At 73.7% G+C, this 57,671-nt stretch carries 51 protein-coding genes (2 of these 51 cut by a window edge); 32 read left to right on the top strand and 19 right to left on the bottom strand.

The features are described from left to right. Positions 1-2,145: the 3' portion of an ABC transporter permease gene (locus tag RM555_RS08290; RefSeq protein ID WP_311411171.1), read on the top strand. It extends 339 nt beyond the left edge of the window; 2,145 of the gene's 2,484 nt are visible here — the last part of the coding sequence; its start codon lies off the left edge, out of view; it ends in the stop codon at positions 2,143-2,145. A 59-nt stretch (positions 2,146-2,204) separates the two neighbouring features. On the opposite strand, the gene RM555_RS08285 is transcribed toward RM555_RS08290, so the two are convergent. Beyond that, the gene (locus tag RM555_RS08285; protein ID WP_311411170.1) at positions 2,205-3,467 is read right to left on the bottom strand and encodes a nucleotide sugar dehydrogenase; all 1,263 of its coding nucleotides are present in this window, start codon (positions 3,465-3,467) and stop codon (positions 2,205-2,207) included. 120 nt (positions 3,468-3,587) lie between these two features. Beyond that, positions 3,588-4,949 (bottom strand): serine/threonine-protein kinase, encoded by a 1,362-nt coding sequence (locus tag RM555_RS08280; protein ID WP_311411169.1) that lies wholly within the window; start codon positions 4,947-4,949, stop codon positions 3,588-3,590. A gap of 548 nt (positions 4,950-5,497) precedes the next feature. Between RM555_RS08280 and RM555_RS08275 the strand changes: the two genes are divergently transcribed. The 9 genes from RM555_RS08275 (at position 5,498) to RM555_RS08235 (ending at position 13,094) form a co-directional block, all read left to right on the top strand. After that, a complete protein-coding gene (locus tag RM555_RS08275; protein WP_132234556.1) occupies positions 5,498-6,127 on the top strand; it encodes an RNA polymerase sigma factor in 630 nt (209 codons plus the stop codon). 16 nt (positions 6,128-6,143) lie between these two features. Then, positions 6,144-6,917, top strand: a complete 774-nt coding sequence (locus tag RM555_RS08270) for a hypothetical protein (protein WP_311411168.1) — start codon at positions 6,144-6,146, stop codon at positions 6,915-6,917. A 206-nt stretch (positions 6,918-7,123) separates the two neighbouring features. Then, a complete protein-coding gene (egtA, locus tag RM555_RS08265) occupies positions 7,124-8,356 on the top strand; it encodes an ergothioneine biosynthesis glutamate--cysteine ligase EgtA (protein ID WP_311411167.1) in 1,233 nt (410 codons plus the stop codon). Further along, entirely contained in the window at positions 8,353-9,690 is a 1,338-nt protein-coding gene (gene egtB, locus RM555_RS08260; RefSeq protein ID WP_311411166.1) for an ergothioneine biosynthesis protein EgtB, read from the top strand. The genes egtA and egtB overlap by 4 nt, the downstream gene beginning before the upstream one ends. Before the next feature lie 121 nt (positions 9,691-9,811). Then, positions 9,812-10,558 (top strand): ergothioneine biosynthesis protein EgtC, encoded by a 747-nt coding sequence (egtC, locus tag RM555_RS08255; RefSeq protein WP_311411165.1) that lies wholly within the window; start codon positions 9,812-9,814, stop codon positions 10,556-10,558. Between the two features lie 45 nt (positions 10,559-10,603). Next, positions 10,604-11,569, top strand: coding sequence for an L-histidine N(alpha)-methyltransferase (gene egtD / locus RM555_RS08250; RefSeq protein WP_311411164.1), 966 nt, complete (start codon positions 10,604-10,606; stop codon positions 11,567-11,569). A 249-nt stretch (positions 11,570-11,818) separates the two neighbouring features. Further along, complete coding sequence (locus RM555_RS08245) at positions 11,819-12,406, top strand: TMEM165/GDT1 family protein (RefSeq protein ID WP_101410337.1); 588 nt, start codon at positions 11,819-11,821, stop codon at positions 12,404-12,406. A gap of 38 nt (positions 12,407-12,444) precedes the next feature. Beyond that, entirely contained in the window at positions 12,445-12,807 is a 363-nt protein-coding gene (locus RM555_RS08240) for a DUF1622 domain-containing protein (RefSeq protein WP_311411163.1), read from the top strand. Then, entirely contained in the window at positions 12,804-13,094 is a 291-nt protein-coding gene (locus RM555_RS08235; RefSeq protein ID WP_311411162.1) for a hypothetical protein, read from the top strand. Before RM555_RS08240 ends, RM555_RS08235 begins: the two co-directional genes overlap by 4 nt. A 16-nt stretch (positions 13,095-13,110) precedes the next feature. Here RM555_RS08235 and nhaA read toward each other — a convergent pair whose 3' ends face one another. Then, positions 13,111-14,433 (bottom strand): Na+/H+ antiporter NhaA, encoded by a 1,323-nt coding sequence (nhaA, locus tag RM555_RS08230; RefSeq protein ID WP_311411161.1) that lies wholly within the window; start codon positions 14,431-14,433, stop codon positions 13,111-13,113. Between the two features lie 332 nt (positions 14,434-14,765). On the opposite strand from nhaA, the gene RM555_RS08225 reads away from it, so the two are divergent. Further along, positions 14,766-16,223 (top strand): polysaccharide biosynthesis tyrosine autokinase, encoded by a 1,458-nt coding sequence (locus tag RM555_RS08225; RefSeq protein ID WP_311411160.1) that lies wholly within the window; start codon positions 14,766-14,768, stop codon positions 16,221-16,223. Here the strand turns inward: RM555_RS08225 and RM555_RS08220 are convergent. Next, positions 16,204-16,758, bottom strand: a complete 555-nt coding sequence (locus tag RM555_RS08220; protein ID WP_311411159.1) for an arsenate reductase/protein-tyrosine-phosphatase family protein — start codon at positions 16,756-16,758, stop codon at positions 16,204-16,206. The two genes, RM555_RS08225 and RM555_RS08220, sit on opposite strands and share 20 nt — an antisense overlap. Before the next feature lie 162 nt (positions 16,759-16,920). On the opposite strand from RM555_RS08220, the gene RM555_RS08215 reads away from it, so the two are divergent. From RM555_RS08215 to RM555_RS08195, 5 genes are all read left to right on the top strand, one after another. Further along, positions 16,921-18,144, top strand: a complete 1,224-nt coding sequence (locus tag RM555_RS08215; protein ID WP_311411158.1) for a glycosyltransferase family 4 protein — start codon at positions 16,921-16,923, stop codon at positions 18,142-18,144. Positions 18,145-18,264: 120 nt separating this feature from the next. After that, on the top strand, positions 18,265-20,043 hold the full coding sequence (locus tag RM555_RS08210; RefSeq protein WP_311411157.1) for a DUF4012 domain-containing protein: 1,779 nt from the start codon (positions 18,265-18,267) through the stop codon (positions 20,041-20,043). A gap of 13 nt (positions 20,044-20,056) precedes the next feature. Continuing rightward, on the top strand, positions 20,057-20,704 hold the full coding sequence (locus tag RM555_RS08205) for a hypothetical protein (protein ID WP_311411156.1): 648 nt from the start codon (positions 20,057-20,059) through the stop codon (positions 20,702-20,704). Positions 20,705-20,957: 253 nt separating this feature from the next. Then, positions 20,958-22,196 carry a serine/threonine-protein kinase gene (locus RM555_RS08200; protein ID WP_311411155.1) on the top strand — a complete coding sequence of 413 codons (1,239 nt, stop codon included), beginning with the start codon at positions 20,958-20,960 and terminating at the stop codon, positions 22,194-22,196. 80 nt (positions 22,197-22,276) lie between these two features. Further along, a complete protein-coding gene (locus tag RM555_RS08195) occupies positions 22,277-24,085 on the top strand; it encodes a vWA domain-containing protein (protein WP_311411154.1) in 1,809 nt (602 codons plus the stop codon). A gap of 97 nt (positions 24,086-24,182) precedes the next feature. On the opposite strand, the gene gdhA is transcribed toward RM555_RS08195, so the two are convergent. Further along, complete coding sequence (gene gdhA / locus RM555_RS08190) at positions 24,183-25,520, bottom strand: NADP-specific glutamate dehydrogenase (protein ID WP_311411153.1); 1,338 nt, start codon at positions 25,518-25,520, stop codon at positions 24,183-24,185. A 174-nt stretch (positions 25,521-25,694) separates the two neighbouring features. Next, positions 25,695-26,714 carry an NAD(P)/FAD-dependent oxidoreductase gene (locus tag RM555_RS08185; protein ID WP_311411152.1) on the bottom strand — a complete coding sequence of 340 codons (1,020 nt, stop codon included), beginning with the start codon at positions 26,712-26,714 and terminating at the stop codon, positions 25,695-25,697. Positions 26,715-26,794: 80 nt separating this feature from the next. Here RM555_RS08185 and RM555_RS08180 point away from each other — a divergent pair, with 80 nt between their 5' ends. From RM555_RS08180 to RM555_RS08170, 3 genes are all read left to right on the top strand, one after another. Continuing rightward, on the top strand, positions 26,795-27,400 hold the full coding sequence (locus RM555_RS08180; RefSeq protein ID WP_311411151.1) for a helix-turn-helix domain-containing protein: 606 nt from the start codon (positions 26,795-26,797) through the stop codon (positions 27,398-27,400). Between the two features lie 115 nt (positions 27,401-27,515). Beyond that, positions 27,516-27,935 (top strand): protein-tyrosine phosphatase family protein, encoded by a 420-nt coding sequence (locus RM555_RS08175; RefSeq protein WP_311411150.1) that lies wholly within the window; start codon positions 27,516-27,518, stop codon positions 27,933-27,935. Between the two features lie 221 nt (positions 27,936-28,156). Then, a complete protein-coding gene (locus RM555_RS08170; protein ID WP_311411149.1) occupies positions 28,157-28,405 on the top strand; it encodes a hypothetical protein in 249 nt (82 codons plus the stop codon). A gap of 171 nt (positions 28,406-28,576) precedes the next feature. On the opposite strand, the gene RM555_RS08165 is transcribed toward RM555_RS08170, so the two are convergent. Then, the gene (locus RM555_RS08165; protein ID WP_311411148.1) at positions 28,577-30,850 is read right to left on the bottom strand and encodes an excinuclease ABC subunit UvrA; all 2,274 of its coding nucleotides are present in this window, start codon (positions 30,848-30,850) and stop codon (positions 28,577-28,579) included. Positions 30,851-31,026: 176 nt separating this feature from the next. On the opposite strand from RM555_RS08165, the gene RM555_RS08160 reads away from it, so the two are divergent. Beyond that, a complete protein-coding gene (locus RM555_RS08160) occupies positions 31,027-31,767 on the top strand; it encodes a MerR family transcriptional regulator (protein ID WP_311411147.1) in 741 nt (246 codons plus the stop codon). A gap of 1 nt (position 31,768) precedes the next feature. Here RM555_RS08160 and RM555_RS08155 read toward each other — a convergent pair whose 3' ends face one another. The 3 genes from RM555_RS08155 to RM555_RS08145 form a co-directional block, all read right to left on the bottom strand. Further along, positions 31,769-32,497: a class I SAM-dependent methyltransferase gene (locus RM555_RS08155; protein WP_311411146.1), complete on the bottom strand. Its 729-nt coding sequence runs from the start codon at positions 32,495-32,497 to the stop codon at positions 31,769-31,771. A gap of 177 nt (positions 32,498-32,674) precedes the next feature. Then, the gene (locus tag RM555_RS08150; RefSeq protein WP_311411145.1) at positions 32,675-33,463 is read right to left on the bottom strand and encodes a YwiC-like family protein; all 789 of its coding nucleotides are present in this window, start codon (positions 33,461-33,463) and stop codon (positions 32,675-32,677) included. Next, positions 33,460-33,792 (bottom strand): cupin domain-containing protein, encoded by a 333-nt coding sequence (locus tag RM555_RS08145; RefSeq protein ID WP_311411144.1) that lies wholly within the window; start codon positions 33,790-33,792, stop codon positions 33,460-33,462. The genes RM555_RS08150 and RM555_RS08145 overlap by 4 nt, the downstream gene beginning before the upstream one ends. 275 nt (positions 33,793-34,067) lie before the next feature. On the opposite strand from RM555_RS08145, the gene RM555_RS08140 reads away from it, so the two are divergent. Together RM555_RS08140 and RM555_RS08135 are read left to right on the top strand one after the other, a co-directional pair. Further along, positions 34,068-35,432 carry a D-alanyl-D-alanine carboxypeptidase family protein gene (locus RM555_RS08140; RefSeq protein WP_311411143.1) on the top strand — a complete coding sequence of 455 codons (1,365 nt, stop codon included), beginning with the start codon at positions 34,068-34,070 and terminating at the stop codon, positions 35,430-35,432. An 86-nt stretch (positions 35,433-35,518) separates the two neighbouring features. Next, positions 35,519-36,337 carry a peptidylprolyl isomerase gene (locus RM555_RS08135; protein ID WP_311411142.1) on the top strand — a complete coding sequence of 273 codons (819 nt, stop codon included), beginning with the start codon at positions 35,519-35,521 and terminating at the stop codon, positions 36,335-36,337. Positions 36,338-36,463: 126 nt separating this feature from the next. Here the strand turns inward: RM555_RS08135 and RM555_RS08130 are convergent, their stop codons facing one another. Continuing rightward, on the bottom strand, positions 36,464-37,486 hold the full coding sequence (locus RM555_RS08130) for a LacI family DNA-binding transcriptional regulator (RefSeq protein ID WP_311411141.1): 1,023 nt from the start codon (positions 37,484-37,486) through the stop codon (positions 36,464-36,466). Positions 37,487-37,723: 237 nt separating this feature from the next. On the opposite strand from RM555_RS08130, the gene RM555_RS08125 reads away from it, so the two are divergent. The 6 genes from RM555_RS08125 to RM555_RS08100 all read left to right on the top strand — a co-directional run bounded on the left by RM555_RS08125 (position 37,724) and on the right by RM555_RS08100 (position 45,127). Further along, complete coding sequence (locus tag RM555_RS08125; protein ID WP_311411140.1) at positions 37,724-39,022, top strand: ABC transporter substrate-binding protein; 1,299 nt, start codon at positions 37,724-37,726, stop codon at positions 39,020-39,022. Between the two features lie 8 nt (positions 39,023-39,030). Continuing rightward, a complete protein-coding gene (locus RM555_RS08120; RefSeq protein WP_311411139.1) occupies positions 39,031-39,972 on the top strand; it encodes a carbohydrate ABC transporter permease in 942 nt (313 codons plus the stop codon). Continuing rightward, entirely contained in the window at positions 39,969-40,790 is an 822-nt protein-coding gene (locus RM555_RS08115) for a carbohydrate ABC transporter permease (protein WP_311411138.1), read from the top strand. Before RM555_RS08120 ends, RM555_RS08115 begins: the two co-directional genes overlap by 4 nt. Further along, positions 40,787-43,165, top strand: a complete 2,379-nt coding sequence (locus RM555_RS08110; protein ID WP_311411137.1) for a beta-xylosidase/alpha-l-arabinosidase — start codon at positions 40,787-40,789, stop codon at positions 43,163-43,165. Before RM555_RS08115 ends, RM555_RS08110 begins: the two co-directional genes overlap by 4 nt. Positions 43,166-43,168: 3 nt before the next feature. Continuing rightward, the gene (locus tag RM555_RS08105) at positions 43,169-44,158 is read left to right on the top strand and encodes an acetylxylan esterase (protein ID WP_311411136.1); all 990 of its coding nucleotides are present in this window, start codon (positions 43,169-43,171) and stop codon (positions 44,156-44,158) included. Positions 44,159-44,413: 255 nt separating this feature from the next. Next, entirely contained in the window at positions 44,414-45,127 is a 714-nt protein-coding gene (locus RM555_RS08100; protein ID WP_311411135.1) for a M15 family metallopeptidase, read from the top strand. A gap of 58 nt (positions 45,128-45,185) precedes the next feature. Here the strand turns inward: RM555_RS08100 and RM555_RS08095 are convergent, their stop codons facing one another. Genes RM555_RS08095 through RM555_RS08075 form a run of 5 tightly spaced genes read right to left on the bottom strand, consistent with a single transcriptional unit; the run spans position 45,186 to position 50,847 of the window. Next, positions 45,186-46,313 (bottom strand): acyl-CoA dehydrogenase family protein, encoded by a 1,128-nt coding sequence (locus RM555_RS08095; protein WP_396888717.1) that lies wholly within the window; start codon positions 46,311-46,313, stop codon positions 45,186-45,188. A gap of 47 nt (positions 46,314-46,360) precedes the next feature. Further along, on the bottom strand, positions 46,361-47,317 hold the full coding sequence (locus RM555_RS08090) for a hydroxyacid dehydrogenase (RefSeq protein ID WP_311411133.1): 957 nt from the start codon (positions 47,315-47,317) through the stop codon (positions 46,361-46,363). 7 nt (positions 47,318-47,324) lie between these two features. After that, on the bottom strand, positions 47,325-48,761 hold the full coding sequence (locus tag RM555_RS08085) for an aldehyde dehydrogenase family protein (protein WP_311411132.1): 1,437 nt from the start codon (positions 48,759-48,761) through the stop codon (positions 47,325-47,327). Further along, a complete protein-coding gene (locus RM555_RS08080; RefSeq protein ID WP_311411131.1) occupies positions 48,758-49,804 on the bottom strand; it encodes an ABC transporter ATP-binding protein in 1,047 nt (348 codons plus the stop codon). The genes RM555_RS08085 and RM555_RS08080 overlap by 4 nt, the downstream gene beginning before the upstream one ends. Beyond that, on the bottom strand, positions 49,801-50,847 hold the full coding sequence (locus tag RM555_RS08075) for an ABC transporter ATP-binding protein (RefSeq protein ID WP_311411130.1): 1,047 nt from the start codon (positions 50,845-50,847) through the stop codon (positions 49,801-49,803). The genes RM555_RS08080 and RM555_RS08075 overlap by 4 nt, the downstream gene beginning before the upstream one ends. Before the next feature lie 128 nt (positions 50,848-50,975). Between RM555_RS08075 and RM555_RS08070 the strand changes: the two genes are divergently transcribed. From RM555_RS08070 to RM555_RS08055, 4 genes are all read left to right on the top strand, one after another. Next, on the top strand, positions 50,976-51,506 hold the full coding sequence (locus RM555_RS08070; protein ID WP_148710089.1) for an Lrp/AsnC family transcriptional regulator: 531 nt from the start codon (positions 50,976-50,978) through the stop codon (positions 51,504-51,506). A gap of 21 nt (positions 51,507-51,527) precedes the next feature. Then, positions 51,528-52,475 (top strand): nickel ABC transporter permease, encoded by a 948-nt coding sequence (gene nikB, locus RM555_RS08065; RefSeq protein ID WP_233599939.1) that lies wholly within the window; start codon positions 51,528-51,530, stop codon positions 52,473-52,475. Next, complete coding sequence (locus RM555_RS08060; RefSeq protein ID WP_311411129.1) at positions 52,465-53,385, top strand: ABC transporter permease; 921 nt, start codon at positions 52,465-52,467, stop codon at positions 53,383-53,385. Before nikB ends, RM555_RS08060 begins: the two co-directional genes overlap by 11 nt. Positions 53,386-53,465: 80 nt before the next feature. Next, entirely contained in the window at positions 53,466-55,601 is a 2,136-nt protein-coding gene (locus RM555_RS08055) for a thiamine pyrophosphate-dependent enzyme (protein WP_311411221.1), read from the top strand. Positions 55,602-55,828: 227 nt separating this feature from the next. Here the strand turns inward: RM555_RS08055 and RM555_RS08050 are convergent, their stop codons facing one another. The 3 genes in view from RM555_RS08050 to RM555_RS08040 are tightly spaced (at most 2 nt apart) and all read right to left on the bottom strand, a layout consistent with a single transcriptional unit that may run on beyond the window. Beyond that, positions 55,829-56,809 (bottom strand): D-2-hydroxyacid dehydrogenase, encoded by a 981-nt coding sequence (locus RM555_RS08050; RefSeq protein ID WP_311411128.1) that lies wholly within the window; start codon positions 56,807-56,809, stop codon positions 55,829-55,831. Next, positions 56,806-57,009: a tautomerase family protein gene (locus tag RM555_RS08045; RefSeq protein WP_089000078.1), complete on the bottom strand. Its 204-nt coding sequence runs from the start codon at positions 57,007-57,009 to the stop codon at positions 56,806-56,808. Before RM555_RS08045 ends, RM555_RS08050 begins: the two co-directional genes overlap by 4 nt. 2 nt (positions 57,010-57,011) lie before the next feature. Continuing rightward, positions 57,012-57,671: the 3' portion of a tetratricopeptide repeat protein gene (locus tag RM555_RS08040; protein WP_311411127.1), read on the bottom strand. 213 nt of this gene lie beyond the right edge of the window; only the last 660 of its 873 coding nucleotides appear in the window; its start codon lies off the right edge, out of view — the gene reads right to left on this strand; it ends in the stop codon at positions 57,012-57,014.

The raw sequence follows: 57,671 nt of genomic DNA, 5'->3' as shown, positions 1-57,671 counted from the left end.
GACGAGGCGCTGCGCTCGTACGACGTGGTGGCCGGCCGGCTGCCCGACCGCCCCGGCGAGGTGGTGCTGGACGCCGCGACCGCCGACGAGGAGGGCTTCGCCCTCGGCGCGCCCGTACGCGTCGGCGGTGGCGGGGGAGCGGCCCGCCCGTACACGCTGGTCGGGACGGTCGACGTGGCGGGCACCGCCCGCGACGTCGGCGGTCCGTTCATCGGCCTGGTCGGCGCGGACGCCCTCGCGGTGACCGGCCAACGCGGCTACGACCGGATCATGGTGGCTGCCCGGCCGGGCACGACCGACGGGGCGCTGGCCGGACGGGCCGCCGAGGCCGTCGGCGCCGGCGCGACCGTCAAGACCCGGCAGCGGATCCTCGACGACGCCGTGACCGACGCGGTCCGCGACCTCCAGCAGTTCAACATGGCGCTGCTGACCTTCGCCGGGGTCGCGGTCGTGGTCGCCGGGTTCGTCATCGCCAACACCTTCGCGATCGTGCTGGCCCAGCGGACCCGGCGGACCGCGCTGCTGCGGCTGGTCGGCGCGACCCGGGGCCAGCTGTTCCGCGCCGCGCTGCTCGAGGCCGCGCTGGTCGGGCTGGTCGCCTCCGCGGCCGGCGTGCTGATCGGCGTGGCCCTGGCCGGCGGCATGAACCAGGTGATGGCGCGGCTCGACGCGCCAGCGCCCGGCGGGCTCACCGTCACCGGATCGACCGTGCTGGTCAGCCTGCTCCTCGGCACGGCGATCACGATGGGCGCCGCCCTGCTGCCCGCGTGGCGGGGCACCCGGATCGCCCCGGTCGCCGCGCTCACCGACGCGGCGGTCCAGCCCGCCCGGGGTGCCGGCCGGCTAAGGCTGACCGTCGGGGCGCTGGTCTTCGCCGCCGGGATCGCCGCGCTGGTCGGCGCCGCGTACGCCGTCCAGGTGGTGCTCGTGGCCGCCGGTGGCGTGCTCGCCTTCTTCGGCATCGTGCTCTTCGGCCCGGTGCTCGTGCCGGCGCTGGTCCGGGTGCTGGGGTGGCCGGCTCGCCGGCTGTTCGGCGCCACCGCCGGCCTGGCCGTGGCGAACGCCGTACGCAATCCGCGCCGGATCGCCGCGACCGCCACGGCCCTGGTGATCGGGATCGGTCTGGTGTCGGCCTTCGTGGTCGGCGCCCGCAGCACCAAGGACGGCATCGAGCGCAGCGTGGACGCCGAGATCGGGGTCGACTGGCTGGTCACCGGGATCGGCGGGAACCTGCCGGCGCCGCTCGTCGCCGAGTTGCGCGCCCGGCCCGAACTGGCGGTGGTGCACGAGCGGCGTGGCGCCGTCGCCGCCGGCGTGCAGATCCAGGCCGCGCACCCCGCCCTGGTGGCCCGGACGCTGACGGGCGTCGTGGCGGGGGACGTCGACCGGCTGGGACCCGGGTGGGTGCTGGTGCACCGGGAGTTGGCCGAGGCCCGGGGCTGGACGACCGGCTCCACCGTCACCGTGCGCGGCCGGTCGTTGCGGGTGGCCGCGGTCGTCACCGCCGACGGACCCGCACTCGCCGGCAGCCCTGTCCCCGACGGTCACGTGATCGACGTGGTGGACGCCGACTTCGCCGCGCTCTTCCCCGACGAGCGGGGCTTCCTGGCCGAGATCGACCCCGCCGACGGGGTCTCCGCCGATCGGGCCCGGGCCGCCGTCGAGTCGGTGGTCGCCCGGTATCCGACGGCCAACCTGATGGACCAGGGCGCGTACAAGAAGATGCTCACCGCCACGGTCGACATGCTGCTCGCCCTCGTCACCGCGCTGCTGGGCCTGGCCGTGGTGATCGCGCTGGTCGGGGTCGCCAACACGCTGAGCCTGTCGGTGGTGGAGCGGACCCGGGAGAACGCCGTGCTGCGGGCGGTCGGCCTGACCCGGGGGCGGATGCGCGCCATGCTGGCCGTCGAGGCGGTGCTGATGGCGCTGGTCGGCGCGCTGCTCGGGGTCGGCCTCGGCACCGGCGTCAGCGCCGCCGCGATGGCCCTGCTGGCCCGGATCAGCGGCGACTTCGCGGTGGTGCTGCCGGTGGGGCAGCTGGGTCTGATCCTCGGGGTCGCGGTGGTGGCCGCCCTGGTCGCCTCGGTGCTGCCGGCGCGCCGGGCGCTGTCCCGGCCGGTGGTCGAGGCGCTCGGCGACCAGTGACAGCCGCCGGCCGGTCCCGTCGCCCGTCCGGGTGCCGGGACCGGCCAGCGGTGCCGGGTCTACAGGCGTTCCACCACCGGGCCGGCACACCGGTTGCGGGTGTCGAAGACGTACCGGGCGTGCCGGGCAACCAGGTCGTAGTCGAAGTCGTCGTGGTCGGTGACCACCACCACCGCGTCCGCCGCCCGGACCTCCCGCTCCGTCAGCTCCACCACGAGCACGCCGCCCGGGATCTGGTGCGGCTCCGCGTACGGCTCCACCGCCCGGACGTCCGCGCCGAGAGCCTGCAGGCGCCGGGCCACGTCGACGGCGGGGGAGTCCCGCATGTCGCCGGTGTTCTTCTTGTACGCCAGCCCGAGCAGCAGCAGCCGGGCCCCGCTGACGGCGCGACCGGCCCGGTTCAGCCCGTTCATGACCCGTCGGGCCACGTGCTCGGGCATCTCGTGGTTGACGTCGTTGGCCAGCTCGATGAACCGGAACTGCCGCCCGAGACGCCGCTTGACCTGCCAGGACAGGTAGCACGGGTCGATCGGCAGGCAGTGCCCGCCGACCCCCGGGCCGGGCCGGAACGGCATGAAGCCGAACGGCTTGCTCTCCGCCGCCTCGATCGCCTGCCAGACGTCGATGTCGAGGTGGTGGGAGAGCATCGTCAGCTCGTTGATCAGGGCGATGTTCACCTGGCGGAACGTGTTCTCGATCAGCTTGGTCAGCTCCGCCACCCGGGTGGAGTCCACCGGCACGGTCCGTTCCACGAGCCGGCGGTAGAACCCGTCCACCCGGGCGAGCGCGACCGCGTCCATCCCGGAGACCACCTTCGGGGTGTTCTCCAGGCGCCAGGTCGGGTTGCCCGGGTCGATCCGCTCCGGGCTGTAACCCAGGTGGAAGTCGCCCGGGCTGCGCAGCCCGCTGGCCGACTCCAGCAGCGGGCGCAGCAGCTCCTCCGTGGTGCCGGGATAGGTGGTGGACTCCAGGATCACCGTGCAGCCCGGCCGCACGTACGGGCCGATGCCGACGCCGGCCTGCTCCACGAAGCTGAGGTCGGGCGTGCCGTCGCGCAGCGGCGTGGGCACCGTGATCACGCAGATGTCGAAGCCTTCGGCGTCGGTGTACGCCGTGCTCGGCCGGTACCGGCCGCTGCCCAGCGCGCGGCCCAGCCGGTCGGCGGGGATGTCCTCGACGAACGACTCGCCCGACGCGAGCCGCTTGACCCGGTCGGAGTCGACGTCGAGGCCGACCACGTCCAGGCCGGCCTCGACGGCTCGCATGGCCAGCGGCAGGCCGACGTACCCCTGGCCGATGACAACCAACTTCTCAACGCTCACCCGGGCTCCTGAGGCAGAGGGCGGAAAGTGCCTGCTGGGGAGCCTAGATGGATTTCTGTGCCCGTAAGTCCGGTTTGAGGTTATCGGTGCCAGTGGGGTTGCCGCAGCGTCGGCCGGCGCTCAGACCGCCGGCGGATTGGCCGGCTCGACCGGGGTGGTCTGGGTCGGGGTCGGCTCCGTCGGCGGCGTGGTCTGCGTCGGGGCGGTGCTGGTGGTGGGCGTCGCCGCCGGCGGATCGTCGGTCTTGGTGGGATCCGGCGATTCCGGAGCCGCCGACCCGCTCGGCTGGGGCGAGACGGGTGGCGCGGTGGCCGACGGCGAAGGGCTGGCGGTGGAGCCGGTGGGCCGGAACGGCCGACCGGGGTCCACGGGGGCGTCCTCCTGCTTCACGGGCGCCTCGGCGCCGCCGCTCGGCTCCGCGGCCGGGGTGGTCGCCTGTGGAACCTTGACCGCCGGCGCGTCGGCCTCGCGCGACGCGCCGAGCGCCGCGCCGAGGCCGGCCAGCGCCACCAGCACCGCCGTGGCCGCGCCGACCAGGGTGCCCCGTCGCCTCCGGCGGGCGGCGGTCGCGGCGACCGGCACGTCGGTGCGGGTGCCCGGGTCGACGCCGCCCGCCGCCGCGGCGGCGGGCACCATGGCGGTCGGCGCGGAGGGGTCGGACACGGCGGCGCGGGCGGCCTCCGCCATCGCCGCCGCGCTGCTGAACCGGTCGGCCGGATCCTTGGCCAGGGCGCGGGAGACCAGCGCGCGGACCGCCTCCGGAATGTCGTGCGGCAACTCCGGCGGCTCGTCGTCGAGGTGGCGCACGGCGACCTGCAGCGGGTTGTCGCCGGTGAACGGCGGGCTGCCGCTCAGGCAGCAGTACGTCACCGCACCGAGGGCGTAGATGTCGGTCGCGCCGGAGACCGGCCGCCCGGCGGCCTGCTCCGGCGCCATGTAGAGCGCGGTGCCCGGCACGGCGTTCGTGCTGGTGATGCTGGTGATGTTGGTCGACCGGGCGACGCCGAAGTCGACCAGCACGACACTGCCGTCCTCCTGCACCAGCAGGTTGCTCGGCTTGACGTCGCGGTGCACGATCCCGCCGAGGTGCGCGGCATGCAGCGCCTGCGCGACCTGCGCCACGATCGCCATCGTCTCGGCCACGTCGAGACGCCCGACGGCCTCGATCCGCTTGGACAGCGGCTGGCCGGTCACGAACTCCATGACCAGGTAGTCGGCCCGCCCGCCGTCGGGCAGGTCGTCCTCGCCGCTGTCGAAGACCTGGACGATGCCCGGGTGGCGCAGGGCGGCCATGATCCGGGCCTCGGCACGGAAGCGGGCGATGAAGTCGGGGTCGGAGACCAGCGCCGGCAGCAGGACCTTGACCGCGACCTGTCGGCCGAGGACGAGGTCCTTGCCCCGCCAGACGTCGCCCATGCCGCCCGTGGCGACACGCTCGTCCAGGCGGTAGCGACCGCTGAGTACGACCTCCGATGACAACACAGCATTACCGTACCCAGGCCGGCGGGGATCGGCGCGCCGCGTGCCGTCGGGCCGACCCGCGCCACCCGCGCGGCGGGGGCGGCGGGACCGGACCCGCCTCGGATACGCTGTGAGCGTCCGTGGACCGTGTGTGACGACATTCCCCCCATGTCCGCCGTGGGCTGGTCGAATGCGCCGCCGTCCGCGCCCGCCGGCGGCCCGCAGCGTCCCGGGCCGCCGCGCCGTTACGGCGACGGGCCGGCCGAACGGCTAGATAATTCTCACTCTTCTGCCCACCGGGGCGGGCTTGCCTGATCGACTCGGCGCTCCTAGCGTTAGCCCGACTCGGGCCCGCCCCACGGCGTCGCCGCGGCACCTGCGCCACCGGCCGTGCCGCCACGGCAGGAGTCCAGACGTACCGTCCGGGCGACGCGGTCCCGGGCGTGATCAGGTCAGCGGGGGGCTGAGGGTGCGGGATCAGGTCCGTTTGCCGGACCGTGCTTGCCTCGCGCACGCCCACGTGGGCGTGCGCCGCCTGCGCGTGTCCACGGGACGTGAGCGGCGACCACATGGCCGGTGAGCTGAACGAGGCCGTCGTGGCGGCGCAGGCCGGCGACGAGGACGCCTTCCGCTTCCTCTACCGCAGCCTCCAGCCCGGCCTGCTCCGATACCTGACCGCCCTGGTCGGCGCGGACGCCGAGGACGTCGCCTCGGAGACCTGGTTGCAGGTCTCCCGCGACCTGCCCAGCTTCACCGGTGGCGAGTTCCGGGCCTGGACCGTCACCATCGCCCGCAACCGGGCCATGGACCACCTGCGCCGGCAGCGCCGTCGTCCCTCGCTGCCCGTGCCCGTGCAGGCGCTCGCCGAACTGGCCGGCGACGCCGACACGGCCGAACGGGCCGGCGAGACGATCGGCACCGAGGCGGCGCTCGCGCTGATCGCCACCCTGCCGCCCCGCGAGGCCGAGGCCGTCCTGCTGCGCGCCGTCGTCGGACTGGACGCCGAGACCGCCGGGCGGGTACTCGGCCGTCGGGCCGGTGCCGTACGCACCGCCGCCCACCGGGGACTGCGCCGGCTCGCCGTCCTGATGGAACGCTACGACCCGAGCCGGTCGCCGGCCGCCCCCGAGGCCGCCGCGGCGCCCCGACCGCGCACCGGCCGGCGGCAGGCGTCGCACGCCGAACCGGCGGACGGTTGACGTGAGGGGATCCAGGATGTTCTTTCGCCGGACCGAGCGGCCCGCCGACCGCGGCGCGTCCGACCGGCTCCTCGACGCCGCCCGCGCGGATGCCTCCCGTACGCCGGACGCCGAGCCGCTCGCCCGGCTGCTCTCCGCCGCCGCCGCTCCCGCCCGCCCCGGCGAACTGGCCGGGGAGGAGGACGCCCTGGCGGCCTTCCGGGCGGCGCGTGCGGCCGGCCCCGCCGCCGGAGCCGTCCCGTCGCCACGCCGACGCCGGTTCACCGCCGGCGCCATGGCCTGGGGCGCGGGGATCGCGGTCACCGCGACCGCGGGCGCCGCCTTCGCCGCCGTCACGCTGGACCGGGCCGACGAGCCGGCCCCGCCACCCCGCCCCGCCACCCCGACCCCGGCGCCGGCCACCACGGGCCCGCACCGGGACGGATCGACCGGCGACACCGGTGGCCGCCCCACCGGCACCCCACCCCGCCCCTCCGCCGCCCCGACCTCGGGCGCACCCGCCCCCGGCAGCACCGCCGGCGACGCGCCGGGGTCGCCCCGGCCGCACGCCGAACAACTGCGCGGACTCTGCCGGGCGTACCTGGCCAAGAAGCCGGCGCAGCGGGAGAAGGCCCTGGACACCCCCTCGTTCGCGCGCCTGGTGACCGCGGCGGGCGGGCGGGAGCAGGTCGACGGCTTCTGCGGGGAACTGCTGCCCGACGTGGCGGCGACGGAGTCGCCCGACAGGCCCCCGAAGAAGGGGTCGAGCCCGACCCCGACTCCAACCCCGGCCCCGGCCCCGACCGACTGACGCCCCTCGCGGTCGGTCCCGCCCGCTGATTCTCCCGGCCCGTCGTGACGGGCCGGGAGAGCCCGTTTGCGCTGCACGTTCCGGCCGGCCGGGCGGAATTCGTCTGCTAGACAGGAGTGCGTGGGGCCACCGACGCCCGCGCCGATGACGGTGGGTGGCGTTACGGTGACACCGAACGGAAGTCGGCCGGGAAGGGGGCCCATGCCGTGGTGACGTCGCCGGAGCTCGACCGGACCACCGTCCTGCGGGAGTCCGCCGCCGCCGAGGGCCACCTCGCGCGCATCTGCTTCAAGACCGGCCCACCGACCCACACCGGCGTCGAACTCGAATGGACCGTGCACGACGCCGCCGACCCCGCCCGCCCGGTCGACGGCGAGCGGCTCCGGGCGGCCCTGGGGCGACACAGCCCCCGCACCCTCGACCGCGCGAGCCCCGCCGCACCGCTCCCGCACGGTGGCACCGTGACCGTGGAGCCCGGCGGGCAGTTGGAGATCTCCACCGCGCCACGTTCCTCGCTCGCCACCCTGATCCACGCCACCGACGGCGACATCGCCGTGCTGAACGGCCTGCTCGACGCCGCCGGGCTGGTCCTCGGGCGCAGCGGCATAGACCCGCACCGCCCGCCCCGCCCGGTGGTCGAGGGCCCCCGCTACCGCGCCATGCGCCACGTCTTCGACCGGCGCGGCCCGGCCGGTCGGACGATGATGTACAGCACCGCCGGTCTCCAGGTCTGCCTGGACGCCGGGGAGCCGGAACACCTGCCGGAGCGCTGGGCGGCGGTGCACGCGCTCGGGCCGCCCCTGCTGGCCGCGTTCGCCACGGCCGACCGGCACGCCGGGCGCAGCACCGGCTGGGCGTCCGCCCGGATGGCCGCCTGGTACGGCATCGACCCGGCCCGCACCCGTCCGGTGTGGACGCCGGGGACCGACACCGACCCGGTCACGGCCTGGACCAGTTACGTCCTCGCCGCGCCACTGCTCTGCGTGCGCGGCGACGGCCCGGACTGGACGCCGCCGCCGGGCATCACGTTCGCCGACTGGGTCGACGGGGCGCTGCCCCGGCCGCCCACCACCGACGACCTCGACTACCACGTGAGCACCCTCTTCCCGCCGGTGCGGCCCCGGGGCTACCTGGAGCTGCGCTACCTCGACACGCAGCCCGGCCGGGGCTGGGTGCTCCCGCTCGCGGTGCTGGCCGTCCTGCTCGCCGACCCGGGCACGGTCCACGCGGCCCGGGCCGTCGCCGAGCCGGTGGCGCACCGCTGGCACGCCGCCGCCCGCCACGGCCTGCGCGATCCGGCGCTGGCCGCCGCGGCGGCGGATCTGTTCGACCTGGCCCGCGCGGCCCTGCCCCGGCTCGAATTGCCGGCGGCCCTGCACGACGACATCGACCGAGGCGTACGGCGGCGACGCGACGCCGCGGGGAGGAGTCACCGGTGACCGGAACGACCACGCGCCCGGCGGGCCCGGAGCAGTTGCGCAGCCGGATCGCGGCGGAACTCGAACGCACCCGCGCCCGCACCGCACTGCTGACCGAGGCGGTCGACGAGGACGACCTGACGCGGCAGCACTCGCCGCTGATGTCCCCGCTGGTCTGGGACCTCGCCCACGTGGGCAACCAGGAGGAACTCTGGCTGGTCCGGGACGTGGGCGGGCGCGAGCCCGTCCGGCGGGACATCGACGACCTTTACGACGCGTTCAAGCAGCCCCGCCGGGACCGGCCGGCGCTGCCGCTGCTGCCCCCGCAGGAGGCCCGCGCCTACCTGCTCACCGTCCGGGACAAGGTGCTCGACCTGCTGGACCGGGTCGCGTTCACCGAGCGCCCGCTGGTCGCCGACGGGTTCGCCTTCGGCATGATCGTGCAGCACGAGCAGCAGCACGACGAGACGATGCTCGCCACCCACCAGCTGCGCGCCGGCCCGGCGGTGCTGCACGCCCCGCCGCCGCCGGAACCGACGGTCCGGGTCGACGCCGAGGTGCTGGTGCCGGCAGGCGAGTTCACCATGGGCACCGACACCGACCCGTGGGCGCTGGACAACGAGCGACCCGCCCACCGGGTCCACCTGCCGGCGTACGCCATCGACGCCGCGCCGGTGACCAACGGGCGCTACCGCGAGTTCATCGCCGACGGCGGCTACGACGACCCGCGCTGGTGGAGCCCGGCCGGCTGGCGGCACCGCCGGGAGGCGGAGCTGGTCGCGCCGATGCACTGGCGCCGCGACGGCGACGGCTGGGCCTACCGGCGGTTCGGGCGGTGGGCGCCGGTCCGCGACGACGAGCCGGTGGTGCACGTCTGCCACCACGAGGCGCGGGCCTACGCGGCCTGGGCCGGCAAGCGGCTGCCGACCGAGGCGGAGTGGGAGAAGGCGGCCCGCTGGGACCCCGCCACCGGCCGCTCCCGCCGCTACCCCTGGGGTGACGACGACCCCACCGCCGAGCACGCCAACCTGGGCCAGCGGCACCTGTGGCCCGCCCCGGTGGGCGCCTACCCGGCCGGCGCCTCGCCGTTGGGCGTGCACCAGCTCATCGGCGACGTGTGGGAGTGGACCTCCACGCCGTTCCGGGGGCATCCCGGCTTCACCGCGTTCCCCTACCGCGAATACTCGGAGGTCTTCTTCGGCGACGACCACCGGGTGCTGCGCGGCGGGTCGTTCGGCACCGACCGGGCCGCCTGCCGGGGCACCTTCCGCAACTGGGACTTCCCGATCCGGCGGCAGATCTTCAGCGGGTTCCGCTGCGCCCGGGACGCCCGGCCGGAGGAGTCGCAGCCGTGAGAACGGGGCCATCGGACGGCCGGGCCGGACCGGGGACCCTGCCCGGGGGGCGGCCCCCGGGGGCAGACGACACCGGCGGCCGGCGCCCGGGCCGCCCCTCCGGGCCGGGCGGTGCCGCCTGATGTGCCGTCACCTGGCCTACCTGGGGCCGCCGGTCACCCTGCGGGAACTGCTGTTCGACCCGCCGTACTCGCTCGTGCGGCAGTCCTGGGCGCCGCGCGACATGCGCGGCGGCGGGACGATCAACGCCGACGGCTTCGGCGTCGGCTGGTACCCGGGCGACGGTGAGCCGGTGCGCTACCGGCGGTCGCAGCCCATCTGGAGCGACCCGACCATCGCCCAGCTCGCGCAGGTCACCTCGGCCGGCGCGGTGCTGGCCGCCGTCCGCTCCGCCACGGTGGGCATGGCGGTCCTCGACGGGGCCGCCGCCCCGTTCGCCGAGGGGCGGTGGCTGTTCAGCCACAACGGGGTGGTGCGGGGCTGGCCCGACTCGATGGTCCCGCTCGCCGCCACCCTGCCCGTACGCGACCTGCTCACCCTCGACGCGGCTACCGACTCGGCGCTGGTGTGGGCGCTGGTGCGGCACCGGCTGCGGGCCGGGGTGAAGCCGGCGCGCGCGGTCGCCGAGACCGTGACGGCGGTGTCCGGGGCCGCGCCCGGGTCCCGGCTGAACCTGCTGCTCACCGACGGGCGCACCGTGGTGGCCAGCGTGGCCGGGCACGCGCTGTCGATCCGCGCGACGCCGGCCTCGGTGCTGCTGGCGTCCGAGCCGCACGACGACGACCCCGGCTGGCAGGCGGTGCCGGAGGGGCAACTGGTGGAGGCCACCGCGACGCAGGTACGCGTCCGCGCCCTCGCCGAGGTCTGACCGCCGGCCGACAGGGACGTTCCACCCGACGACGAAGGGGATGACATGAGCGCGGAGCCGCTGGAGATCCACCTGGAGGAGCAGGACCTGGGCCGCAGCCTGCGGGAGGACGTCCGCACCGGCCTGACGGCCGAGGAGAAGTGGCTGCCCCCCAAGTGGTTCTACGACGCCCGCGGCAGCGAGCTGTTCGAGGAGATCACCCGCCTGCCGGAGTACTACCCGACCCGGGCCGAGCGCGCGGTGCTGGCCGAACGGGCGGCCACGATCGCCGAGCTGACCGGGGCGAAGACGCTGATCGAGCTCGGTTCGGGCTCGTCGGAGAAGACCCGGCTGCTGCTGGACGCGTTCACCCGCCGGGGCGGGCTCGGCACGTTCGTGCCGCTGGACGTGTCGGTCAGCGCGCTGCGGCAGTCCACCGCCGAGATCGCCGCCGACTACCCCGGGCTGCGGGTGCGCGGCATCGTGGGGGACTTCACCCGCCACCTGGACCGCCTGCCGACCGGTGGGCGCCGACTGGTGCTCTTCCTGGGCGGCACGATCGGCAACCTCCTGCCGGTCGAGCGGGCGCGGTTCCTCGCCGCGATGCGGGCCGCGCTGGAGCCGGGGGACTGGCTGCTGATCGGCACCGACCTGGTCAAGGACCCGGCGGTGGTCGTGCCGGCGTACGACGACGCGGCCGGGGTCACCGCCGAGTTCAACCGCAACGTGCTGCGGGTGGTCAACCGGGAGCTGGGCGCCGACTTCGATCCGGCGGGGTTCGCCCACGTCGCGCTCTGGGACGCCGAGCGGGAGTGGATCGAGATGCGGCTGCGGGCGCGGCGGCCGATGCGCGTACGGGTGCTGGACCTGACGGTCACCTTCGCCGAGGGCGAGGAGCTGCGCACGGAGGTGTCGGCGAAGTTCCGGCCCGAGGGGATCGCCGCCGAGCTGGGCGCGGCCCGCTTCGCCGCCCACGACTTCTGGACCGATCCGGCCGGCCTCTTCGGCGTCACCCTGGCCCGCGCCGAGTGACCGGTGGGGCCGCGCGAGGTGACCGGCGGGTGAGCATCTTCACCCGCCGGAGCCGGCCCGATCGGTGATCGGCTAGGCTGGGCGACGCGAAGGGGAGTAGCCCCCAATGTCGTGGTCGACACACTGGTGCGTTCCGCATCCGGCCACGCGGCCTCGTCATCCGAGGCGGGCGAGACCTTCGACCCAGGCTGTTGCAGCCGGGTCGAGGGCGCCCCCGTACCTCCTCCCGGCATGATCCGGAAGGATGTCATGGAAGGTTTCCTCGTCGCGCTGGTCGTCAGCTTCGGCGTCATCTTCGTCGCCGAGCTGGGGGACAAGTCCCAGCTGATGGCCCTGACCTTCGCCACCCGCTTCAAGACCGTGCCGGTCCTGATCGGGATCACCGTCGCCACCGCCGTGGTGCACCTGGCCTCGGTGGCGATCGGCTACGGGCTCGGCGCCGCGCTGCCGACGGAGTGGATCTCGCTCGTCGCGGGCCTGGCGTTCCTCGGGTTCGGCGCGTGGACCCTGCGCGGTGACTCGCTCACCGAGGAGGAGAAGCGCAAGGCCGAGAAGAGCAGCAAGTCCGCCATCGTCGCGGTGTCGGTCGCGTTCTTCCTGGCTGAGCTGGGCGACAAGACCATGCTCGCCACCATCACCCTCGCCACCCAGTACGGCTGGTTCGGCACCTGGCTCGGCTCGACGATCGGCATGGTGGCGGCGGACGCGCTCGCCATCCTCGTCGGGCGGATGCTCGGCCGGCGGCTGCCCGAGAAGACCATCAAGTACGGCGCCGCGGTGCTCTTCGCGATCTGCGGGCTCTGGCTGATCCTGGAGGCCGTCACGCAGCTCACCTGACGCCGACTACCGCCGTGCTGGCCGGGTAACGGCAGCGGATGGGCGTCGAGGAGATCCTGCGCCACGGCTACCAGGGCCTGGTCACGGCGGTGGAGGTCGCCGGGGCGGTGGTCATCTTCGTCGGGGCGGCGTGGGCGGCGCTGCGGTTCGTGGTCGAGGGACTGCGGCACCGCAGCGCTGCCGTGTTCACCCCGATCCGGCTCTCCCTGGGGCGGTTCCTCACCCTCGGGCTGGAGTTCCAGCTCGCGGCGGACATCCTGCGTACGGCGGTCTCGCCGACCTTCGCCCAGATCGGCCAGCTGGCGGCCATCGCCGCGATCCGGACCGCGCTGAACTACTTCCTGGGCCGGGAGATCCGCCAGGAGCAGCGGCAGGTCCGGGAGCCGGAGCGCGTCCGGTGACCCGTGCCCTGGTCACCGCCACCACCGCCCTCGCCGCCCTGGCCGGGCTGGCGGTGCTGCTCGGCACGGGCTCCTGGCGGTGCGCGATGCGGGTGCTGCTGGACCTGCTGACCGCCGCCGGGCTGCTGCGGCTGGCCGGCGGCCAGGGCTGGACGGCCCTGGCCGCGGCGGCGGCGATCGTCCTGCTGCGCCGGCTGCTCTGGGCCGCGCTCACCGCCAACGGTCCGGCCGGACCGCCGGGGCGGGTCCGACATCCGCCCGCGCCGGCGCCGGACGGGGCCGGATGAACGACGCCGGGCCGGCTCAGCCCTGTCCGCGCTGGTAGACGTCCGGCACGCCGTCGCGGTCGGCGTCCACCCGCTCCGCCGCCGCGATCCGCCGGTAGGCGGCGTTGCGCCGCACCAGCACGGCCGTGGCGAGCAACGCGGAGATCACCGAGCCGGTCAGCACGGCCGCCTTGACGTTGCCGGCGGCGGCGCTGTCGGGGCCGAACGCGAGTTCGCCGATCAGCAGGGAGACGGTGAACCCGATCCCGGCGAGCAGCGCCACGCCGAGCAGGTCCGTCCAGGTGATGTCCTCGTCGAGCTGGGCGCGGGTGAACCGGGCGAGCAGGAACGTCGAGCCGAAGATCCCGACGACCTTGCCGAGCACCAGACCGGCGACGACGCCGATCACGATCGGGTCGGTGACGATGGCCCCCAGGTCGGCGCCCCGCAGCGACACCCCGGCCGCGAAGAACGCGAAGATCGGCACGGCGAAACCGGCCGAGATGGGGCGCCAGCGGTGCTCCAGGTGCTCGGCGAGCCCGTGCGCGTCGCCGGCCTTCCCCCGCAGGACGGGCACGGTGAAACCCAGCAGGACGCCCGCCACGGTGGCGTGCACCCCGGAGGCGTGCATGAGGACCCACGCGGTGGCCGCCAACGGGATCAGCGCCCACCACCACGTCTTGCGCCGCTGCACGAGCAGGCCGAAGAGGGCGATGGGGACCAGGGACGCGAGCAGCGGCAGCGGGCTGAAGTCGGCGGTGTAGAAGATCGCGATGATGGTGATGGCGAGCAGGTCGTCGACCACCGCCAGGGTCAACAGGAAGGCGCGCAGGCCCTGCGGCAGGTGCGAGCCGATGACCGCGAGGACGGCGAGGGCGAAGGCGATGTCCGTCGCGGTGGGGATGGCCCACCCCCGCAGCCCGTCCCCGCCGGCGGCGAGGTTGACCGCGAGGTAGATCAGGGCGGGCGCCGCCATGCCGCCGACCGCCGCGATCACGGGCAGCGCCGCCCGGCGAGGGTCGCGCAGGTCGCCCGCGACGAACTCGCGCTTGAGTTCCAGCCCGACGACGAAGAAGAAGATCGCCAGGAGGCCGTCGGCGGCCCAGGCGGCGAGGTTCAGGTCCAGGTGCAGGGCCGCCCCGTCCGACCAGGGCACCCACGCGCCGAGGGCGGCGTAGGAGGACCCCCAGGGCGAGTTGGCCCAGACCAGCGCGACCACCGCGCCGAGTAGCAGGAGGCCGCCGCCGACGGTCTCGGTCCGCAGCACGTCGGCCAGGAACCGGGCCTCCGGCCAGGACGTACGCGAGAAGAACCGGCGGGGCGGGCGGGGGCGCTCGGCGTGCGGGGCGCGGTCGGTCATGCGCGGGATCCACCTTGTCTCGGGCAGCAGGGGTCGACGCCGACCAGGCTTCCCGGCACACCGATGTCGACCCTACCCAGCGCTGCGGCGACCGGCGAGCCGGGAGGGGCGGTTGCCGGCGCCGTCACGTCCGGTCGCCTTCTCCCCGCCACCCGGGACGCCGTCCGCCCGTTTGTCCGGTGGTGGGTCGGGCGCCGATGTCAAGGGGTGAAAATACGTAACTCGGGACATAAGGCGTATGAGTCGCTTTAATGGTTTCACGAGATTAAGTCGACCTTGGGGGTTTTCGTGAAGTTCTTTGGCGTTACCGGCCTGGTACGGAGGCGCGCCTGATGGACCTGTACCGCCAACTCCGCCTCGTGCGCCGGCACTGGTGGATCGTGCTCCTCACCGTCATGGTCGCGCTCGGCGTCACCGCCCTCGTCACCGTCCGGGCGCAGCCCCGCTACGTCGCGTCGGTGACCTTCTTCGTCACCACGCCCAGCCAGGGCGTCACCGACGCCTACCAGGGCGGCCTCTTCCTCCAGCAGCGGGTCAAGTCCTACGCGGAACTGCTGACCAGCGACCGCCTCGCGCAGAGCGTCGTCGCCGAGGCTCCGGTCGGGCTCACCGCCGAGGAGGTCCAGCGCCGGGTCAGCACCTCCACCGAGACCGGCACCGTGCTGCTGCGCGCGTCGGTGACCGACACGGACCAGAACCGGGCCCTGAAGGTCACCGAGGTGCTCTCCGCGCAGTTCGTCCAGCTGGTGCAGAAGGTGGAGACGACCCAGGACGGCAAGGCCGGCCCGATCAGGATCGAGGTCGTCAGCGGGCCCCGGGTCACCCCGACGCCCGTCTCGCCGCAGCCGGTCCGCAACTTCGCCGTCGGTACGCTGCTCGGCCTGCTCGCCGGCGTGGGCCTGGCGATCCTGCGCGGGGTCGCCGACGTCCGCCTGCGCGACGCCGCCGGCCTCCGGCGCACCACCGGCAGCCCACTGCTCGGCGAGATCCCCTTCGAGAGCACCGCGAAGTCGGAGCCGTTGATCGTCGGCGCGGCGGCCAACTCCGCCCGGGCCGAGGCGGTGCGCAAGCTGCGCACCAACCTGCGCTTCGTCGACGTGCACGAGCCCGCCCGCGTCATCGCGGTCACCAGCGCCCTGCAGGGCGAGGGCAAGACCACGCTCTCCTGCAACCTGGCGATCGCCCTGGCCGAGGCCGGCTGGCGGGTGCTGCTGGTCGACGCCGACCTGCGCCGCCCGAAGGTCGCCGACTACCTGGGGCTCGACGCGGGCATCGGGCTGACCGACGTGCTGGTCGGCGACGTCCAGGTCGGCGACGTGGTGCAGCGCTGGGGCGACAAGTCCCTGCTGGTGCTCCCGAGCGGCTCGGCGCCGCCCAACCCCAGCGAGCTGCTCGGCTCCAAGGCGATGGCGGACCTGCTGCTCGCCCTGCGGGAGTCCGCCGACATCGTCATCATCGACACGGCCCCGCTGCTGGCCGTGACGGACGGCGTGGTGGTGGCCGTGCAGGCCGACGGCGCGCTCCTGGTCTCCCAGCAGGGCCGCACCTCCCGTAGCCAGGTGGCGCAGGCCGCCCGTGCCCTGAACTCGGTCTCCGTCCGGCTGCTCGGCTGCGTGCTGAACATGGCGAAGGTGGCAAAGGCGGAGGCGTACCAGTACGAGGCCTACCGGGTGGTCGCCGCCGCGACTCCGGAGGTGCCGGCCGACGCGGCTCCGTCCGCCCGGCACGCGGAGCGGGTCGACGGCGTCGTCAGCGACCGTACGCAGGAACTCACCCGGCTGTCGCGATGAGCGCCGCGAGGGGTCGCATCGACCGTTCGATCTCCTCCGCGCAGCGTCGGAAGTCGGCGGCGGTGCCGCCGATCGGGTCCCGCAGGTCGTCCGCGTCCCCGGTGGCGGGTTGCAGCCGCCCCCGGGCGCGGGCGGCCGCCTCGACCGCCGCCCGCAGGGGACCGTCGGCCGGATCCGTCGTCGGGTCGGCGGCCGAGGCCAGCCGGCCGAACTGGCGGAGGGTGAACGTCCGGTGCAGCGCGGCCGGCGCGAGGGCGGTGCACACCGAGCGCTGGCGGCGCGTGGCCGTGAGCACCAGCGTCGCCCCGGCCAGGTGCTCCGGGCGCAGCCGCCGGCTGCGGAAGTCGGTGGGATCCCCGCCGGTCTCGGCCGCCAGGTCCGCCGCGTGCGGGTGCATCGGCAGGTCGTCGACGGCGTCCGTGCCGGCGCTGGCGACCGTCACCGCGCGCCCGGCCAGCAGGCGACGGGCGATGTACTCGGCCATCGGTGACCGGCACAGGTTGGCGTGGCAGACGAACAACACCCGGTCGACCATGCGGACCCCTCTCGTCGGTGCCGTCGCGGGCGGTGGCGCCGCGCCGGCCGCCGGCCGTCGGAGCCGGCCGGACGTGGAGGGGATGTCCGCATCGTACGCGGGCCGGACGACTCCACGGCACGGTGCCGCGCCGAGGAGTCCCGGCCGGACGGAGGTGGGTCGGTGAGAATCGGGATCCTGTCCTACCACTTCCCGCCCGAGCCGGCGTTCATCCCGGGCAGTCTCGCCGAGGAACTCGCCGTCCGGGGGCACGAGGTGAAGGTGCTGACCGGCTTCCCGGACTATCCCGGCGGCCACGTCTACCCGGGCTGGCGGCAGCGCTGGCGGTACGAGACCCACAGCGAGCGGCTGACGGTACGGCGGGTCCCGCGCTACTCCGCCGGGGACGGGTCCCTTCGCGGCCGGATGGCCGGCCACCTGTCGTTCGCCGGCAGCGCGACGGTGACCGGGCGGTGGTTCCTGGCCGACGTCGACGCCCTCTACGTCCACCTGCCGCCGGCGAACGCCTTCGCCGCGGCGGGCCTGCTCCGCCTGCTGGGCCGGGTGCCGACCGTCGTGCACGTGCAGGACGTGTGGGCGGAGGACGAGCCGGTCGGGGCCGAGAACGGGCGGTGGGCCGGGCGGATCGCCGCCGCGATGGCGCGGGTCTACCGGGCCGCGGACGGGATCGCGGTCGCCGCGCCGTCGCTGCGCGACCGGGTCGTCGCGGCGGGCGTGGACCCGGCCCGGGTGCGGGTGGTGCTCAACTGGACCGACGAGCGGATCTTCCACCCCGCCCGGCCCAGCCGCGCGGCTCACCGGCTGGTCCGGCGCGACGAGCGGTGCGTGGTGATGCACGCCGGCACCATCGGCGCCCGGCAGGGCCTGGAGACCGCGGTACGGGCGGCGGCTGCCCTGGAACACACCGTGGACCTCGTCCTGGTGGGCTCGGGCGCGGACGAGCGGCGGGTGCGGGGGCTCGCCGCCGATCTGCGGGCCGAGAACGTGCGCTTCGTCGAGCGGCGGTCTCCGCCGGACATGCCGGACCTGTACGCCGCCGCCGACTACCAGCTCGTCATGCTGCGGGACCTGCCCGAGCTGCGCAGCACCCTGCCGGCGAAGCTCCAGGCGGCGTTCTCCTGCGCCGTGCCCGTGGTGGCCTCCGCCGGCGGCGACACCGCAGACCTGGTGGAACGGGCGCGGGCGGGGCTCTCCTGCCCGCCGGGGGACTGGGCGAGCCTCGCCGACCGGTTCTGGCTGGCCGCCACCATCCCGCCGCCCGCCCGGGCGGACATGGGCCGGCGCGGCCGGGAGGCGTACCTGCGGGAGATGTCGATGTCGGCGGGTGTGGACCGGATCGAACGGCTGCTGTACGAGGCGGCCGCCGGGCGCCCCGGCGCCCGGTGAACGGCGAGCGGGGCTCGCATACCGGTCAACCGCGTCATCTTCGGGCGAAAACGATCGTTAGCAGTGTGGAGCGGCAGCGGAACGGGGTCCGCCCGCCGTTCCCCAGGAAGGACGTGTGGTGTGACGGAGAGCGCGAGACCGCGTCGACGGCGTGGTCGTTCCCGCCGGCGGCGGCAGCTGCGCCGGGCCCTGCTCGCCGCCCTCGTGGTGGGTTCGCTGCTGCTGTTGACCGGTGGCTGGGTGGGCTTCCGGGGCTGGCAGGCGCGTGCCCACCTGCTCAACGCCGCCGGTCTGGCCCGGGAGCTCAGCGCCCAGGTGGTCGGCGGTGACACCGCCCGGGCGCAGCGCACCCTCGCGGCGCTCCAGGAGCAGTCCGGCAGTGCCCGGGCGGCGACCGGTGACCCCGGCTGGTGGGTCGGTCGGCACACCCCGTACGCGGGGGACAACCTGGCGGCCGTCCGGCAGATCTCGGTGGCCATCGACGACCTGGCCCGGCAGGCGTTCCCGCCGTTGCTGCGCGCCGACCTGACCAGCCTGGTGCCGGCGGGCGGGCGGCTGGACGTGGGTCGGCTGCGGACCCTGTCGGCCGAGCTGGCCAGGGTCAACGCCACGGTGCAGGGCGCCCGGGACAGCCTCGCGACGGTGCCCACCGAGGGCCTGGTCGGACAGGTCCGGCAGGCGCTCGGCGACCTGCGGGGCGAGATCGACCGGCTGGCCGGCCTGACCGCCGCCGCGGACGAGGCCAGCCGGCTGCTACCGGGGCTGCTGGGCGCCGACGGCCCCCGCACCTACCTGGTGGTCTCCCAGAACCCCGCCGAGCTGCGCGCCACCGGCGGGATGATCGGCGCGTACGCGGTCATCCACGCGGCCGACGGTCGCGTCCGGATGGGGCGGCAGGGCACCAGCAGCACGCTGGGCCGGTTCCAGCCGCCGCTGAAGGTGCCCGCCGAGGTGCGCAGCCTCTGGGCCGACCTGCCCGGGATGTATCCGGCCGACGTCAACCTCACCCCGCACTTCCCGACCGCCGCCGCCCTCTACCGGGAGATGTTCCGCCGGCGTACGGGCACCACCGTGGACGGGGTGCTCGCCGTCGACCCGGTGGTGCTGTCGTACCTGCTCCGGGCCACCGGGCCGGTGATGGTGCCGGGGGGTGTCCCGCTGGCCGCCGAGAAGGTCGTGCAGACGGTGCTCAGCGACAGCTACCAGCGGATGGACAACGAGGAACAGGACGCCTTCTTCGCCGCCTCCGCCGCCGCCGTGTTCGACGCGCTGGTCACGAAGAATGTAGACCCGAAGGCGTTATTGTCCTCATTTGACCGTGCTGTCACTGAACGCCGGATATTGTTCTGGAGTGCCCGACACGAAGAGCAACGGAAGATCGGCGACAGCCGGTTGGCCGGGGCGCTTCCGGAGAAGGACACCGTGCCCACGGTCGGCGTGTTCCTCAACGACGGCAGTGGCGCGAAGCTCGGCTACTACCTCCGGCCGGCGGCGACCCTGGCGGTCGGCGACTGCCGGCCCGACGGCCGCCGGGAACTCCGACTCCGGGTCACCCTGCGCTCGTCGGCGCCGAAGTCGGGCCTCAGCGAGTCGGTACTCGGCCTCGGTCTGGCCGGTGACCCGTACACCGTCCGCACGTTGGTGTCGGTGCACAGTCCCGCCGGCGGGGCGGTGCTCGCCGCCCGTCTGGACGGCGTCGAGACGGCGGTGGGCAGCGGCACCGAACGGCGCCGTCAGGTGAGCACCGCCAACGTCGAGGTCGGCCCGGGGGGCTCCCGCACGTTGGAGGTCACCGTCCTGACGGCGACCACCGGCGTCGGTACCGCCGAGCTGTGGCTGACCCCCACCGCCACCCCATGGACCACCCAAGTTGTTTCCGCACCAAGCTGTGATCAGTAGGAGGGAACCAATCATGCGGCTATCCCGCATCATCATGGCGCTCACGGTCGGTCTGGCCGTGCTGGCCGTGCCGACCGCAGCGGGGGCGGCGCAGCCGCAGCCGACGCCGGGCACCGGCACGCCACAACCACCGATCTACCCGCCGGGCGGCACCCCGACACCGACACTCACGGTGACCCCGCCGACCGTCGTGGTCGGCCAGACCGCCACCCTGATCGGCAGGGGCTGGGGGCCGGGCGAGACGGTGATCATCACCGTCAGCACGTCGCCGCTCGCCGCCGCCGTGCCGGGCGCCGACCAGGCGCGCCGCAGCGACGGCGAGATCGTCGCCATGGCGCCGGTCTCGTTCCAGCAGGCACCCCAGCCGAACCCCAGGACCCTGGAGGTCACGGCTGACGATGACGGCTACTTCCGCACCACCTACACGCCGCGTCACCACGGCACGTACACCTTCCGGGCCGAAGGCCAGACGTACCACCGGGTGGCGACCGCGACGCTGACCGTGCTCAAGAAGCACACGCCGCCGCTGCCCGTCACGGGCGACAGCCTGAGCACCCCGATGAAGTTCGGCGGCGGCCTCGTCGGCGCCGGCGCGGTGCTCCTGCTGCTGTCGCTGGTGTGGCGCAAGCGCCACCGCTTCGGCATGGGAGCCGCGCGCTGACGGTGAAGCTCCCCTTCGGGCAGTGCCCGGACACCGCGAAACGGCTGGCGCCCGTCGGAGACCTCCGACGGGCGCCAGCTCGTCCCGTACCGCCTCGGTCGTCCCGCCGCGCCGGTCCACCCGATCCGCCGCGGCCCGTCCGGGGGAGGCGGCCCGTCCGTCCGGGCACCCTCCGGCAGCAGGCGGCGGCATGGCACCATGTCCGTGTCCTCCGCTGCCGGGTGGCCGGGGACACGACAGCGATGGAGTCGGGATGACAGGACTGGCCGGCGCGCCGGTGCCGGGGCTGGCGCCACTGTGGACGCACGACCCGGTGACCGCCGGCCCGTACCGGTTGGTCGGTCGGCTGGGCGCGGGCGGCCAGGGTGTGGTCTACCTGGGCGAGGACGACCAGGGCCACCAGGTGGCCGTCAAGATGATCAACATCGACCTGAGTGACCTGCGGGCGCGGTCGCAGTTCATGAAGGAGATCGCCGCGGCGCGCCGCGTCGTGCCGTTCTGCACCGCGCAGGTGCTCTTCGCCGAGGTCGACGGCGAACGCCCCTACGTGGTCAGCGAGTTCATCGAGGGCCCGACCCTCTACCGGCACGTCCGCGAGCAGGGCCCGGTCGCGGGCAACGCGCTGCACCGCCTCGCCGTCGGTACGGCCACCGCGCTCGCCGCGATCCACCGCTGCGACGTCGTGCACTGCGACCTGAAGCCCGACAACGTGGTGCTCGGCCGCGACGGCCCCCGCGTGATCGACTTCGGCATCGCCCGCGCCCTGGGCGTCACCGAGACGGTCACCAGCCGGGTGCTGGGAACCACCGCGTACATGGCCCCGGAGCGGTTCCGCAACGAGTCGGTCGGGCCACCCTGCGACGTCTTCGCCTGGGCCGCCACCATCGCCTTCGCCGCCGGGGGCCGGCCGCCGTTCGGCACCGACTCGCTCTTCGCGGTCATGCACCGGGTGCTCAACGAGCCGCCCGACCTGCCCGCGCTGCCACCGGGCCTCGACGAGCTGATCAGGCAGTGCCTGGCCAAGGACCCGGCGGAGCGGCCGGAGGCCGAAGAGGTGCTGATGCGGCTGCTCGGGCAGGACGTCCGGGACGCGGGCCGGCTGCGCCGGGAGACCGTGCTCCAACTCGGCAACGAGACCGCTGGCGCGCCCACGCCGGACCAACCGCTGCCGTTGCCCCGTACCGCGCCGGATCCGCCGCCGGACCGGCCGGAAACGGCGGCGCCGACGCGCCTCGGACAGACGTCGCAGAGCCCGTCCACGGCCTCCGCGCCCGCCTACCAGGCGGAAGCTGGCTGGGGGCGGCGGCTCCGTCGTGAGTCGACCGACGCCTGGGGCATCTCGACCGCGATCTTCCTCGGCTCGGTCGGCGCCGCGGCCGGCTACGTCGCGTCGAGCGCGGTGGACGGGGCCGCGGCGACCGGGGCGGCCACCTTCGTCGTGGTCTACGCGGTTCGGCTGCTGGTCGCGACGGCGCTCGGCGACCGCTCCTGACCGAGGGGCGGGGGCGGTCGTCCCGGACGCCGGGTCGGGCACTGCCGGTGGCACCGCACCGATAGGTTGACTGCCACCAGTTGACCGCCGAGGAGGACGTCGCCATGGCCCCAGCCCCGCCGCGCGCACGACAGTGGTTGCCGTACACCGCGGCCGTCACCGCCGGGCTGCTGGTCATCGTCGGGGCGTTCGTGCTCGTCCGGCAGCGGGACGCCGGCACCGACCGGCCCCGGGCCGACTGTGCCGTCCGCCTGGACGTGAACTCCTCGACCGAGAAGGCGGCGCTGCTGGTCGAGCTGGCGAAGCGGTACAACGACAGCGACCGGTCGCTCGACGGCGGCGGCTGCGCCCAGGTGCACGTCAGCGCCCTGAACTCGGGCAAGGCCACCGAGGTGCTGGCCGCCGGCTGGCGCGGCACCGGCCTGCCGCAGCCGCAGGTCTGGTTGCCGACGTCGAGCCTGTGGACGGGCCAGCTCCGGCTGCTCGACGAGGCCGCCGGGCGGACGCCGCAGACCCCGGGCCGCTACCCGTCGATCGCCAACAGTCCGCTGGTCATCGCGATGCCGCAGCCCAAGGGCGAGCTGGTACGCCAGCGCGGGCCGCTGGGCTGGGGGGAGATCCTCGGCCTCTCCGGGCGGCAGGGCTGGGCGGGCTTCGGCAAACCGGAGTGGGGCCGGTTCACCTTCGGCAAGGACAACCCGAACCTCTCCACCTCGGGGCTGGCGGCGACCATCGCCACCTACTACGCCGCCGCGCAGCGCTCCAGCGACCTGACCACGTCGGACCTGGCGGATCCGAAGGTGACCCGGTTCGTCCGGCAGATCGAGGCCAACGTGTCGCACTACAGCGACGACTCGGTGGAGCTGCTGCGCGACCTCGCCGAGGCCGACCTGGCCGGCACGGGCTCTGGCGACATGAGCGCCATCGTCATGCAGGAGGAGCTGGTCCACCTCTACAACGAGGGCGGGCTGAGCCCACGGCAGGAGGGCCAGGAGCGGGGCCCCCGGCCGAAGGTGCCGCTGGTCGCCGTACACCCGAAGGAGGGCACCTTCAACCTGGACCACCCGTTCGTGGTGCTCCCCTCCGCCGACGAACGGCAGCGCGTGGCGGCGGACGACTTCCTGAAGTTCCTGACCGCGGACCCCCAGCAGGAGAGCTTCGTCCGCCTCGGCTTCCGCGACCACGAGCGGCGGGCCTCGGCGGAGCTGCTCGCCAGCGTCGGCGCCGAGCCCACCGGCGGGCTGACCTACTTCGCGCCGCCGAACCCGGGAGTGGTCGAGGCGATGCTGGACGGCTGGAGCACGCTGCGCAAGAAGGCCAACATCCTGATCGCGCTGGACACCTCCGGGTCGATGCAGGAACGGGTCGGCGACAGCACCCGCTTCCAGGTCGCGTCGGCGGCGGCGGCCAAGGGGCTCGCGCTGCTCAACTCCGAGGACCGGGTCGGGCTCTGGTCGTTCTCCTCGGAGACCTCGAAGCGACCCGACGGCCCCTACCGGGAGGAGGTCCGGCTCGGCAACTTCGACGAGAAGCGGATCAACAGCCGGATCGCCGGCCTGCACGTCGCGGGGGACACGGCGCTCTACGCGACGGTCCGGGCCGCCCACGAGCAGGTGCTCGAGCGGTACGACCCGGACCGGATCAACGCCGTCGTCGTGCTGACCGACGGCAAGAACGAGTACGCCCGGGACAACGACCTGAACCGGCTGCTCGCCGACGTCGCCTTGGACCCGCGGCGCCCGGTGAAGGTCTTCTGCATCGCCTTCGACGGGGATTCGGACTTCGCCACGCTGGACCGGATCGCCAAGGCGTCGTCGGGCAAGGCGTTCGACGCCACCGACCCCGCCATGATCGACGAGGCGTTCGTGAAGCTGGTCAGCAGCTTCTGAGCCGGCGGCCGGCGCTGCCGGGGTGGGACGACGCGCGTCGTCCCCCGATCGGCCGCGCCGGCGCTGACGCGGCGGACCGACCCCGCCAGCCTCACAGTCAGATCAGGCCGTGGGCCAGCATCGCCTCCGCCACCCGGCGGAACCCGTCGATGTTGGCCCCGGCCACGTAGTCGCCGGGCAGCCCGTACTCCTCGGCGGTGCTCCAGCAGCGGTCGTGGATGTTGCGCATGATGTCGCGCAGCCGCTGCTCCGACTCGGCGAACGTCCACGAGTCCCGGCTGGCGTTCTGCTGCATCTCCAGCGCGCTGACCGCCACCCCGCCGGCGTTGGCCGCCTTGCCCGGCGCGAAGCGCACCCCGGCCCGGCCGAGGATGCGTACCGCCTCCGGCGTGGTGGGCATGTTCGCGCCCTCCACCACCGCGACGCAGCCGCCGGCCACGAGCGCTGCGGCCTCCGCGCCGCCGATCTCGTTCTGCGTCGCGCACGGCAGCGCCAGCTCGCAGGGCACCTCCCAGACGGTACGGCCGGAGACCGCCACCGCGTGCGGCACGTGCCGGGCGTAGTCGTCGAGCCGGGCCCGGCGCTGCTCCTTCAGCTCCCGCAGCAGCTCCAGGTCGATGCCCTTGTCGTCGAGGACGTAGCCGGACGAGTCGGAGCAGGCGACCACCCGCCCGCCGAGCTGGTGCACCTTCTCGATCGCGTAGATCGCCACGTTGCCGGAGCCGGAGACCACGACCCGCTTGCCGTCCAGGCTGTCGCCGGTCTGCCGGAGCATCTCGTCGGCGAAGAAGACCGCCCCGTAGCCGGTCGCCTCGCGGCGCACCTGCGCGCCCCCGTACGCCAGGCCCTTGCCGGTGAGCACCCCGGACTCGTACCGGTTGGTGATCCGCTTGTACTGGCCGAACAGGTAGCCGATCTCCCGGCCGCCCACGCCGATGTCCCCGGCCGGCACGTCGGTCTCCGCGCCGATGTGCCGGTACAGCTCGGTCATGAAGCTCTGACAGAACCGCATCACCTCCCGGTCCGAGCGACCCTTCGGGTCGAAGTCCGCGCCGCCCTTGCCGCCACCGATCGACAGCCCGGTCAACGCGTTCTTGAAGATCTGCTCGAAGCCCAGGAACTTCACGATCCCGAGGTAGACCGACGGGTGGAAGCGCAGCCCGCCCTTGTACGGGCCGAGCGCGCTGTTGAACTCCACCCGGAAGCCCCGGTTGACCTGGATCCGGCCGCGGTCGTCCTCCCACGGCACCCGGAAGATGACCTGCCGCTCCGGCTCGCAGATCCGCTCGATGATCCGCGCCTCGGCGTACTCGGGGTGTCTGGCCAGCGCCGGGCCGATGCTCTCCAGCACCTCGCGTACCGCCTGGTGGAACTCAGGCTCGCCCGGATTGCGGGCGACCACGCTGGTGAACACCGTCTCCACGGTCTCCGGCATACGACACGTCCCTTCGCTTGCGCTGCTAGACCCTGTTGCTATCACCCGGACCCGGTTACCCGCCAACCGTCCCGCGATACGGACCGTGACCTCCGTCCGGTCCACTGGTCGCGTGGACGAGCCGATCTGGGACGCGGTCCGGGCCTCGCGCTCCCGCCGGCGCCTGTCGCGATGTCACAGGCCGTGGCGACGGTCGCCCACCACCTGCTCGCAGAGCGCCGCCTCCGAGCGCCCGGAGAACGGCGCGCGGTGGGCGGCGACGGCCCGTCGGGTCTCCTCGGCGACCAGATCGGCGTTGATCTGGGCCGCGACGACCACGCCGGCCGCCGCGGCGGCACCGACCTGGGCCGCCGGATCGGTGACGTTGCCGGCGACCCACACCCCCGGCACGTCGGTGCGGCCCGTCGGGTCGGAGGGGACGTGCTCGCCGACCCCCGCCGGGTGTGCCGCGGGTCGCAGCCCGAGCGCCGCGAGGAAGCCGGCGCGCGCCACCATCCGCGACGAGACGGCCAACGCCTCCCGGCGTACGAGAGTGCCGTCGCCCAGCCGTACGCCCACGAGGCGGTCCTCCACGACCGCCAGGGATGCCACCTCGCCGTCGACCACGCGGATCTCCCGGGCCGCCAGCTGCTCCGCCTGCTCGTCGGTCAGCGGCGCCCTGGTGTGCTGGAAGTACATGACGTCGGCGCTCAACTGCCGGAACAGCAGCGCCTGGTGCACCGAGAACGGCCCGCTGGCCAGCACGCCGATGGCCCGGTCGCGGACCTCCCAGCCGTGGCAGTACGGGCAGTGCAGCACGTCCCTGCCCCAGCGCTCCCGCAGCCCCGGGACGTCCGGCAGCTCGTCCACCAGCCCGGTGGCCACCAGCAGCCGGCGCGCGCGGACCGTCCGACCGTCGGCCAGCGTCACCGTGAAGCCGTCGTCGTCGCGAGCCACGGCGGCGACCTTGCCGGTCACCACCCGGCCGCCGTAGCCGCGCACCTCCGTCCGGCCGCGTTCCAGCAGCTCGGCCGGCCGGATCCCCTCGCGGGCCAGCAGCCCGTGCACGCCCTCGGCCGGGGCGTTGCGTGGCGCGCCCGAGTCGAGCACCACCACCGATCGTCGCACCCGGGCCAGCGTCAGCGCCCCGCTCAACCCCGCGGCGCCACCTCCGATCACCACCACGTCGTAGCTGCCATCCCACTGATCGGTCACCGTGACCACCTCCCGCGACCACGATGCGGTCGCCGCCGCCACGGTGGCAAACATTGTTGCCATAGTGGCAAGATGGCGGCATGGACGACGACCTGGACCAGGCGCTCGGCGCGGTCGGTCCCCGGCTGCGCGCGCTGCGCCGGCAGCGGGAGACCACCCTGGCCGACCTGTCGGCGGCGACCGGCATCTCGGTGAGCACGCTCTCCCGGCTGGAGTCCGGGTCCCGCCGGCCCACCCTCGAACTGCTCCTTCCGCTGGCCAGGGCGCACGGCGTCACGCTCGACGAACTCGTCGACGCCCCGTCCACCGGCGATCCGCGCGTCCACCTGCGCCCGGTCACCCGCCATGGGATGACCATGCTGCCCCTGACCCGCCGGCCCGGCGGCATCCAGGCGTACAAGCTGGTGATCCCGGGCGGCGGTCGCAGGGCGGAGCCCGATCCGCAGACCCACGAGGGCTACGAGTGGCTCTACGTCCTCAACGGGCGGCTGCGGGTCATCCTCGGCGACCAGGACCTCGTGCTCACGCCGGGGGAGGCGGCGGAGTTCGACACCCGCGTACCGCACTGGTTCGGGTCGGCCGACGCCGAGCCGGTCGAGTTCCTCAGCCTCTTCGGCAGGCAGGGCGAACGCGCCCACCTCCGCGCCCGCCCGAAGACCCCACCCCCTCCCGCCCTCCACCGTTGATCATGAAGTTGTTGCCGCTTTTGGAGATCGAACTCGTCGATAACTTCATGATCAACCTTGGGATGAGGGGCGCGGCGGGGCAACGGGGGAGGGGGGTGGACGTGAGGATGGGGGGATGAGTGATGTACGGGTGTGGGGCGAGCAGACGGGTGTCGTCGTACTGCCGAGTGGGGCGCGGGTGCGGGGACGACGGATCGCGGACGAGGCGTCGCCCGCCGACTTCGCCCTGCTGCTGGCGGCCGGGCCGACGCCCGCCTGGCCGCACCGGCGGATCCGGTGGCCCGACTTCTGGGTACCGGTCGACCGGGCGGACGCGATCGACGCGCTGACCGAGGCCCTGCGCCGCGCCCACGGCGGCGAGCGGGTGGAGGTGGCCTGCCGGGGTGGCACCGGGCGTACGGGCACCGCGCTGGCGGCGCTGGCGATCCTCGACGGGCTGCCGCCCGAGCAGGCGGTGGACTGGGTGCGCGCCACCTACCGCCCGCGGGCCGTGGAGACGCCCTGGCAGCGTCGCTGGCTGCGCCGCCTCACCTGACGCACCGCGCGCCCTGCCCCGAGCCGCGTGCCCGGCCGGCTTTGCACCGCGCCCGAGCCGCGCACCGCACCTGCGTCGCGCATCGCGCCCGCGGCGGCGACTCCCTTCGCCGGGAAAGGCGGGCGCGGCGGGTTGTGGTGCTTGTCATCGGACGTGTTTGGGCAGCTCACGGAGGGTAGGAGTGGCGCCGCACCCGATCTCCGAGGCAGGTACCAGGCACCATGGCTCCACCCCGCATCCCCGTCCGCCACCACGGCGCCCACCGGGCGCCGGCCCGCCCGGCGTCGGTGACCGCCCGCACCGTGGCGTCGCTGGCCGTTCTCGTCGTCCTCGCCACGCTCTTCCTCGACGCCCTGCTGATCATCGTCGGGCTGCTCACCCCGGTGGCGGCCTCGGTGTCGCCGTTACGGCGTTGGGCGCGCCGGCTGGCGGCGCCGTCCGCCCGGGCGGTCCCCGTGTCGGGACGCTGACCGCCCGGCGGGCGACCCCGGGCACCGCCCCCGGCCAGGCAACCGGGGGAGGTGGACCCGGGCGGCCGAGGGCGATGCGATCCGGGCCGGAGGGCGATGCGATCCGGGGCCGGGCGTGACCGACCGGCCCGGGGGCGGCGTGCGGAGGGTCGCCTCCGTCCGGCCAAGGGCTCAGCGGCCCACGTATTCCCGCAGGTGACGGGCGGTCAGCGTGTCGCCGTGGGCGATCAGGTCGGCCGGCGTACCGGTGAAGACGACCCGGCCGCCGTCGTGTCCCGCCCCCGGGCCGAGGTCGATCAGCCAGTCGGCGTGCGCCATGACCGCCTGGTGGTGCTCGATGACGACGACGGTGTTGCCGGCGTCGACCAGCCGGTCCAGCAGGGCGAGCAGTTGGTCCACGTCGGCCAGGTGCAGGCCGGTGGTCGGCTCGTCCAGGACGTACGTGCTCCCGCTGTCGGCCATGCGGATGGCCAGCTTGAGCCGCTGCCGCTCGCCGCCGGAGAGCGTGTTGAGCGGCTGGCCCAGGGTGAGGTAGCCGAGCCCGACGTCGACCAGCCGGTCGAGGATCGCCCGGGCGGGGCCGCCGGGGAAGAAGTCCCGGGCCTCCGTGGCCGGCATCGCGAGCACCTCGCTGATGTTCTTCCCGCGCAGGCGGTAGGTGAGCACCTCGTCGGTGAAGCGCCGCCCCTCGCACCGCTCGCAGACCGAGGCGACGCCGGCCATCATCGCCAGGTCGGTGTAGACCAGGCCGATGCCCTTGCAGGTGGGGCAGGCGCCTTCGGAGTTGGCGCTGAACAGCGCGGCCTTGACCCCGTTGGCCTTGGCGAAGGCGGCGCGGATCGGGTCCAGCAGGCCGGTGTAGGTGGCCGGGTTGCTGCGCCGGGAACCTCGGATCGGCGATTGGTCGACGACCACCACGCCGTCGCGGCGGTGCAGCGAGCCGTGGATGAGTGAGCTCTTGCCGGAGCCGGCCACCCCGGTCACCACGGTCAGCACCCCGAGCGGGATGTCGACGTCGACGTCGCGCAGGTTGTGCAGGTCGGCGTTGCGGATCGACAGCTGGCCGGATGGCCGGCGCACGTGCTCGCGCAGGCGTACCCGGTGGTCGAGGTGCCGGCCGGTGAGGGTGTCGGAGCGGCGCAGGCCGGCGACGTCACCGGTGAAGCAGATCCGGCCGCCGGCCGTGCCGGCCCCGGGCCCGAGGTCGACCACGTGGTCGGCGATGGCGATCGTCTCGGGCTTGTGCTCGACGACCAGCACCGTGTTGCCCTTGTCGCGCAGGCGCAGCAGCAGGTCGTTCATCCGGGCGATGTCGTGCGGGTGCAGGCCGACCGTCGGTTCGTCGAAGACGTACGTGACGTCGGAGAGGCTGGAGCCGAGGTGCCGGACCATCTTCACCCGCTGCGCCTCGCCGCCGGAGAGGGTGGCGGACTCGCGGTCCAGGCTGAGGTAACCCAGGCCGATCTCGACCAGCGAGTCGAGCAGGTCGCGCAGGTTGCCGGTCAGCGGGGCGACCGACGGGTCGTCGATGGCGCGGACGAACCCGGCCAGGTCGCTGATCTGCATGGCCGAGCACTCCGCGATGTTGCGCCCGGCGATCCGGGAGGAGAGCGCCGCCTGGTTGAGCCGGGCCCCGCCGCAGTCGGCGCAGGTGGTGAAGGTGACCGCCCGGTCGACGAAGGCGCGGATGTGCGGCTGCATCGACTCGCGGTCCTTGGCCAGGTAGAGCCGGCGCACCTTGACCGCCAGGCCCTCGTACGTCCAGTTGTTGCTGCCCACCTTGATCTTCGTGGAGGGTTTGTGGAGGAAGTCCTCCCACTGCTGCGGCGTGTAGTCCTGGAGCTTCGTGTCGGGGTCGAACAGACCGGAGTGGACGATGGTCTGCCAGTACCACGAGTCGACGGCGAAGTTGGGCACCTTGATCGCGCCGTCGTTGAGCGAGCGTTCCACGTCGACGAGTTCGTCGACGTCGAGGTCGGAGACCCGCCCGAGGCCCTCGCAGGCCGGGCACATGCCCTCGGCCAGGTTGAAGCTGAACGCGCCGGCCCCGCCCACGTGCGGGGTGCCGAGCCGGCTGAAGACGATGCGCAGCATCGCGTACGCGTCGGTGGCGGTGCCGACGGTGGAGCGCGAGTTCGCGCCCATCCGCTCCTGGTCGACGACGATGGCCGCGCTGAGGTTGCGCAGCGAGTCGACGTCGGGGCGGCTCACGTTCGGCATGAACGACTGGAGGAAGGCGCTGTAGGTCTCGTTGATCAGGCGCTGCGACTCGGCGGCGATGGTCCCGAAGACCAGGGAGGACTTGCCGGAGCCGGAGACCCCGGTGAAGACGGTCAGCCGGCGCTTGGGGATGTCGACCGAGACGGAGGCGAGGTTGTTCTCCCGGGCGCCGCGCACCTCGATCATGTCGTGGCTGTCGGCGGCGGACCGTGCTGGCTGCTGCATGCGAACCCTTCGCGAGATCGTGGGCGGAGTCCCGCCCGGGTACATCTACGGGGGCCAGGCCGCCTTCAATCGTCTCATTGAATCGTCCGTGGAGGGTTTCACCTCCTCCACCAGCCAGGGCCGCCCGCAGTAGGCGGCAAAGTCTCAAACCACGTGTAGACCGGTAGGGTGGCCCGGTGGTGGATACGGGACGACGGGCCGGACGGTGGCGGGGGGCGGAGGTCGCGGCGACCGCGGGCATCTCCGTCCAGCAGGTGCGCAACTACGTCGACCTCGGCGTGCTGCCGCCGGTCGAGCGCACCCCCGCCGGCTACCGCGTCTTCACCGGCGACCACGTGCGGGCGCTGGCGGTGGTCCGGCGGATGGCCGAGGGGCACGGCTGGGCGCGTACCCGGGAGGTCATGGCCGCGGTGCACCGGGGCGACCTGGCGGCGGCGCTGGCGGCGCTCGACGCCGGCCACGCCGAGCTGGACCGGGAGCGGGCCGACATCCGGCGGGTGCTCGGCGCGTTCGAGACCGTGGTGACCAGCCCGGCCGCCGTCCTGCCGGCGCCCCGGCGCGGGGCCCGCATCAGCGAGGTCGCCGACCTGGTCGGCGTCCGCACCTCGCAGCTACGGCTGTGGGAGCAGCGCGGCCTGCTCCGGCCGGTCCGCGAGCGCGGCACCGGCTACCGGGTGTACGACGCGGCCGAGCTGCGCGCCGCGCAGGTCGTGGCGCTGCTGCGCCGGGGCGCGTACCCGTTCGACATCGTCGCGGCCGTGCTCGGCGAGATGCGTACCACCGGCAGTGCCCAGCGGGTCCACGCGGAGCTGGCCAAGCGGGAGCAGGAGCTGCACCGGCGCAGCCTGCGACGGCTGCACGCCTCGGCCGCGCTGTACGACTATCTGCGCCACCGCGACCCGGCCCTGCCCGGATGACTCAGCGCAGCACCAGCAGGTCGAGGTGGTCGACGACCGGGCCCGTCGCCGTGGCGGCCGCGGCCCGGAGCCGGGCCAGCCCCGCGGCGTACTCCTCGTCGGTGATCAACTGGAGCAGGGTGTGGGCCCGGCGGTCCAGGTCTGCGGCGCACTCGGCCAGCGACGCCGCCGTGATCTGCGCGACAGGCTCGACGGTGCTGACGGTGAACCCGGCCGTGGCGAACGCGGAGCGCACCCGTGCCAGGTCCGGATAGGTCTCGAGGACGCGGACCGCCTCCGGGAACCAGCGGAACAGCGTGATCCGCTGGTGCCGGCCGGGAAACGGCGAGCGGATCAGCACGGGCGCGCCCGGCCGGAGCACCCGGCGCAGCTCCCGTGCCGCCGCGTCGAGGTCGGGGATGTGGTGCACCATCGTGGACAGCCACGCGGCGTCGGCCACGGAGTCGCGCAGCGGCAGCGCGACCGCGTCGCCGGCGAGCAGCGGCCGGTGGCTGGCGCGGGAGCGCATCGCCCCGGCGGGCTCCACCCCCACCACCCGGGCGCCGAACCACTCGGTGAAGGCGGTGGCCCAGGCGCCGGTGCCGGCCCCGAGGTCGAGCAGCGTGGTGCCGGTACGCGGCCGAAGGTGTTGCTGCACCGCGTGCCGCCACCGGTCCAGGCCGCTGCGCGGCAGCTCCCGGGTCGCGGCGAAGGCCGCCGCGTCGGCGTCGTCGTAGGAGATCAGAGCCACGGCCATCACCTCGCCACCGTCGCCGGGCGGTCCGGGCGATCGTTCCCCGGTTCTAGTCGGTGGGCGCTGCCGGAGGCAACGGCTTGTGAGCCAACCGACGCGGTGCGTCCCGCCCCGTGGGAGTCCTCCCGTCGACGCGGGTTGTCGGGGCCCGGCAGCGCCCCGCCCCCGCCGGGATCAGAGCGCCACCGCCGCCAGCACCAGCAGGGCGCACGCCGTCTCGACCAGCCCCACCCGCATCGGCGCGACCCGGCGCCCGGCGAGCAGCACCGCCCGGGCCAGCAGCACCGCGAAGACCACGGCGACCGGCACCGGTGCCCAGAGCGCGGCGGCGACCGCGACGACGGCGTGGTACGTCCACGACACCCACCGGTACCGGACGCTGTCCCGCTCCCGGATCATCGTCTTGACGTGCACGACGGTGCCGACGAGGTAGCCCAGTGCCACGACCGTCACCCCGGCCACGTTGGTCCACGGCACCTCGGCGACCGTGGCGACGACGAGACCGAGCAGGCCGCACTGCGCCACGAAGGCGAGGTCGTTGACGAACGCCCGGTCGCGGCGCCGGCGCGCGTAGCCGGCGTTGACGGCCGCGAGGGCCACGAAGATCGGGGCGTAGGCGAGTGTCGCGGGCCGGGCCACCAGCACCGGGGTGCCGAGCGCGACGGTGGCGAGCCCGTACCCGACGAGGTGCGGTCGTACCCGGCGGATCCGCCCGGTCTTGACCGCCTGCAACCCGAAGTACGACAGCGGGTATCCGGCGAGCGCGGCCCCGAGCAGGGGAAGGTGCAGCGGGTGCGGACCGGTGACGGTCAGTGCCGCCAGGAAGGGCAGCAGCAGCATCGCCCAGGCGCCGTGCTGCGGCGGCACCCAGCCCGGCGACCGGCCCCGGCCCGGAGCGTGGCCGGGGGCGCCCACGGCGGGGCGTCCGACCGGACGGTGACGACGGGCCGGGACGGTGCTCACGGCCGTGGCGTCACGGTGAGCAGGACGGCGGCGTCCGTGACGGCGTGCAGCGCGTGCCGCAGCGGCGGAATGACCACGAGGTCGCCGGCGTCGCCCTCCCAGGACTCGTCCCCGGCCACCAGGCGCACCCGCCCCACGAGCACCTGCAGCGTCGCCTCGCCCGGGCTGTCGTGCTCGTCGAGGGACCGGCCGCCGCGCAGGGCGAGCAGGGTCTGCCGCAGGCGGCGGTCCCGGCCCGCGTGCAGGGAGCGTGCGCTGCGTCCGCTGTCGGCCTCCCGCGCGGCGGCGAGCTGCTCGTCGGCGAGGCGGGTCAGCGAGAGGGCTTCCATGGTCGTCCCTTCGTCGGTGTCGGGCGGCCCGCGGAGCGGAGGCGCCGCCTGCGGCGGCGCCCGGCACGCAAACCGGAAGATCGGTTACCGCTTTCAGTCTCCAGCTTCCGTCCCGGCCGGGCCCGGCGGCAGGGCCGATGGTCCCGGAACCGGTGGGTCCGCACCGCGGAAACGGTCGGGTGGGGGTGAGACGGCCACGCCTCCGACCCGTCCCGGGCCCCCGGGCCTGGAGAACCCCGCCCGCGCCCCGAACCCCGCCGACTAGGGTGCGGTGCATGAAGGTTCGGCTGCTGGCGGCCACGGCGACCGCCGTCCTCCTCGGCACCGGCGCTCCCGTCCCCGCGGCGGCCGGCCCGGCCGGTCCCGTCGCCCCCGTGCCCTCGGCGCCGGGCGTCGTCGCGCCCGCGACCTCCGCGCCGGGCGTCGTCGCGTCCCCGCCCGGCGTGGCGCCGTCCGCGCCCGGGACCGTCGGGTCCGCGCCCGGCGCCGTCGGTTCCGCGCCCTGCCCGAAGGCGCCCGCGCCCAGGGTGTCCCGGCCGCCGCGTCCGTCACCGCCGCCGGCCGTGCCGGAGGAGCGGGCCGTGGGCGGCCAGGCGCTCGACACCGCCGGTCTGGTCGTCCCGGCGGGGGCCGCGCGCCCGCCGGCGGTCACCGCGACCTCGTGGCTGGTCGCCGACCTGGACACCGGCCAGGTGCTGGGCGGCTGCGGCCCGCACGAGTACGGCACCCCGGCCAGCGTGCAGAAGCTGCTGCTGGCGGCCACCATGCTGCCCCGCCTCGACCCGCAGCAGGTCGTCACCGTCACCGACGGGGACATGGACATCGAACCTGGCTCCTCGGCCGTCGGGCTGGTCGCCGGCGGACGGTACCGGATCGAGACCGTCTGGCTCGGGCTGCTGCTCCAGTCCGGTAACGAGGCGGCCAACGTGCTGGCCCGCCTCGGCGGCGGGCCGGACGGAATGGCCGGCGGCGTGCGGGCGATGAACGAGGAGGCGCACCGCCTCGGCGCCCTCCAGACCCACGCGGTGACCCCCTCCGGTCTCGACGGACGGGGCCAGTTCACCAGCGCGTACGACCTGGCGCTGGTCGCCCGGGCCTGCTTCGCCGACCCGACGTTCCGCCGGTACGCGCTGACCGAGACGCACCGCATCCCCGCCCAGCCGGCGCAGCGCACCAAGGGTTTCGAGATCCAGAACGAGAACCAGCTCGTCTACCGCTACCCGGGCGCGCTCGGCGGCAAGACCGGCTTCACCGACCTGGCCCGGCACACCTACGTCGGGGCGGCCCAGCGCAACGGGCGGCGGCTGGTGGTCACGCTGCTCGGCGCCGAGCCGCAGCCCGCGCGGGGCTGGGAGCAGGGCGCCGCCCTGCTCGACTGGGGCTTCACGCTGCCGCGGGGCTCCGCCGTCGGCCGGCTGGTCGAGCCCGGGGAACTGACCGCCCCGGCGACCCCCTCGCCACCCGCGCTCGCCGCCACCGTCGACCCGCGCCCGGCCGCGGCCAGCGGCCCGCTCGAGGACGGGCTGATCGCCCGGTGGCCCGTGGCCGCGCTCGCGGCGGGGGCGGTCGCGCTGCTGGGGGCGGCGCTGCTCTGGCGCCGCCGGGCGGCCCGGCGCCGGTACGGCGGGGCCCCTTCCTGACCTCGGCCGGGCGGGGCGGATCGACAAGCGACGACGGGATCCATAGACTCCGGTCTTTCCAGCGTCACGAGTCCAGGAGGATCCCCGTGTCGAGCGAACCCCGACCGCACCCCGTCCCGCCGTCGATCGAGGCGCCCCGCCGGCCGGCCCGTACGCTGTCCCGCTTCGCCGGGGTGGCCCTGGTCGCGGGCGCGCTGGTCACCGGTGGCGGCGCCGCAGCGGTCGCCGCGCCCGGCGGAGCCCCGGCCGACGCTGCCGTTTCCCGGATCACGCCCGGCCCGTGCGCCTACACGGAGACGCCCGAGGACCCCGCCGCCAGGCCGGTCCCGCTGCCGCCCGACCCGAGGCGCACCCCTGACCGGGGCAGCGTGCGCGTCACGCTGCGCACCAACCAGGGGCCGATCGGGCTGACCCTCGACCGGGAGGCGGCCCCCTGCACCGTGCAGAGCTTCCTGCACCTGGTGCGCCACCGCTTCTACGACCGGACCTCCTGCCACCGGCTCACCGCGTACCCGACGCTGAAGGTGCTCCAGTGCGGTGACCCGTCCGGCACCGGCTCCGGCGGCCCCGGCTACCGCTACGCCGACGAGCTGCCCACCGACCTGCCGCCCGCGCCGACCGACCCGACCGGCGTACGCCGGCTCTACGCCCGGGGCACCCTCGCCATGGCGAACGCGGGCCCCGACACCAACGGCAGCCAGTTCTTCCTGGTCCAGGGGGATTCGGCGCTGCGCCCGAACTACACGGTCTTCGGCTCGGTCGACGCCGCCGGGCTCGCCACCCTCGACCGCATCGCCGCCGGCGGCATCGCCCCGACCGTCGAGGATCCCGCGCCGGTCGACGGCGCGCCCGCCCTGCCGGTGGACATCCGCCGCGCGGTCCGGCACCACCACCCGCACCACTGAGCCGAAGGCCCGGTGGCCCCGCCGGCCGCGGCGCCGTTCCGGTACGTCAGGCCGGTGGCGATCCCCCGGAACTTCCGGAACGCTGTCGGGAGCGCCGCGGCCGGACGGCGAGCCGTGCGGCGGCGCTCACGACCGGCGCGGCGGCGCCGTGCTGTCCCGGACGACCAGGTTGGTGGCGAGTTCCACCCGGGGGGAGTCGATGCCCTCGCCCTGCGCCAGCCGCAGCACGGTCCGGGCGGCCAGACGACCCATCTCCACCAGCGGTTGCCGGACGGTGGTCAGCGGCGGTGAGGCCCAGCGGGCCTCGGGCAGGTCGTCGAAGCCCACGACGCTGACGTCGTCGGGGATCCGCAGCCCGCGGCGGCGGACGGCCTCGTAGACGCCGAAGGCCATCTGGTCGCTGGCCGCGAAGATGGCCGTCGGCGGGTCGTCGAGGCCGAGCAGCGCCGTCCCGGCGGCGAAGCCCGAGGCGTGGTAGAAGTCGCCGGGGTGCACCAGGCGGTCCTCCACCGGCACCCCGGCCGCCTCCAGCCCGGCCCGGTGGCCGTCCAGGCGGGCCCGGCTGCACAGCAGGTGCGTCGGCCCGGCGACGAAGCCGATGCGCCGGTGCCCGAGCGACAGCAGGTGCTCGGTCGCGGCGAGCCCGCCGGCCCAGTTGGTGGCGCCGACGGTGGGCACGTCGGTGGCGGGCACGCCGGCCGGGTCGACGACGACCACGGGCACGTTGAGGCGGCGCAGCTGCGCGTGCAGCGGTGGGCTCAGGTGCGAGGTCACGAAGATGACGCCGTCGGTGGCGCGGGCCCGCAGGTTCTGCAACCACTGCCGGGCGGCGGTCGACTGGCGGTGGATCGCGGAGACCACCGTGCCGACGCCCGCGCCGTGCCCGACGTCCTCGACGCCCCGGATGATCTCGACCGCCCAGGGGCTGTCCAGGTCGTTGAAGACCAGGTCGACCAGGCCGACGCGGCTGACCGTGCGGCTGCCGCGGCGCTGGTAGCCGTGCTGGCGCAGCAGCTCCTCCACCCGCTCGCGGGTGCCGGGAGCCACGTCCGAGCGCCCGTTGAGCACCCGCGACACGGTCGGCACCGAGACCCCGGCCTCCCGCGCGATTGCGGTGATGGTGATCCTGCGCCCGTCGTCGCCGTCCACCCGCGTCTCCTTCACCGGTCGGAAGACCGACCGTACCCGTGACCACCGAAAAACGTCCGGAACGGCGGGGCCGCTCCACCGGCCCATCTTGCCCCACGATCGGGGGTTGACGACACGGCAGGTCGGTTCTAGCGTTCGGACGAGTTACGGAAGTATTCCGGAAACTTGTCGGACACCTTTCGGTCGTCGCGCCGGCGGCGACGTCCCCCACCACACCCCCACCACGAGAGGTCGATCATGACTGTACGCACGCGGCTCGCCCGGGCCGTCGCGCTCGCCGCCGCCCTGGCGCTGGCGTTGCCACTGACCGCCTGCGGTGACGGTGACTCGGCCGCCGGGCCGGACGAGATCCGCATCCTGGTGTACGGCGACGCCACCAACAAGGTCGAGAAACAGCTCGTCGATACGTTCAACAAGACGTCGAAGGTCAAGGCGGTGCTGGACACCATCCCCGGCGCCGACTACCAGACCAAGCTCCAGACCATCATCAACACCAAGCAGGCGCCGGACGTCTTCTTCAACTGGGGCGGCGGCAGCATCACCCCGTTCGTCAAGGCCGACCTGTTGCTGCCGCTGGACGACATGATCGCCAAGGACCCGGGGCTGAAGGCGAACTTCCTGCCGTCGGTCTTCAACACCGCGATGGTCGACGGCAAGGCGTACGGGGTGCCGATGCGCGGCACCCAGCCGGTGCTGCTGTTCCACAACAAGAAGGTCCTCGCCGACGCCGGCATCACCCCGCCGAAGACGTGGGACGACCTGCTGGCGGCCGTGAAGACGCTCAAGGGCAAGGGGATCACGCCGATCGCCCTCGGCGGGGGCGACCAGTGGCCGACCCAGATGTGGTACCAGTACCTCTACGACCGGGTGGCCGGCCCCGAGCTGTTCGCCAAGGCGCTCGGCGGCGACAAGAGCGCCTGGGAGAGCCCGGAGAGCCGCCGCGCCCTGGAGCTGCTGCGGCAGCTGACCGACGCGGGCGCGTTCGGCACCAACTTCGACTCGGTCAAGTTCACCGACGGCGGCTCGCCCGCACTGCTGTCCAGCGGCAAGGCCGGCTTCGAGCTGATGGGCTCGTGGAACTACTCGACCCACCACGACGCCAACCCGACCTTCGCCGCCGAGGGCCTCGGCTGGAGCGCCTTCCCGAGCGTCCCGGGCGGCAAGGGCGACCCGCGCAACGTGGTCGGCAACACCAACAACTTCTACTCGGTGCTGAAGAAGACCCGGCACCCGGAGGCGGTGGCCGAGTTCCTCAAGCTCCAGTACTCCGACGAGTTCGTCCAGGCGCAGCTGTCCATCGGCAACCTGCCGACCACCACCAACACCGAGAAGTTCCTCGACGGCGCCACCAACCCGGACTACCTGAAGTACCAGTTCACCCTGGTCAAGGAGGCCCCGAACTTCCAGCTCTCCTGGGACCAGGCGTACCCGCCGGCCGCCACCACGACCATCCACCAGGCCGTGCAGCAGTACTGCAACGGCCGGCTGGACGCCGCCGGCTTCATCAAGGCGATGCAGTCCCTCCAGGCGGGCTGAGCGCGACCATGTCCACCACCACCCTCGCCGCCTCCACCGCGACGGAGCAGCGACGGGCCCGACGACGCCCGGGCGGCCCCACCCTCAGCCGCCCGGGCTTCGCCTGGGCGCTGCCCGCCACCCTGTTCTTCGGGCTCTTCGCGCTCGCCCCGCTGGTCCTCGTGGTCGTGCTCAGCTTCACCAGCTGGGCGGGCCTCGGCTCGCCGGAGTTCGTCGGGCTGGACAACTGGCAGCGGCTGGCCCGCGACCCAGTGATGATCAACAGCCTGTGGCTGAGCGTCCTGCTCACCGCCCTCGGCGTGCTGGTGCAGACGCCGCTGAGCCTGCTGATCGGCGTGTGGGCGGCCGGGCCGCAGCGCAACCGGGCCGTGCTCTCCGCCATCTTCTTCCTGCCGCTGCTGCTGTCGGCGACCGCCGTGTCGGTGCTGTGGCGGGCGCTGCTCGACCCGAACTTCGGCGTGCCCGGCCAGGCCCCGTGGCTGTTCGGCGACGGCAACCTCTTCGGCAGCCGGACGGGCGCGATCGCCGTGCTGGTCTTCGTCGGTAGTTGGCAGTTCATCCCGTTCCACGCGCTGATCTACCAGGGCGCGGCCCGCGCCGTACCGGCGGTGCTCTACCAGGCCGCCGAGGTCGACGGCGCCGGCCGGTGGGAGCAGTTCCGCCACGTCACCCTGCCACAGCTGCGCAACGCCATGATCACCTCCGTGGTCCTCATGGTCGTCGGCGGCCTGACCACGTTCGACACCGTGCTGATCCTCACCCAGGGCGGGCCGGGCACCGACACCACCATCACCGCCTACCACATGTACGAGCAGGCTTTCCGCAGCTTCGACTTCGGCGCCGGCGCGGCCATCGCCCTGCTCCTCGTCGTCGTCGCCACCGTCATCTCGCTGATCGTGGTCCGGGTCTCCGGCTACGACAAGATGCGCTCCACGATGGAGGGCCTGTGAAGCGGCACCGCCCCAACTGGCTGGCCGGCATCGGCGCCCTGGCCTGGCTCCTCGTGGTCGGCCTGCCGATCTACGTCATGCTGGCGACCACCGTGCAGACCCGCGAGGGCTACGGCCGCAACGGCCCGCTCGCCCCGCCCGACACCTTCACCCTCGACAACTACACCGGCGCCTTCGACGAGGGCTTCGGCCGCTACCTGTTCAACACCCTCGTGGTGACGGTGAGCGTGGTGGCCATCGTGCTGCTGCTCGTGCCGCCGCTGGCGTACGCCATCGTGCGCAGCCGCAGCCGGCTCACCTCCGGCGTGTTCCGGCTGTTCCTGCTGGGCCTGGCGATCCCGGCGCAGGCGGTCATCGTGCCGATCTTCTACCTGATCAGCAAAGCAGGGCTCTACGACAACCTCGTCGGCGTCATCCTGCCCACCGCCGCGTTCTCGCTGCCGGTGTGCGCGCTGATCCTCAGCGGCGTCATGCGGGACATCACCCCCGACCTGTACGAGGCGATGGCCATCGACGGCGCCAGCCCGGCGCGGGTCTTCGCCCAGCTGGTGCTACCGCTGTCGCGCGGCGGGATCGCCACGATCGCGGTCTTCTCCGCCCTCCAGGCGTGGAACGGCTTCCTGTTCCCGCTGATCCTCACCCAGTCCGACTCCACCAAGGTGATCACCCTCGGCCTCTACAACTTCCAGACGCAGTACGGGATCAACATTCCCGGCCTGCTCGCCGCGGTCGTGCTGTCGATGGTGCCCGTCCTGCTCGTCTATCTGTTCGCCCGGCGGGCCCTGGTGCAGGGGCTGATGGGCGTCGGAGGAAAGTGACCGACAACGTGACCCTCGACATCGCCCCCGGCACCGCGATCTGGACCGACCCGACCCTCGACCTCGCGACCCGGGTGGACGCCCTGGTCGCCGCGATGACCCTGCCGGAGAAGGTGGCCCAGCTCTACGGCGTCTGGGTCGGCGCCGCCGCCGACGGGGGAGAGGTCGCGCCGTACCAGCACGACATGGAGGAACCGGTCGACCTGGACGACCTGCTGGACGTCGGCCTCGGCCAGCTGACCCGGCCGTTCGGGACCGCGCCCGTCGATCCCGCCCTCGGCGCGCTGTCGCTGCTGCGGACCCAGCAGCGCGTCGCCGCCGCCAACCGGTTCGGCATTCCGGCGATGGCGCACGAGGAGTGCCTGGCCGGCTTCGCCGCCTGGGGTGCCACCGCGTATCCCGTGCCGCTGTCCTGGGGCGCCACCTTCGATCCGGAGCTGATCGGACGGATGGCCGCGGCCATCGGCGCCGACCTGCGCCGCGTCGGGGTGCACCAGGGGCTGGCCCCGGTGCTCGACGTGGTGCGCGACGCGCGCTGGGGGCGGGTGGAGGAGACGATCGGCGAGGACCCCTACCTGGTCGGCACCATCGCCACCGCGTACGTGCGGGGCCTGGAGTCCGCCGGCGTGGTGGCGACGCTGAAGCACTTCGCCGGCTACTCCGCCTCCCGGGGCGGGCGCAACCTGGCGCCGGTGGCGATGGGCCCCCGCGAGCGCGCCGACGTGATCATCCCGCCGTTCGAGATGGCGGTACGCGAGGGCGGCGCGCGGTCGGTGATGCACGCCTACACCGACACCGACGGGATGCCCTCGGCGGCCGACGAGGAGCTGCTGACCGGCCTGCTCCGCGACGCCTGGGGTTTCCCGGGCACCGTCGTGGCCGACTACTTCGGCATCGCCTTCCTGCACACCCTGCACGGGGTGGCCGGCAGCTGGGCCGAGGCGGCGGCCGAGGCCCTGGCAGCCGGCGTGGACGTCGAGCTGCCGACGGTGAAGACGTTCGGCGAGCCGCTGCGCGAGGCGCTCGCGGCCGGCGCGGTACCGGAGGCGCTGATCGACCGGGCGGTCCGTCGGGTGCTGACGCAGAAGGCGCAGCTCGGTCTCCTCGACGCCGACTGGAGCCCGGTGCCGGCCGCGCTGGCCGGCGCCGACCTGTCCGACCCGGAGGCGCTGCGCGGCACCGTCGACCTGGACCCGCCCGCCAACCGGGCGCTGGCCCGCGAGGTGGCCGAGCGCTCCGTGGTGCTGCTGGCCAACGACGGCACCCTGCCCCTGCGCCGGCCGGCCCGCATCGCGCTGGTCGGCCCACAGGCCGAGAGCCCCACGGCGGTGCTGGGCTGCTACTCGTTCCCCGCCCACGTCGGCTCCCGGCATCCCGAGGTGCCCGTCGGCATCGCGCTGCCCACCCTGGCGGCGGCGCTGCGCGCCGAGTTCCCCGGCAGCGTCGTGGTCACCGTGGCCGGCGTCTCCGTCGACGGCGACGACACCGCCGGGGTGCCGGCGGCCGTCGCGGCGGCGCGGGACGCGGACGTGGTCGTCGCCGCGCTCGGCGACCGGGCGGGACTGTTCGGCCGGGGCACCAGCGGCGAGGGCTGCGACGCCGAGTCGCTGGCCCTGCCCGGGGCGCAGCAGCACCTGCTCGACGCGCTGCTGGACACCGGTACGCCCGTGGTGGTGACGCTGCTCGCCGGGCGGCCCTACGCGCTGGGCCGGGCGGTGACCGACGCGGCGGCGATCGTGCAGTCGTTCTTCCCCGGCGAGGAGGGCACCCCGGCCATCGCCGGCGTGCTCAGCGGCCGGGTCGCACCGCAGGGGCGGCTGCCGGTCAGCGTGCCCCGGGGGCCGGGCGCGCAGCCGACCACCTACCTGTCGGCCCGGCTGGGCCAGGCCAGCGACGTCTCCAACGTCGACCCGACGCCGGCGTTCGGCTTCGGGCACGGCCTGGGCTACACCACGTTCGACTGGTCGGGCCTGGTCGTCGACGAGCCGCTCGCGGCGACCGACGGTGAGCTGCGGCTGCACTTCACGGTGCGCAACACCGGCTCCCGGTGGGGCAGCGAGGTGGTGCAGGTGTACGCCCACGACCCGGTGGCCTCGGTGGTCCAGCCGGTGCAGCGGCTGGTCGGTTACCTGCGGGTGCCGCTGGAGGCGGGCGCGGCCTGCCGGGTCGACCTGGCCGTGCCGGCCGACCTGTTCGCCTTCACGGGGCGCGACGGGCGGCGCGTCGTGGAGCCGGGGGAGCTGGAGCTGCGGCTGGCGGCGTCCAGCACGGACCACCGGCTCGTGGCGGCGGTCGCGCTGCGTGGTCCGGCCCGGCACGTCGACCACACCCGGCGGCTGCACCCCCGGTTCGCCGTCACGCCGTCGGCCGGCTGAGCGGTGGTCCTCACCGACCTGCCCGAGGAGCAGCTGCGGGCGTACCGGGGCGGGGTGCGGGAGCCGGCGGACTTCGACCGGTTCTGGGCGGACACGATCGCCGAGTCGCGGGAGTGCGGCTGGCCGGTGCGCGCCGAGCCGGTGCCCACCGGGCTGGCCACGATCGACGTGCTCGACGTGACCTTTCCCGGGTTCGCCGGGCAGCCGGTGCGGGCCTGGCTGCGGCTGCCGCGCGGCGCCGGGTCGCCCCTGCCCACCGTCGTGCAGTACGCCGGCTACGGCGGCGGCCGGGGCCACCCGCTGGAGAACCTGCTGTGGGCCTCGGCCGGGTTCGCGCACCTGCAGATGGACACCCGGGGGCAGGGGGCGGGCTGGGCCCGGGGGGACACCCCGGATCCGGCCGCCGCCGGCCCCGAGGCGCCCGGGGTGGCCACCCGTGGCGTGACGGACCCCCGCACGTACTACTACCGGCGGTTCCTCACCGACGCGGTGCGGGCGGTGGACGCCGTCCGGACCCTGCCGGCGGTCGATCCGGCGCGGGTCGCGGTCCTCGGGCACAGCCAGGGCGGCGGGGCGGCGCTCGCCGTCGCCGCGTTGACGCCCGACCTGCGGGCCGTCGTGGCCGGCGTGCCCTTCCTGTGTGACATCCCGCGCGCGATCGTGCTCACCGACGCGCAGCCGTACCGGGAGATCCGCGACTATCTGGCCGTCCACCGGCACGCCGAGGAACGGGTGCTGGCCACCCTGGCCTACGTCGACGGGGTGAACTTCGCCCGCCGGTGCCACCTGCCGGCCCGCTTCTCCGTCGCGCTGATGGACGAGATCGTGCCGCCGTCGACGGTCTTCGCCGCCGTCAACGCCTGTCGGGGGCCGACGGAGCTGTCGGTCTGGCGGTACAACGGTCACGAGGCCGGCGGGATCGACGACGACGAGGCGGCGGTGCGCTTCCTGCGCGTACACCTCTCGCCGGACCGGGCGCCCGACGGCCCGTAGCCTGATAGAACGGGGGGTGTGGCCAGGCCAGTCCGGATCCGCCGGCGAGCCCCGCGCGCCGCGACCGCCCGCCGCCGGGCGGTGGCCGTGGCCGTGGCCGTCGTGATCGTGGCGCTCGCGCCCGGCTGCACCCGACCCGCGCCGTCACCGTCACCACCGGCCGCGCCGTCACCGTCACCACCGGCCGCGCCGCCGCCGGCGCCGGCGTCCTCAGCGCCGCCGGCGCCGACGTCCCCGGCGTCCGCACCCGCCGCGATGTCGCCCGGGCCGGGCCTCGTCGTCCTCACCGACGTCGACCCGCGCATCCGGACCGACATCCGGTACGCCACCGCCCACAACTTCGTCGGGCGACCGGTCGCCGGCTACCCCGAACCGCTCTGCCTGCTCACCCGCCGGGCCGCCGAGGCGCTGCGCCGGGTGCAGGACGCCGCCCTCGCCCGGGCCCGCAGCCTGAAGGTGTACGACTGCTACCGCCCCCAGCGGGCCGCCGACGACTTCGTCGAGTGGGCCCGGCAGCCCGGCGAGCAGCGGATGAAGGCGGAGTTCTATCCCCGGGTGGCGAAGTCCGAGCTGTTCGACGAGGGGTACGTCGGTGCGCCCACCGCCCACAGCCGGGGCAGCACGCTGGACCTGACCCTGGTCGACGTGCCGACCCCCACCCAGCCCCCGTACGCCCCGGGCCAACCCCTGGTCTCCTGCACCGCGGCGAAGGGGCAGCGGTTCCCGGACAACGGCGTCGACATGGGCACGGGCTTCGACTGCTTCGACCCGCTCGCGCACACCGACTCACCCCGGATCACCGGCGTGGCCCGGGACAACCGGCGGCTGCTGCGGCAGCTGATGACCGACGGCGGCTTCGTCAACTACGACCGCGAGTGGTGGCACTACCGCTACCGCGACGAGCCCTGGCCGGACACGTACTTCGACCTGCCGGTGGCCCGCTCCTCGGCCGAACCCGTCGGCGGCTGACGCAGCCGACCTGGCCAGCGCAGCCGACCCGGCTGGCGCTCCCGACCCGGCGTCGCGCTCACTTGAAGGCGGCGTGGCCGGTCAGCACCTGTCCGATGATCAGCTGATGCACCTCGGACGTGCCCTCGTAGGTGAGCACGGATTCGAGGTTGGCCGAGTGCCGGATGACCGGGTAGTCGAGGGTGATCCCCGCCGCGCCCAGGATGGCGCGGCACTCGCGGGCGATGGCGATGGCCTCCCGCACGCTGTTGAGCTTGCCCAGGCTGATCTGCCGGTGGTCGAGCGTGCCGGCGTCCTTCAGCGCGCCGATCTGCAACGCCAGCAGCATCCCCTTGCCCAGCTCCAGCCCCATGTCGGCGAGCTTGAGCTGGGTGGCCTGGTACGCGGCGAGCGGCTTGTCGAAGATCTGCCGGCTGCGGGCGTACGCGATCGTCGTCTCCAGGCAGTCGTGGGCCGCGCCCAGCGCCCCGAAGACGATGCCGAAGCGGGCCTCGTTGAGACACGTCAGCGGCCCGGACAGGCCGGCGGCCTCCGGCAGCATCGCGTCGGCGGGCAGCCGCACGTCGTCGAGGACGAGTTCCGAGGTCACCGAGGCGCGCAGGGAGAGCTTGCGGGTGATCTCCGGGGCGGTGAAGCCGGGGGTGCCGGCCGGAACGAGGAAGCCGCGTACGCCCCCGTCGGTGCGCGCCCACACCACGGCGACATCCGCGACGGAGCCGTTGGTGATCCACATCTTGGTGCCGTCGAGCACCCAGTCGTCCCCGTCGCGGCGGGCCCGGGTCCGCATGCCGGCCGGGTCGGAGCCGAAGTCCGGTTCGGTCAGGCCGAAGCAGCCGATCGCCTCGCCGGCGGCCATCCGGGGCAGCCACTGCTGCTTCTGCTCCTCGGAGCCGAAGCGCCAGATGGCGTACATGGCGAGCGATCCCTGCACCGACACCAGGGAGCGCAGCCCCGAGTCGCCCGCCTCCAGCTCGAAGCAGGCCAGCCCGTACGCGACGGCGGAGGTGCCGGCGCAGCCGTAGCCGCTCAGGTGCATGCCGAGCACGCCGAGTTCACCGAGTTCGCGGGCGAGGTCCCGCACGGGCAGGCGGCCCTGCTCGTACCAGGTGGCGATCTCCGGGCGGATCCGTCGGTCGACGAAGCCGCGTACGGCGGCCTGGAGGTCTCGGGTGTCGTCGTCGATCAGGGCGTCGACGCCGAAGTACGCGAGCGTGGTCGCGGGGGTGGACAGGGTCACGGTTCGTTTCCTTCCGGGGCTTGCAGGTGCGCGATCACGCTACGCGCGACGGCGACGGCCATCGCGTCCAGCGCGTCGCGGGTCATCGCCGCCATGTGCGGGGTGGCGAAGACCCTCGGATGGTGCAGGAGTGGATCGTCGGGGCGGGGCGGCTCGGGCGCGAAGACGTCCACCGCGTAGCCCCGCAGCCGCCCGGCGTCGAGCGCGGCGAGTACGGCCCCGCTGTCCACGACCCCGGCCCGCGCGGTGTTGACCAGCAGGGCGTCCGGCCGCATCCGGGCGAGCGCGGCGGCGTCGACGAGTCCGGTGGTCTGCGGGGTCTGCGGCACGTGCAGGCTCACCACGTCGGCCTCGCACAGCAGCTCGTCCAGCGCGACGAGGCGTACTCCCGGGGGTGGGGTGGCCGTCGCGACGTCGTACCCGATCACGTTCATGCCCAGTCCCCGGGCGCGGGTCGCGACGCCCCGGCCGATCGCGCCGAGCCCGACCAGGCCCAGGGTGCGGCCGGCCAGCATGGTCCCGGTCAGCCCGGCCGCGACGACCGCGGACGGCAGCGACCGGCCGGCGGGCAAGGCGCCCCGGGTCAACGACGCGGCGGCCGTCGGCGCCTGCCGGGCGAGGGCGAGGGCGGCCAGGATGACGAACTCGGCCACCGATTCGGCGTTGGCGCCCGGCGTGCCGACCACCCGGATGCCCAGGCGGTCGGCCGCGGCGAGGTCGATGCCGTCCAGCCCGGCGCCGTGTCGGCCGACGATCCTGAGCCGCCGACCGGCTTCGAGCATGCCGGCCGTCACCGGAGAGGAGCGCACCACGAGGGCGTCGGCGCAGGTCAGTGGCCCGGCGGCGAGTGCCGCCGGGTCGGTGGCGTGGGCGACGTGTACCTCGCCCGCCGCCCGCAGCAGCGCCATGCCGGCCTCGGCGATCGGCTCGGTGAGCAGGATCTTCGGTGTCATGGCGTCCTCACCAGCCGGTGTAACAGGTCACCGGCACGGAGTAGAAGTCCCGCGCGTAGCCGCCCTGCTCTCGGGGCCCGTGGTTGGAGGCGCCGGTGCCGCCGAAGGGCAGGTGCAGCTCGGTGCCGGCGGTGGGCAGGTTGACCGAGACGATGCCGGCGCGGGCGTCGCGCTTGAACCGTTCGGCCGCCGACAGCGACGTGGTCACGATGCCGGCCGAGAGCCCGTAGTCGGTGTCGCCGGCGACGCTGATCGCCTCGTCGAGGTCGTCGACCCTGATGACGCAGGAGACCGGACCGAAGATCTCCTCCCGGGCCAACCGCATGTCGTTGCGCGCGTCGGCGAAGAGGGTGGGCCGCATGAACTGCCCCTCGTCCGGGTGGTGCGTCCCGCCGGCCACCACGGTCGCGCCTTCCTCGCGTCCGATCCGGACGTAGTCGAGGTTCTGGGCGAGCTGTTCGGGGCTCACCACCGGGCCCAGGTCACTGAGGGGGTCGAGTGGGTCGCCGACCCGCAGTGCACCGGCCGCCGCGGCCAGCGCCTCGACGAACCGGTCGTGGATGCCCGCCTGCACGATCAGCCGGCTCGACGCCGTGCAGCGCTGGCCGCTGCTGTAGAAGCTGCCGTCCAGGGCGCAGCGCACCGCGACCTCCAGGTCGGCGTCGTCGAGCACCACGAGTGGGTTCTTGCCGCCCATCTCCAGCTGGAACCGCTTGTTGCCGTGGGCGAGGCATTGCTGCGCCACGTGGCGGCCGGTGCCGGTGCCCCCGGTGAAGGAGACGCCGTCGATCCCGGTCGAGGTCAGCAGTTCCTCGCCGACCACCCGGCCGGCGCCCATGACGAGGTTGAACACGCCGGGCGGCAGCGCGGACCCGGCGATGATCCGGGCCAGCTCCCCGGCGGAGGCGGTGACCAGTTCGGCCGGCTTGAGCACGACCGCGTTGCCGTAGGCGAGCGCGGGCGCGACCTTCCACGCCGGGATGGCGAGCGGGTAGTTCCAGGGCGTGATGATGCCGACCACGCCCAGCGGTCGGCGCCGGACCTCGGCGTGGACGTTGGGGCGGGTGGAGGAGTAGACCTCGCCCTGCGGTTGCAGCAACTGGTGGGCGTAGTAGCGGAAGGTCTGACCGGCCCGGGTGACCTCTCCGCGCGCCTCGCTGAGCAGCTTGCCCTCCTCCCGCGAGAGCAGGACCGCGAGCTCCTCGGTGCGTCGCAGGATGGTGGTGCCGATGTGGTCCAGGATCTCCATCCGGGACCCGACGGACTGCCTGGCCCAGCCGGGCTGGGCACGGCGGGCGGCCTCGATCGCCGCGCGGGCGGTGTCCCGGCCGGCCACGGCGTACTCGCTGACGACCTCGCCGGGGCGCGCGGGGTTGCCGTTCGGCCGGCGTTCCCCGTCGACCCACTGCCCGTCGACGAGATTGAGATGCACGGTCGTGCTCACCGGCCACCGGCCGCGGCGGCGAGGGGCTGGTCCAGCGGACCGGGTTCCTCCGGGAAGTGGCAGGCGACCTGGTGGCCGCTGCCGGCAGCCGTGGTGAGCACCGGCTCCTGCGCCGCGCAGATCTCCTGCGCCTTCCAGCACCGGGTGCGGAAGCGGCATCCGCTGGGCGGGCTGAGCGGGCTCGGCACGTCTCCGGTGAGGATGACGCGCTGGCGTTCGGTCTCGACCAGCGGATCGGGGATCGGCACCGCCGACAGCAACGCCTTGGTGTAGGGGTGCTGCGGCCGGCGGTACATGTCCTCGCACTCGCCCACCTCGACGACGGTGCCGAGGTACATCACGGCGATGCGGTCGCAGAGGTGCCGCACGACGGCCAGGTCGTGGGCGATGAACATCATCGTCAGGCCCAGGTCCTCCTGCAACTGTTCGAGCAGGTTGACGATCTGGGCCTGGACCGAGACGTCCAGTGCGGAGACCGGCTCGTCGGCGACGATGAAGTCCGGGTTGCTGACCAGCGCCCGCGCGATGCCGACCCGTTGCCGCTGGCCGCCGGAGAACTCGTGCGGGTAGCGACTGTGCCACTGTTCGCTGAGCCCGACCAGCTGCATGGTGTCCACCGCCTTGGCCCGTCGTCCGGCGGCGGAGAGATCCGCGTGTACCAGCAACGGCTCCTCGATGAGTTCGCCGATGGTCATGCGCGGGTTCAACGACGCGTACGGGTCCTGGAAGATCATCTGCATCCGGCGGCGCATCGCCCGCATCCGGCCCCGGCTCAGGGTGGTCAGCTCGGTGCCGTCGAAGGTCACCGTCCCGCTGGTGGGCTTGAGGAGCTGGAGGATGGCCCGCCCGGTGGTGGACTTGCCGCAGCCGGACTCGCCCACCACACCGATGATCTCGCCGCGCCGGACGTCGAGATCCACTCCGGACACGGCACGCAGGCGGGCCGGTCGCAGCTTGCCACGCGCGGGCACCTTGAAGTCGACCGCCAGGTCGCGCACCCGCAGCAGGGCGTGCTCCGGAGCGGTGACGGGGGATTCGGTCATCGGCTCTCCTCGGTCGAGAGGTAGGGGTGCCGGTCCTCGGTGGAGAGCCAGCCGCCCTCGCTTTCGGGTCGCATGCCCCAGCAGCGGGTCAGCTGGCCCCGGTCCGGCGTCTCCCACGTCGTGATGAGGTCGGGTGCGCCGCCGTGGCAGGTGTCCCGCACGTGCGCGCAGCGGGGCGCGAACCGGCAGCCGGGGGGCATCTCCGACAGCTCCGGCGGGCGGCCGGCGATCGGGCGGAGCTTGCCGCCCCGGACGAGGTCCAGCCGGGGCACCGACCCCAGCAGCCCCCAGGTGTAGGGCATCTGCGGGCGGTGGAACAGGTCGACCGTCTCGGCCCGCTCCACGATCTGCCCGGCATACATCACGTTGACCCGCTCCGCCATGCCGGCCACGACCCCGAGGTCGTGGGTGATGAGCAGGACGGCGGTGCGGGTCTCCCTCGCCAACTCCCGCAGCAGCTCCAGGATCTGCGCCTGGATGGTGACGTCGAGTGCGGTGGTGATCTCGTCGGCGAGGATCAGCCGGGGTTGGCAGGAGAGGGCCATCGCGATCATCACGCGTTGCCGCATGCCGCCGGAGAGTTGGTGCGGATAGGAGCTCAGCCGGGTCTCCGCGGCCGGGATACGCACCATCTCCAGCAGCTCGACGGCGCGCGCCCGCGCGGCCCGGCGACCGAGTCCAAGGTGGAGCTCCAGGGTCTCGGTGAGTTGCTTCCCCACGGTCAGCACCGGGTTCAGCGAGGTCATCGGGTCCTGGAAGATCATCGAGATGCCCTTGCCGCGGACGGCCCGCAGTTCGCGAGGGCGTAGGCGCACCAGGTCCCTTCCTTCGAAGAGCACCTGTCCGCCGGTCACCTGACCGGCCGGCGGCACGATCAGGCCCATGATGGACTGCGCGGTGGCCGACTTTCCGCAGCCGGACTCGCCCACCAGTGCCACCGTCTCGCCCGCGTCGACGGTGAAGGAGACCCCGTCGACTGCCGTCACCGAACCCCGTGCCGCACGGAATTCGGTGCGCAGGTCCCGCACCTCCAACAAGGCCATCGAACCCACCCCGCAATCTGGACGTCTCAACGTCGCCATTCGTCAACCAGGAGTGTTGCACAGACGATGTTCGTCGTCTAGGCTCCCGGCAGCGACGAATACCGCCACCAAGTGAAGTTGGAGCAACGTTGGCATCCAAGGGCTCGATCGAAAAAGATCGCAGCATCATCCGGGAACTCGTCCAGGACCCGAGGCAGACGAACGTGGCGCTTGCCGCCAAGGTCGGCCTGTCCGAGGGGTCGGTCCGACGACGGATGGAACGACTGGTCGCGGACGGGCAGTTGCAGTTCGCCGCGATCCCCAGCGCCGCTTTCATGGGTCGTCCGGTGCACACACTCTTCGAGATCCAGAGCGCGCCGGGCAGCACCGAACAGCTCATCGACAAGCTCGCCGGCATGCCCGAGATCGCGTACGTCTACCACGTGACCGGGCAGTTCGACGTCATCGCCGTCGGCTACTTCGCCTCCAGCAATGCCATGCGGCGGTTCTGGACGGAGCGGCTGGGCCACCTCGACGGGGTGATGGAGAGCCGCTCGGTGATGGTGCTACGGGTCGCCAAGCGAGCGCACGAGTGGGCCCGCGACATCGCGGTCACCGGCGACGAGGACTCCGCCTGGGACACAGGCTCGGATCCTGGCATGCCCGGTTCTGAAGTCTGACCAGACCGAGAGAGGCAAGACATGCTGCGCATCACGCTGATCCGCCTTATATCGGTTATTCCGGTCCTGCTCGGGATCTCGGTGATCTCCTTCCTGGTGATCCGCATGATCCCCGGCGACGTGATCAGCTCGATCATGGGTCAGGACTTCGGCGACCCCGCGATCGAGGCGGAGATGCGCCGCTACTTCGGGCTCGACATGCCCGTCTACGAGCAGTTCGTGAGGTGGCTGGGCGCCCTCCTCCAGGGCGACCTCGGCACCTCGATGCGTACCGGCCAGCCGGTGCTCGAAGAGATCATGCAGCGCTTCCCGTCCACGCTGCTGCTGGCGGTGTCGGCGCTGCTGGTCTCGATCCTCATCTCGATCCCGCTCGGTGTGCTCAGCGCCACCAAGCGCAACGGTCTGCTCGACGCCAGCACCCGGGTCGCCTCGCTGATCGGGCTGTCGCTGCCGAACTTCTGGCTCGGCATCCTGTTGGTGTACATCTTCTCGGTCTCGCTGGGCTGGTTGCCGTCACAGGGCGCGGGGGAGGGTGAGGGCTTCCTGGGCAGCCTGAAGTACCTCATCCTCCCCTCGGTCACCCTGGGCGCCAGCCTCGCCGCGATCAGCATGCGGATGACCCGGTCCAGCATGCTGGAGGTGCTCAACCAGGACTACGTCCGCACCGCCCGCGCCAAGGGGCTGGGCGAACGCGGGGTCATGGTCCGGCACGCCCTGCGCAACTCGCTGATCCCGGTGGTGACGGTGCTGGGCATCCAGGCCGGGGCGCTGCTGGGCGGCACGGTCATCGTGGAGCAGGTCTTCGCGTGGCCGGGGCTCGGCACGATGGTCATCCGCGGGATCAGCCAGCGTGACTATCCCGTCGTCCAGGGAACCCTGCTCTTCCTGGCCTTCTTCTACGTCGTGGTCAACCTCCTCGTCGACCTGCTCTACACCTACCTGGATCCGAGGTTGCGCAGTGGTCACTGAAGCCGCTCCCGGCCGCCAACGTCGCGGCAAGCAGCAGGAAGGCGCCTCCCCGAAGCCCACCGGGCGCCGCAGCGGCCACCTGCTGAGACTGATGACGCGGGACAAGGTAGGCCTGGTCGGGCTGGTCATCGTGGTGCTGATGATCGCGGCCGCGGCGTTGGCCCCGCTGATCTCCCCCTACGACCCGACCGCGATGTCCGACCAGCGGCTCGCCCCGCCCGGCGGCGACTTCCCGCTCGGCGCCGACGAGGCCGGGCGCGACCTGCTCAGCCGGGCGCTCTACGGCGCGCGCACCTCGCTGACGGTGAGCCTGATCGTGGTGACCTGTGCCGGGGCCATCGGCGTCCTGCTGGGGCTGCTTGCCGGCTTCTACCGGGGCGTACTCGACGCGATCATCACCCCGGCGACGGACATCATGTTCTCCTTCCCCACCCTGCTGCTGGCCCTCGCGGTCGTGGCCGCCCGCGGACCGGGCACGGAGAACCTCGTCCTGGCCCTGGTCATCGTCTTCATCCCCAGCTTCGCCCGGATCGTGCGCGGCACCGCGATGTCGGTGCGCCGGGAGCCGTACGTGGAGTCGGGGCAGGCGGTCGGGCTGAGCAACACCCGGCTCATCCTCAAGTACATCCTGCCCAACTCGATCGCTCCGATCGCGGTGCAGTTCACCACGAGCATCGCCTACGCGATCCTGATCGAGGCGTCCCTGGGCTACCTCGGGCTCGGTGTGCAGCCGCCCCAACCGTCCTGGGGCTCGATGCTCTCCAACGGCAAGTCCTTCATGGAGATGTCCATCTGGCCGTCGGTCGTACCCGGGGTCTGCATCATGATCGCCGTCCTCGGTTTCAACCTCCTGGGCGACACCCTTCGCGACGTACTGGACCCGCGGCTGCGGGGCCGCTCCAGTCGCTGACCCGCAAGGAGCACAACCGCGTGGAATCCATCGACGAGCACCTGGTCCGCCGCCTCACCGAGTGGTCCGCGGGACAGCCGCTGCCCGAGGAGACCTCCCCGGACGTCGACATCGACCCCGGCCTGCTGGTGGACTACCTCGACGCCCAGATCCAGAGCCGGCACCTCGACCTCGCGCTGCGGTGGTTGCAGACCCGGCAGGAGGGGTTCTACACGATCGGTTCCAGCGGACACGAGAGCAACGCCGCCGTCGCGCTGGCGCTGCGCCCGACCGATCCCGCCCTGCTGCACTACCGCTCCGGCGCCTTCTACGCGGCGCGGGCCGGTCAGGTCGCCGGCTCCACGCCGATCGCGGACGTGCTGCACTCGGCGGCGGCGTCCCGGCGGGACCCGATCTCGGGTGGCCGGCACAAGGTCTTCGGTCACCGGGGCCTGAACATCATTCCGCAGACGTCGACGATCGCCTCCCACCTGCCCCGGGCCATGGGCCTGGCGTTCGCGCTCGACCGGGGCGTCACCGACACCGGTTACCCGGCCGACGCCGTGGTGGTGTGCAGCTTCGGCGACGCCTCGGCCAACCACTCGACGGCGGCCGGAGCCCTGAACGCGGTGGGCTACAGCGCCCACCAGGGAATCCCGGTGCCGCTGCTGTTCGTCTGCGAGGACAACGGCATCGGCATCAGCACCCGCTCCCCGCGGGGCTGGGTGCGGCGGATGCTGTCGGCCCTGCCCGGCATCCACTACGCGTACGCCGACGGCGCCGATCCCGCCGGCCTGCTGGCGACGGCGGCCGAGGTGGCGCACCAGGTGCGTACCCGACGTCAGCCCGCCGTGCTGCACCTGAGCACCGTACGGTTCATGGGCCACGCCGGTTCCGACGCCGAGCTGGCCTACCGGACCCGCGCGGAGATCCTCGCCGACCACGCCCGCGACCCGATCCTGGCGACCGCGGCCCTGCTCGCGCGGCGGCGGATCCTCAGCCCGGCCGAGACCCTCACCCGCTACGAGCACTCCCGCAAGCAGGTGATGGACCAGGCTGGGCTGATACCGGGCCGGGTCGGGCGGCTGGACGACCCGGCGGCGGTGACCGCACCACTGACCGCCCGCCGGGTGGGCCGGGTCGGCGCCGCCGCGCGCCGCACCGGCGCCGGGCGGGAGAGGGCGTTCGGCGGCAGGCCCCCCGAGTCCCGTGGCCCGCTCACCCTGGCCCAGTCGATCAACGCCGCCCTGCACGACGCGCTGCTGACCTGGCCGCAGGCCCAGGTCTTCGGCGAGGACGTGGCGCGTAAGGGCGGCGTCTACGGCGTCACGCGGGGGCTGCGGAAGGCCTTCGGGGCCAACCGCGTCTTCGACACGCTCCTCGACGAACAGACCGTCCTCGGGGTCGCGCTCGGCGGGGCCCTGGCCGGCACCCTGCCGATCCCGGAGATCCAGTACCTGGCATACCTGCACAACGCCGAGGACCAGCTGCGCGGCGAGGCGGCCTCACTGCGCTTCTTTTCCGACGGGCAGTACTCCAACGGCATGGTCGTGCGGATCGCCGGCCTGGCCTACCAGAAGGGGTTCGGCGGGCACTTCCACAACGACAACTCGGTGGCGGTGCTGCGGGACATCCCCGGCCTGGCCTTCGCGGTCGCGTCACACCCGGCCACCGCCCCCGCCCTGCTGCGCCAGTGTCTCGCCCTGGCCGAACAGGAGGGGCGGGTGTGTGTCTTCCTGGAACCGATCGCGCTCTACCACCGGCGTGACCTGCACACCGACGGCGACGGCGGCTGGCTCGCCGACTATCCGGAGCCGGCGGACTGGGCGGCGACGGAGAACCCGCTGGGCCAGGTGCGGACGGTGTGCGAGGGCACGGACCTGGCGATGGTCACCTTCGGCAACGGCGTCCCGATGAGCCTGCGGGTGGCCGGGACGCTGGCCCGGGAACGCCAGGTCAGCAGCCGGGTGATCGACCTGCAGTGGCTGGCGCCGCTGCCGGCCGCGAGCCTGCGCGCCGCGCTCGCCGGGATCCCCCGGGTCCTCGTCGTCGACGAGAGCCGCACCAGCGGCGGCGTCTCGGAGGCGGTGGTGGCCGCCCTGGTCGACGGCGGCTTCACCGGCCGCATCTCCCGCGTCAACAGCGTCGACAGCTACATCCCCCTGGGCCCGGCCGCCGACCAGGTGCTGCTGGGCGAGGACGACGTGCTGGCGGCGGCCCGCTCGTTGCTCGGGTGATCCCGACTCCGACGGCAGGACGCCGGCGGCCCACCCGATCGACCGGGTGGGCCGCCGACGTGTCTGCGGACGCGTACGGCGTGCCCGCACTGTCGAGCTGAGTCGTCCACGACATCAGGCGCCACGTCCGCCCGGACGCCGGGCGCGCAGCGGCCGGGCACGACATCAGGGCGGCGGCGCACCCGGTGTCCGGGTGCGCCGCCGCCTCTCGACGTGGGTCGGGTCGGTCAGTACCCCAGCTCCGGCTGACGCTTCGTGCCGGTCAGCGGCTCACCGGCCAGGTACAGGTCGAAGTTGGCGCAGAAGTCCGCGTAGAGCCGTTGCAGGTTGCCCGAACCCCGGAACGACGTGTGCGGGGTGGCCGTCGTGCGGGGCAGGCTCCACAACCGGTGGTCCGGAGGCAGCGGCTCCTCCTCGAACACGTCGAGCACGGCACCGGCGATCCGGTCCTGCCGCATGGCGTCGACGAGCGCGTCCTCGACGATCAGCGCACCCCGCCCGACGTTGACCAGGAGGCCGGTCTCCCGCATCGCCGCGAAGTGCGCGGCGTCGAAGAAGTACCGGTTCTCCTCGGTCAGCGGCATGGCCAGCACCACGGAGTCGGCCTCGGGCAGCAACGCGAGGCGGTCGGCGAACGACTCCACCCGGTCGAAGCCCTCGGCGGGCTTACCCGCACGGTTGACCCCGATCACCGTGACGCCCAGGGCCCGGGCACGCCAGGCCACCTCACGCCCGATCCCGCCGGTGCCGAAGACCAGCATGGTGCTGCCGATCAGGTCGCGGCCGACGATCCGCACCCACTCGCGGCGCTCCTGCGCCTCGCGCAGCTCGGGAAACGCCCGCTGGTGCAGGAGCACCGCACCGATGATGTACTCGGCGATCGGCACGTTGTACGAGTTCCCGGACCGGGTGTAGATCAGTCCCTCGTCGAGGCGGCGGCGCATGATGTCGCCGCCCACCCAGTCGAAGCCGGCGGCGGTGATCTGGATCCAGCGCAGCCCGTCGCACTTGCTGAGCAGCTCGTCGAAGGTGTCCTCGTTCATCGCGCTGCGCAGGATCACCTCGGCGTCGAGGTACTCCTCACGTACCGGTTCGTCCTCCGCCACCGGCGTGAACCGGCACTGCGGATACCGCTCGCGCAGCTGCGGTAGCAGCTCGGCCAGGTTCGGCGTGATCAGGACGTGGGGTCCCCGGGTGGCGACGGTCATGACGACTCCTGCGCCTGCTTCTTCCGCTCGTTGTAGGTCAGGCCGCCCTTGGCCCAGTTGTCGTACGAGACCTCGTAGAGCAGGACGTGGGTGTTCTCGCGCGGGGAGCCGTACTTGACCAGCACGTCGGTCAGCTCGGCGATGATCGCGTTCTTGGTCTCCTGGTCACGCTTGCCGATCTCGGCACGGATGATTGCCATCGTCAGTTCTCCTCTGTCGTCGCCGCTGCGGCGAAGTCGGGATTGTTGGCGTACTCGGCCTTGACCGCGAGGTAGGCGAAGGCGTGCGTGACGCCGGTCCGCAGCACGCCGTCGAAGACCTCACGGGCCTTCTCGATGTCGCCCTCGTGGTAGTACCAGTTGCCCAGACCGTAACCCTGGGTGACGGTCTTCAGGCCGTTGCCGTCGCACATCGCCCACAGCTGCTCCGGGGTGATGTCGCCGGTGTAGAGCTGCATCCGGCCCTCGTACCCGACCAGGTGGTCCTCCTGGACCAGGCTGATCTTGCGGAACCGGTCGAGCACCTCCTCGGCCTCGGCCGGTCGGCCGAGCCGGCGCAGCGCCATGTACTGCCAGTCCTGCGAGGCCACGATGCCCTCCTGGTGCCGCGAGGACTCCTCGGCCGCGCGGAAGCTGGGCAGGCAGCCCTCGAAGTCACCGCTCAGGTACTGGGCGACCCCGAGGTGGTACCAGATGCCGGCGTGCAGCGTCGTGTTGTACCGGCCGAGGGCCTCCGGGTCCTGGGCGGCCATGGTGTCGGTGAGGTGCTGCGGGCGCACCTGCTCGGGCCTGCCGAGGATCAGGCTGACGACGTCCTTCTCCACCTCGGGCTGGTACATCTCGTACTCGTCCTCGACGCCGGG

The organism is Micromonospora reichwaldensis (assembly GCF_031845925.1).
Lineage (GTDB): Bacteria > Actinomycetota > Actinomycetes > Mycobacteriales > Micromonosporaceae > Micromonospora > Micromonospora reichwaldensis.
Note: the sequence above shows the minus strand (reverse complement) of the source record. Positions and strands in the feature narration are given on the sequence as shown.

Excerpts from the sequence above, each read along its gene's own strand:
- RM555_RS08045 (WP_089000078.1), bottom strand. The coding sequence starts at position 57,009 with ATGGCAATCATCCGTGCCGAGATCGGCAAGCGTGACCAGGAGACCAAG.
- RM555_RS08225 (WP_311411160.1), top strand. The coding sequence starts at position 14,766 with ATGGACCTGTACCGCCAACTCCGCCTCGTGCGCCGGCACTGGTGGATC.
- RM555_RS08245 (WP_101410337.1), top strand. The coding sequence starts at position 11,819 with ATGGAAGGTTTCCTCGTCGCGCTGGTCGTCAGCTTCGGCGTCATCTTC.
- RM555_RS08200 (WP_311411155.1), top strand. The coding sequence starts at position 20,958 with ATGACAGGACTGGCCGGCGCGCCGGTGCCGGGGCTGGCGCCACTGTGG.
- RM555_RS08120 (WP_311411139.1), top strand. The coding sequence starts at position 39,031 with ATGTCCACCACCACCCTCGCCGCCTCCACCGCGACGGAGCAGCGACGG.
- RM555_RS08270 (WP_311411168.1), top strand. The coding sequence starts at position 6,144 with ATGTTCTTTCGCCGGACCGAGCGGCCCGCCGACCGCGGCGCGTCCGAC.
- RM555_RS08180 (WP_311411151.1), top strand. The coding sequence starts at position 26,795 with ATGGACGACGACCTGGACCAGGCGCTCGGCGCGGTCGGTCCCCGGCTG.
- RM555_RS08140 (WP_311411143.1), top strand. The coding sequence starts at position 34,068 with ATGAAGGTTCGGCTGCTGGCGGCCACGGCGACCGCCGTCCTCCTCGGC.
- RM555_RS08175 (WP_311411150.1), top strand. The coding sequence starts at position 27,516 with ATGAGTGATGTACGGGTGTGGGGCGAGCAGACGGGTGTCGTCGTACTG.
- nikB (WP_233599939.1), top strand. The coding sequence starts at position 51,528 with ATGCTGCGCATCACGCTGATCCGCCTTATATCGGTTATTCCGGTCCTG.
- RM555_RS08080 (WP_311411131.1), bottom strand. The coding sequence starts at position 49,804 with ATGACCGAATCCCCCGTCACCGCTCCGGAGCACGCCCTGCTGCGGGTG.
- RM555_RS08275 (WP_132234556.1), top strand. The coding sequence starts at position 5,498 with ATGGCCGGTGAGCTGAACGAGGCCGTCGTGGCGGCGCAGGCCGGCGAC.
- RM555_RS08240 (WP_311411163.1), top strand. The coding sequence starts at position 12,445 with ATGGGCGTCGAGGAGATCCTGCGCCACGGCTACCAGGGCCTGGTCACG.
- RM555_RS08165 (WP_311411148.1), bottom strand. The coding sequence starts at position 30,850 with ATGCAGCAGCCAGCACGGTCCGCCGCCGACAGCCACGACATGATCGAG.
- gdhA (WP_311411153.1), bottom strand. The coding sequence starts at position 25,520 with ATGCCGGAGACCGTGGAGACGGTGTTCACCAGCGTGGTCGCCCGCAAT.
- RM555_RS08075 (WP_311411130.1), bottom strand. The coding sequence starts at position 50,847 with ATGGCCTTGTTGGAGGTGCGGGACCTGCGCACCGAATTCCGTGCGGCA.
- RM555_RS08050 (WP_311411128.1), bottom strand. The coding sequence starts at position 56,809 with ATGACCGTCGCCACCCGGGGACCCCACGTCCTGATCACGCCGAACCTG.
- RM555_RS08125 (WP_311411140.1), top strand. The coding sequence starts at position 37,724 with ATGACTGTACGCACGCGGCTCGCCCGGGCCGTCGCGCTCGCCGCCGCC.
- nhaA (WP_311411161.1), bottom strand. The coding sequence starts at position 14,433 with ATGACCGACCGCGCCCCGCACGCCGAGCGCCCCCGCCCGCCCCGCCGG.
- RM555_RS08220 (WP_311411159.1), bottom strand. The coding sequence starts at position 16,758 with ATGGTCGACCGGGTGTTGTTCGTCTGCCACGCCAACCTGTGCCGGTCA.
- RM555_RS08100 (WP_311411135.1), top strand. The coding sequence starts at position 44,414 with ATGTCGCCCGGGCCGGGCCTCGTCGTCCTCACCGACGTCGACCCGCGC.
- RM555_RS08170 (WP_311411149.1), top strand. The coding sequence starts at position 28,157 with ATGGCTCCACCCCGCATCCCCGTCCGCCACCACGGCGCCCACCGGGCG.
- egtD (WP_311411164.1), top strand. The coding sequence starts at position 10,604 with ATGAGCGCGGAGCCGCTGGAGATCCACCTGGAGGAGCAGGACCTGGGC.
- egtC (WP_311411165.1), top strand. The coding sequence starts at position 9,812 with ATGTGCCGTCACCTGGCCTACCTGGGGCCGCCGGTCACCCTGCGGGAA.
- RM555_RS08205 (WP_311411156.1), top strand. The coding sequence starts at position 20,057 with ATGCGGCTATCCCGCATCATCATGGCGCTCACGGTCGGTCTGGCCGTG.
- RM555_RS08090 (WP_311411133.1), bottom strand. The coding sequence starts at position 47,317 with ATGACACCGAAGATCCTGCTCACCGAGCCGATCGCCGAGGCCGGCATG.
- RM555_RS08145 (WP_311411144.1), bottom strand. The coding sequence starts at position 33,792 with ATGGAAGCCCTCTCGCTGACCCGCCTCGCCGACGAGCAGCTCGCCGCC.